The following is a 57,671-nucleotide window of genomic DNA, read 5'->3' on the forward strand; positions in this document are numbered from 1 at the left end:
AGGAGACGCTTCGTTTACGCTCAAACTGCCGGAATCGGGAAATGCGCCCGGAATGTTACAGGCGAATATCACGGCCAGAGTATTCGAACCGGGCGGAGATGCAAGTATCTATACCATGAGTGTGCCCTACTCTCCTTTCAGCTCGTATGTAGGTATCAATCTGAATCAGCCTAAAGGCAAATATATCGAGACTGATAAAGATCATATTTTTGATATTGTGACTGTAACCCCGGAAGGGAAGCCGGTAAACCGTTCGGGACTGGAATATAAGATTTATCGTATCGACTGGAGCTGGTGGTGGGAAAACTCCCGCGAGTCTTTTGAGACGTACGTCAACAGTAGTTCCTACACGCCGGTAGCTACCGGAAAGATAAACACTGTGAATGGAAAAGGCAGTTTCAAATTCCGGATTGACTATCCGGGTTGGGGACGTTATCTGGTGTATGTCAAGGATACGGAAAGTGGACATGCCACCGGAGGCACGGTATACGTAGACTGGCCGGAGTGGCGTGGACGTTCGTCTAAAACCGATCCTAACGGTATCAAGATGCTGGCCTTCTCTATCGATAAAGACTCTTATGAAATAGGCGAAACAGTAACAGCTATTATCCCTGCATCGGCGGGAGGACGGGCACTTGCCACGTTGGAAAACGGTTCAACCGTACTGCAACGCGAATGGATAGACGTTTCGGGCAAGGAAGATACGAAATATCAGTTTAAGGTAACACCGGAAATGGCCCCGAACGTTTATCTGCACATCAGCCTGCTGCAACCTCATGCACAAACGATCAATGATTTACCGATCCGTATGTATGGAGTGATGCCGGTATTCGTAACCAATAGAGAGACTATGCTCGAACCGCAGATTCAAATGCCGGACGTACTGCGCCCCGAAACGGAATTCAGCGTAACAGTAAGTGAGAAGAAGGGAAAAGCGATGACCTATACCTTGGCGATTGTGGACGACGGGTTACTGGATCTGACCAATTTCAAGACTCCCGACCCCTGGAATGACTTTTATGCCCGTGAGGCATTGGGCATCCGGACATGGGATATGTACGACGATGTGTTGGGCGCTTATACCGGCAGTTATAGTTCGCTATTCAGTACCGGAGGTGACGAAACCTTAAAACCCGCAGACACGAAAGCCAATCGTTTCAAACCGGTAGTACGCTTCATCGGCCCGTTCAGCCTAAGCAAGGGAAAGAGCCGGACGCACCGGATAACCCTTCCGATGTATGTAGGTTCGGTACGTACCATGGTGGTAGCCGGAGAAAACGGTGCTTACGGACATGTAGAGAAGACGACTCCGGTACGTACACCACTGATGATTCTTTCCACACTCCCACGTGTACTCAGTACCCAAGAAGAGATTTTGTTGCCGGTCAACATATTCGCCATGGAGAAAGAGGTGAAAAATGTAAAAGTATCCGTTTCTGTATCAGGCAGTGCACAAGTAAATGGCGAACATCAGCAATCCGTAACGTTTGCAGAACCCGGCGACCAGTTGGTCTATTTCAGACTAAAAACCGGTAGTAAGCCGGGGAAAACCACTGTACGGCTGACGGCTGAAGGAGCTGGCAAGAAAGTTTCGGAAACCATCGAAATAGAAGTGCGTAATCCGAATCCGGCCATCACCCTGCGCGAAAGCAAATGGATAGAAAGCGGACAAAGCTGCGAACTCTCTTATAAGCCGGGTAGTAATTCACCCGAAAACAGCGTGAAATTAGAGGTGTCACGTATCCCATCGGTGGACATCAGCCGCCGGTTCGATTTTCTGTATAATTATCAACATTACTGCACAGAGCAGTTGACATCGAAAGCCCTTCCGTTGTTGTTTGTCGGCCAGTTCAAAGCAGTAGATGAAGCAGAAGCCGGTAAGATAAAAGCGAATGTACAGGAAGCTATCAAGCAACTTTACAGCCGGCAGTTACCCAACGGAGGATTCGTATATTGGCCGGGCAATGCTTCTGCCAATGAATGGATCACCTCCTATGCCGGAATGTTCTTAGTAATGGCACAAGAAAAAGGATATGCCGTAAATGCCAATGTGCTGAATAAATGGAAACGATTCCAGCGTTCGGCTGCACAGAACTGGCGTACGCCTCAACAAGACACCGGCTATTATTGGCAATCGGATTTACAGCAGGCTTTCCGCTTATATACATTAGCGTTGGCAGGCGCACCGGAACACGGAGCGATGAACCGGATGAAAGAGATGCAGCAAGATCTTTCGTTGCAAGCCAAATGGAGACTGGCCGCCGCTTATGCGCTGAACGGAAAAACGAAAGCCGCCAATGAACTGGTATTTAATGCCAAGACAACCGTAGAGCCTTATTCGCCTTCGGCCGGAAGTTATGTGTACGGTTCGTACGATCGCGATGAAGCCATGATATTGGAGACCTTATTGCTCATGGGGCGTGAACGGGAAGCATTCACGCAGGCACAAAAGGTTTCAAAGAATTTGTCACGTGAAGATTGGTTCAGCACACAATCCACCGCATTTGCATTAATGGCAATGGGCCGGTTGGCAGAAAAATTATCGGGTACTCTCGACTTCACCTGGACGATATACGGCAAACAACAACCGGCAGTAAAATCGGCTAAGGCCGTATTCGAGAAAGCGTTGTCTGTTGCACCCGGTGGCGGCTCGGTTACTGTAAAAAACAATGGTAAGGGAGCCTTGAATGTGGACTTGATAACCAAAACACAACTACTGAACGATACCCTGCCGGCCTTGTCAAACAACCTGCGCCTTGACGTAAAGTATACGGATATGAACGGAACAGCTATTGCCCCCGAAGCCCTGAAACAAGGCAGCGACTTTATGGCAGTGGTCACCGTAGCCAACATCAGCGGCACTACCGACTATTCGGATATTGCCCTGACTCACATCATACCATCGGGTTGGGAAATATACAATGAACGCATGACAACCGATCCGGAAAAGGCCAACAGTGCAGATAGCAACAACAGCTATTCCTACCGGGATATCCGCGATGACCGTGTACTGACCTATTTCAACCTGAAACGAGGACAGTATAAAACATTCACCGTACGACTGCAAGCCACCTATGCAGGTACATTCGTACTACCGGCTATCCAATGCGAAGCAATGTATGATGCCGGAGCACAGGCGAGGACACAGGCCGGCAAAGCAATCGTCGAACGGTAAAAACTGCGAATAAACGCAGGCAAGAGACAGGAATGAAAAGATGGAAAAAGAAAAAAAGCCGGATAATCGGAGGGGGCATTGCCCTTCTGATTGTCTGGTATATCTTTTGCCTTCCCCGGCAACTGTTTCATGTGCCCTACTCTACCGTTGTAGCCGACCGTCACCATGAACTGCTCGGTGCCCGCATCGCTCCGGACGGACAATGGCGCTTTCCTCCACGCACCACCACACCGGAAAAGATTAAGACCTGTCTTTTAGCATTCGAAGACAATCATTTCTATTGGCACTGGGGAGTAGACCCGTTGGCAACCGGCAGGGCCATCTATCAGAACCTAAAAGCCGGTCGCATCATCAGTGGAGGAAGTACGCTTACGATGCAAACGATTCGCCTTGCCCGGAATAAGCCACGCACGTTCACAGAGAAATTTATCGAAATGATATGGGCCACCCGGTTGGAGTTCCGTTATTCCAAAGAAAAGATACTCTCTTTATATATCTCCCACGCCCCTTTCGGAGGAAACGTAGTGGGGCTGGATGCTGCTGCCTGGCGATACTTCGGGCATGCAGCAGAAGACTTGTCGTGGGCCGAAGCGGCCATGCTCGCCGTACTTCCCAATTCACCCGCCATGATACATCTTTCCAAAAGCCGTCAGTCCTTGCTCGACAAGCGTAACCGCCTGCTGACACGTCTTCACAAGAACGGCACATTGAGCGACTCCGATTATGAGCTTGCCCTCAGTGAACCTCTGCCACAGGAACCCAAACCCTTACCACAGACAGCCCCACATCTGACCGACTATTTCTATCGGACCCGTAACGGAACTTACTCGGTGAGTACCATCGACCGTGGAATACAACTACAAGTGGAAGAACTGGTAGAACGCTGGAACAACGAATTCTCCCGCAGTGACATCCGCAACATGGCCATACTCGTTATCGACATAGAGAAAAACCAGCCCATTGCCTACTGTGGCAACCTGCACTTCAACAAAGAGAGAAGCGGTAATCAAGTAGACATCATCCGTGCACCGCGTAGCACGGGAAGTATTCTAAAACCCTTTCTTTACTATGCCATGCTGCAGGAAGGCAGCATCCTTCCCCACACGCTGCTACCGGATGTTCCTATAAATATCAACGGCTTTGCTCCACAAAATTTCAGCCAACAGTTCGAAGGTGCCGTTCCGGCATCGGAAGCGATTGCGCGCTCTCTGAATATTCCGACCGTCAGCATGTTGCAGCATTACGGCGTTCCCAAATTCTATAACCTGCTCAAACAGATCGGTCTCACTACCCTTACCCGCCCGGCTTCCCATTATGGATTATCACTTATCTTAGGAGGAGCCGAAGGTACTTTATGGGACATTACTGTGGCTTACGCCGAAATGGCACGTTGCCTGAAAGGATTGGATAAGACAGATTGCTCTTTATTACTCTCCGATTCCACCCGGCATCTGCCATCTGCCAACTCACATGTCTCACTTTCTCCGGGTGCCGTCTGGCAAACCTTCGATGCCATTAAAGAAGTAAACCGACCGGAAGAGATAGACTGGCGCACCATCCCGTCTATGCAGACCATTGCCTGGAAAACGGGAACGAGTTACGGCTTCCGTGATGCATGGGCCGTAGGAGTTACTCCCCGTTATGCTGTCGGCGTATGGGTGGGCAACGCTACCGGAGAAGGAAAACCGGGCTTGGTAGGAGCACGTACGGCAGGACCTGTCCTATTCGATGTATTCAATCTTCTTCCGTCTTCCCCATGGTTCGACAGACCATCCGGAATATTTGCCGATGCCGAAGTATGCCGACTTTCCGGACATCTGAAAGGACGTTTCTGCGAGGAGACGGACACGACACTGATACTCCCTGCCGGATTAAAAACCGAAGCCTGCCCGTACCATCATCTCATCAACCTGTCGGCCGATGGAACTTCCCGCATCTACGAAAGTTGCATCGACATGGAGCCTACCATTCGAAAAAGCTGGTTTACCCTGCCTCCCGTATGGGAATGGTATTACAAACAGCACCACCCGGAATATAAACCACTCCCTCCTTTCAAACCCGGATGCGGCGAAGATGTGTTCCGCCCCATGCAATTTGTCTACCCTACGATGAATGCCCGGGTATTCCTCCCTAAACAGTTGGATGGCAGCAAAGGGCAACTGAACGTTGAACTGGTACACAACAATCCGAAAGCAACCGTATACTGGCATCTCGACAACAACTACCTGAGCGAGACACAAGACTTCCACAAGATATCTTTCCTTCCCGCTTCCGGAAAACACTCCCTGACAGCAGTAGACAACGAAGGAAATACGGTTTCGGTGACTTTCTTTGTAGAGTAAATCCAATCTTCGTATCTTTGCCCCTATGAAACAGACTTTGAAAGAAAACGGAGGACTACCGGCATCCATACTTTGGACATTGGCTATCGTTGCCGGCATATCCGTAGCCAACCTCTACTACAATCAGCCGTTGCTGAACATGATACGCCACGATCTGGGTGTCTCGGAATTTAAAACCAACCTTATAGCAATGGTCACCCAGATAGGCTATGCACTCGGATTATTATTCATCATCCCTTTGGGTGACCTGTATCAACGAAAGAAAATCATTGTCACGAACTTTGCCATACTGATCGTCTCCCTGCTGACCATTGCGTTAGCACCCAATATACACATTATATTAATAGCTTCATTTCTAACAGGAATCTGTTCGGTGATACCACAGATATTTGTTCCGATAGCTTCCCAATTTTCGAAACCCGAGAACAAAGGAAGAAATGTAGGTATCGTTATCTCCGGATTGCTGACGGGTATTCTTGCTTCGCGTGTTATCAGCGGTTTTATCGGTGAAGTGTTCGGATGGAGAGAAATGTATCACATCGCGGCCGCATTGATGTTGATATGCGGAATTGTTGTAATGAAAGTATTGCCGGATATCCGTCCCACATTCAAAGGAAAATACAGTGATCTGATGAAATCGTTGTTTCTTCTCCTGAAAGAATATCCCTTATTGCGGATTTATTCCATACGGGCAGCACTGGCATTCGGTTCATTTCTCGCCATGTGGTCGTGTCTGGCATTCAAGATGGGACAAGCCCCTTTCTATGCAGGAAGCAATGTCATCGGCATGTTAGGACTCTGTGGAATAGCAGGTGCACTCTCTGCCTCCGTAGTAGGGAAGTATGTCAGGAGAGTGGGAGTTCGCCGGTTCAACTTCATCGGTTGCGGGTTGATACTCTTTGCCTGGTTCCTGCTTTTTGCAGGAGAAAACACCTATTTCGGTATTGTAGCAGGCATCATCATTATCGACATAGGCATGCAATGTATCCAGTTAAGTAATCAGGCCAGCATCTTCGAGCTCTGTCCCGGCGCATCCAACCGTGTCAACACGATTTTTATGACAACTTACTTTGTCGGCGGTTCGATGGGGACCTTTTTGGCTGGAAGTGCCTGGCAAGCATTCGGCTGGCATGGAGTCATAGGAATGGGAGTTTTACTGACAAGTTGCTCACTGCTTATCACTTTTTTTTCGCGAAAGTGAACCCAAAGGGTGGTTTCATTTGTTGTTAAGAACATCAATCCAAAATTTAATATATGAAATACGGGGTCAACAGACAAATTTTACTCATTACTGCCGGTATCGTGTGGATAGTGGCAGGAACAAATATACTGCGGATAGGAATCGTGACATGGCTCAGTGATTCACAGTATTGGCTGTTTAAAATAGGAGAGGCCACGATCGTATTTCTTCTTTTCTTTGTACTCATATTCAGAAGATTATATTACAAGCATACCGAACGCATCATTCAGAAGAAACCGGAAAAGAACTGCCCGTTCTCTTTCTTTGATGTAAAGAGCTGGATCGTCATGATTTTCATGATCTCTATGGGAATCAGTATTCGAAGCCTGCATTTGCTACCCAACAGTTTCATATCCGTATTTTATACCGGACTGTCACTGGCCTTAATCGCCACCGGTGCACTGTTCATCCGCTATTGGTGGCAGAAACGCCATCAACTGAGCACTTAACGCTGTACTCGTCCGGAAGCATCACCGTTCATCAGTGCTTCCACTTCAGCGACAGTCGCCAGATTGAAATCTCCGTAGAATGTATTTTTCAGACAGGAAGCCGCTAAAGCAAAATTCAGTGCTTTCTGATCATCATTCGGATAAGTCAACAATCCATAAATAAGTCCACCGACAAAAGCATCTCCCGTACCCACACGGTCTACTTCATGCGCAATGTCATAAATCCCCGTATGCTTTAATGTATTATCCGAATAAAGCACGGCAGCCAACAGATTATGATTGGCCGACAAAGAATTCCGTAATTCAAGGAACATCTTTTTACAACGGGGCACCAATGTCTCCACCTGCCTGCCGACCTTCTCAAATCCCTGCAAATCGAGTTGGTAATCCGTATTTATCGCCTTGAAACCGACAGGAGAAATGCCTAATATCTCTTTATATTCCGGCTCCGCACCAAAAATCACATCACTATACTGCACCAACGGATACATGACATCAGCAGCCGTACGTCCATATTGCCACAAATTCTTACGGAAATTCAAATCACATGAAATAGTCAATCCCATACGATCTGCCGTTTGCAATGCTTCCAAACAGGTATCAGCTCCACTTTGAGACAAAGCAGCAGCAACTCCCGACCAATGAAACCAACCTGCATCGGCAAAAACAGTTTCCCAATCAATCATCCCGGGACGAAGTGTGGAAAAAGAAGAACCGGCACGATCGTACACCACTTTCGAATTGCGAAAAGAAGCTCCGTTTTCAAGGAAGTAAATGCCCATACGATCACCTCCATAAATTATTCCGTCTGTACGAAGTCCGTGGGAACGTAAATCACTGACACAGGCACGGGCTATTTCATTGTCCGGTAGCCGGGTCACAAATTCTGTAGGAATGCCAAAGTTGGCAAGAGATACAGCTACATTGGTTTCACTACCACCAAAAGCGGCCACATAGTCACGAGCTTGTGAAAAACGGAGATTTCCGGGAGCAGTAAGGCGGAGAAGCACTTCTCCGAAAGTAACGATCTTCTTCATAATGTTTCAATAGATTCATTAAATATCCAAAGGTAGTATCAAAAATCTAAGGAGAGATAAACTTTTAATAAATTTTATTGCAAAAGTCACGTATGTAAGCACGCACTTCCTGCCGCTTCATCAACATTATCAGTCTGTTAATGAATATAACGATTGATAGGATCAGATATAAAATTGTGGCGTGCAGATGAACAATATCAAAAATATCTTGTTCTTGCAATAAACGAACAACGTTATTAAACCTAAACAAAAACAAGTTATGAAAAAGTTAATTGCATTATTAGCATTAGTATTGGTAAGTGCATCTACCATGATGTATGCACAAGAATCAGAAAGAGCAGTACGCCGTGCCGACCGTAAAGCACAAAGAGATGCAGAAAGAGCAAGACTGAAAGCAGAAGAACAGGCGGCTGATGCAGTGGCCTACCAGCAAGCAGTACAGGCACTGAAGAACAAACAGTTCGTACTTGAAGCAGATCAAGTAATCTTCCGTAACGGACAAAGTGCGTTCGTATCATCCACAACAAACTTTGTAATGATGAACGGTCAACGCTCTACCGTGCAGGTCGCTTTCAACACTCCATATCCCGGCCCTAACGGAATCGGTGGTGTAACAGTAGACGGTAGTGCATCGGATATGAAAATTACTACTGATAAAAAAGGAAATGTAAACTGCTCATTCAGTGTACAGGGCATCGGTATTTCGGCCCAGATATTTATCTCATTGACCAATGGAGGTAACAATGCTACCGTGACCGTAAACCCGAACTTCAACAACAATACCCTCACATTGAGTGGTAACATCGTACCGTTAGACCAATCGGATGTATTCAAAGGACGTTCCTGGTAATACAAATAAGACGGGCTAAAGGTAAAACCAATCAAGAATTTCAAGAGTGTACACTTTTCACATGCAAGAGTGTACACTCTTCTTATATAAAAGTCCATACTCTTGTCCTGCAAAAGTATAGAGTCCCATAAATACTGGTTATCAACACTTTGAGTTATTTTCACTCGTGTTATATTTCAAAATTCATCAAGGTACGAAACGGTTTATGGAAATAATGAGTATCTTTGAATGGTCAATAAATAAAAAGTAACAATGAACAGTGTATTACGCAAACTCCCGATCGGGATACAGACTTTTGAGGACATCCGCAGAGATAATTATCTGTATGTAGACAAGACCGCTTTCGTGTGGAGAATAGCGAATACAGGAAAACCTTACTTCTTGAGTCGCCCGCGTCGATTTGGAAAAAGCCTGTTGCTTTCTACTTTTGAAGCTTACTTTAAAGGTAAGAAAGAGCTGTTCGAAGGACTGGCCATCGAACAGATGGAAAAAGAATGGAGGCAATTTCCGGTACTGCATCTGGACTTGAATGCTAAAAAATACGAGACCCCGGAAGATTTAAATGCCATGCTTAACCAACATCTTGAAAAATGGGAAAGTCAATATGGCGATGAAAAGAAGGACCGCAGTCCGGAAGAACGATTCAGTTATGTTATCAGCCGTGCCAGTGAACAAGCAGGATGTGGTGTAGTAGTATTGGTAGACGAATATGATAAACCCCTGTTGCAAACCTTGTGTAACATTCCTTTAATGGAAGAATACCGTCAGACACTGAAAGCATTCTATGGTGTTCTGAAAAGTTCCGACCGTTATCTCCGTTTCGTCTTTCTTACCGGAGTGACGAAGTTTGCACAAGTCAGCGTATTCAGTGACCTGAATCAACTGAATGACATCAGTATGAAGCCCCAATATGCCACGATCTGCGGTATCACCATGCAAGAATTAACCCATACTTTCGCACCGGAAATACAACAGTTGGCGGAACACAATGGTTTGACACAGGAAGAAGCTCTTCAAAAGATGAAGATATCGTATGACGGTTATCATTTCTGCGAATTCGCAGAAGGAGTCTTTAACCCTTTCAGTGTACTCAATCTTTTCGACGGATACAAATTCAGCAACTACTGGTTTCAGACAGGTACTCCTACTTTTCTTGTGGAACTGCTCAAAAAAAGCGAATATGATTTACGTACATTGATTGACGGAGTAGAAGCATCCGCCTCTTCATTTACCGAATACCGGGTAGATGCCAATAATCCGATTCCACTGATTTATCAGAGCGGTTATCTGACAATAAAAGACTATAATCAAGAATTTGAGATTTATCTGTTGGAATTTCCCAATGATGAAGTGCGCTATGGCTTTATCAATTTTCTAATACCCTTTTACACTTCCGTATTGAACAACGACCAAAGTTTCTATATTGGAAAATTTATTCAAGAGCTACGTACCGGCGATTACGATTCCTTCCTCACCCGCCTACAAGCTTTCTTTGCTGATTTCCCATACGAGTTGAATGATAAAAGCGAACGCCATTATCAAGTGGTATTCTACCTCGTTTTCAAATTAATGGGGCAATTCACCGACGTAGAAATACGCAGTGCACGCGGACGGGCAGACGCTGTTGTGAAGACTCCCGCCTACATCTATATATTTGAATTCAAACTAAATGGAACGGCAGAAGAAGCCTTACAACAAATAGACGATAAAGGATATTTGATTCCTTACCAAGCCGATGGACGCAAACTTATTAAGATAGGTGTTGAGTTTAGTGCCACCGAAAGAAATATCAGCCGGTGGTTACCATGATAAAGAATACGATTCATGAGAGAATATATCATAGCAGATAATCAGGATATCACCAAAGCAGGCATGATGTTTCTGCTCAGTAAGCAGAAAGATGTATCACAACTGCTGGCCGTAGATAATAAAACAGAACTTATCAGAGAATTACGCCTACACCCACAAGCGGTAGTGATCCTCGATTATACTTTATTTGATTTTGCCGGAGCAGATGAATTGATAGTGCTTCGTGAACGTTTTAAGGAGGTGGACTGGCTGCTGTTCTCCGATGAATTGAGCATCGGATTTCTCCGTCAGGTATTATTTAGCAGTATGGCATTCGGAGTAGTTATGAAAGATAACTCGAAAGAGGAGATACTCACCGCTCTCCAATGCGCTTCACGCAAGGAACGTTTCATCTGCAACCACGTAACTAACCTGTTACTGTCCGGAAATATCCAACAGGTATCTTCAAGCACAAATATACAGGAGGATCATTTACTTACCGCCACAGAAAAAAACATTCTCAAAGAAATTGCATCAGGCAAGACTACTAAAGAAATTGCCGCAGAAAAGAACCTGAGCTTTCACACCATCAACAGCCATCGTAAAAATATCTTCCGGAAACTCGGAGTAAACAATGTACACGAAGCCACCAAATATGCAATGCGGGCGGGGATTGTAGATCTGGCGGAATACTATATTTAGTTGAAAGTTGAGAGTTGAAAGTTGAAAGTTGGCTGCGCTGTTATGCTGCATAGTAACTTTCAACTTTCAACTCTCAACTTTCAACTAAATAACCACTCCGCTTCCTACACACACCTCCGCCTTCTCATCGTAAATCACTCCGAACTGTCCGGGAGCAATACCTTGCAGTTTCTCAGAAGAAAGTACATGACAGGTGTTACCTTTACGGACAAGACGTCCTTTAATAAATTCCGGAGTATGACGAATCTTGAAGGTTATATTTACTTCATTCGAGCCTTCCTCCCAAGGGTTTCCGGTGATAAAATGAAAATCGGAAAGAGAAAACTCCGTACCATATTGTGCTTCTGTGTCATAGCCATGAGACACATAAATAATATTCTCTTCAATGTTCTTCTTTATCACAAACCAAGGGCCGCCACCCAATCCCAATCCTTTACGCTGACCGATAGTGTGAAACCAATATCCCCGGTGAGTTCCGATCCGTTTCCCTGTCTCCCACTCGACCACCGCTCCTTCTTTCTCTCCAAGAAAACGGCGGACAAAATCATTGTAGTTTATCTTACCCAAGAAGCAAATGCCTTGGCTGTCTTTTCTACGCGCATTAGGAAGTTTCGCATTTTGTGCTATCTCGCGCACTTCATGTTTCATCAAATGACCGATAGGAAACATCAGTTTGGAAACTTGAAGATAATCAATCTGAGCAAGAAAATCAGTCTGATCTTTCACGGGATCTTTGGCTGTACCAAGCCAAATCTTCCTATCCCGCAATAATGTAGTAGCATAATGCCCTGTTGCCGTAAAGTCGAAATCTTTCCCGACACGCTGCTCAAAACAACCGAATTTAATCAACTTATTACACATCACATCGGGATTGGGTGTCTGCCCTTTCCGTATCTTATCGATAGCATAGGCTGCCACATTGTCCCAATATTCACGATGCAGATCGACTATTTCCAATGGCAAGCCATACCTCCGGGCCGTAGCCGTGGCAAGTTCTATGTCCTCTTCGGCAGAACAGTCCATGTATTCCGCACCGTCCATACCTATTTTAATATAAAACAACGACGGTTTATACCCCTGCTCACAAAGGAGATGAACGACTACCGAGCTGTCTACCCCACCCGATACTAAAGCTGCTATATTCTTCATGACGGCAAAGATAAAGCAAACGATGTTTACAGGCTATCACACATTAAAGGCATTTTTATACCACAATTGTGGTAGATAAGCGAAGTATTTCCTACATTTGCAACTTCTAAAGACGATAAAGATATGAAGATAAGAAACATACTGTTCACCCCTATATTATTCATCGTGATGATATCCGGTCTTTTCTCCTGCGGAGTAGACCGTTGGCCGGAGTATGCGGAAGAAACCGAACTGGATATATGGATAGACAGCGTGATGCGTCAGGAATACCTCTGGTACAACGAAATGCCTTCGGTTACTCCCAACCAATATTTTCTGGCTCCCGCAGAATTCCTCAAGAAAGTGATTTATACTACTCTCGACAAAAATTATTCTTATATAGACACACTGAATAAGGTGCAGTCTCCCGAATACGGCTTCGACTATACACTTTATAAGAATGCAGATGTAGATACACTTTATAATGCTTTAATTACAAATGTTCTTCCCGGCTCTCCGGCTTCAACAGCCGGTCTGGAACGTGGCGAATGGATAGTGAAAGTAGACGATGAATACATCACCAAGAAAAACGAAAAGACCCTTCTCCAAACAGGAAAAGCCATGACACTGACTTTGGGAAAGTATGAATTGCAAAATATAGAGGATGAAGACAAGAAGACCGAGAAACAGAAAGGAGTGGTTATAGAAACCGGAACTGCAAGTATTGGTGCCGAACAAATAGTAGAAGACGACCCGATTCCCGTATACGAAATAGTAACCAGTGCTACAGGAGTAAAAGTAGGATATATGGTCTACAACCATTTCACAGCAGGAACTGCCGATGACAAGGAGAAATACAACAACAAACTTCGCGATATCTCCCGGGTATTTGCCAGTGCAGGTGTGACTCACTTTGTGCTCGACTTACGTAACAATACGGGAGGATCATTAGAATGTGCGCACTTGTTAGCTTCCCTATTAGCACCGGGGAGTGAAGTGGGAAAAATCTGTGCCCATCTGGAATATAACGACAAGCAATCCTATAAAGACTTCGACTTGCTCTTCGACCCGCAACTGATAGGAAACGGAGCGAATATGAATATCCAAAAAGGCTTCATACTAACCAGCAGCACTACTACGGGGATAGCAGGGACTTTTTATGACTGCCTGTTCCCGTTTGATAAATGGGAAATATTAGGTACGGCACTGCCTGCTATGGGAGTAGCTACCGAAAGTTTTGTCAACCCTAAATACGGTTGGTCGTTGAATCCGGTAGTATGTACTGTTTATAACAGTGCAGGCGAAGCACATATGGGAGGAAATTTTACTGCCAAATATACAATAGATCAGACATCAACCACTAATTTAGTGACCTATTTGCCACTGGGAAATAAGGAAGAGACATTATTCAGTGCAGCTCTCGGAATTATTGACGGAACCTATCCCCCAAAAGAGGAAGAACCGGACGAAGAAACACCGGAAACCGGCACTACATACACGGTCCGAATCGGAGACGGAATGAGGCCTTAATAAAAATAAAATAATGAAACGAATACAACGCAATTTTCTTTTTTTCCTGTTTTTTTCCTTGATGCTGACAGCATGTAATGAAAAAGAAGAAGAAGATACGGAAGAAAAAATAGCATGTCTCACCATTACCGAAGCAACCGGTTCCGGAGAAGAAAGAGTAACTACCGAACAGAAATTTATCTATGAAGATGGAAAATTAACCCGACACATCACCAAACAGACTTATACGGACAGACTGCTCGAAGGTGAATATACGCATAGTGTCAGCAGCCAGATCAGTTACGAACCGGGGAAGGTTATCGTAACCGATGAAACCGGCACCGTATCTACTTATCAGATAGATGAGAAAGGGTATGCCACCATGTGTACCCGCAAAGAACCCGGCGGTAAAATCCGCACATATACATTCTCTTACTCAACAACAGGAGATGAAAATCTGACCGGAGTGAAAGAAAGTATCGACGGTAGCCCATATTCTGAAATATCGATCATTATCCCGGACAATGGTACAATGAATATAACGGAACAAGTAAATACCTATCAAAACACGTTCACCACCGGTATCAATGAGAGTTGTCCCGGCATATCCAATGAGAAAAGCAAGTTACCATGCCTGTTCCTCTCAGAGCGCTACCCTCTCTCTTTCCATACAGAAGCTTTCTATGCCAACATACTCGGAGCTCCTCTTTCCCTTCTTCCGGGTCAGTTGACAATAAAAAATAGCGAAGAAGTTACTACTTATAGCTACACGGAGGACGAAAAAGGATATATCACTTCATGTGCAGTAAAAATCAGTATCCCGGGTAGAAACTGGTACCGTTATGTGCAGTATTCGTATCTCTTGAATTGATCACTTTTTTGTCAAGAGCAGATTTACGCATTCTTAACTAAAAAGCGAGGGTTACAGGAACAAAAGAACGTTTTATCTGAAAACAGTATCAATTGTACTGCGACAAGTAATGAAAGGCATCGTAACAAGTAATGAAACATGTCGTAACAAGTAATGAAACATGTCGTAACATACCGGCATATTCTCCGTAAAGACCGTCCTTAATCACCCGGAATACCCTGTTCAGTAGGTTTCTCAAGCAGAAAGAAATAAAAAAAGGAGAAAGCTAAAGCTTTCTCCTTCCTGTGTAATCTAACTGAATCTACTATATGATTATGTCTGTAAAGATACGACATAAAAACAGTAAATCAAACTTTCGATCAACTATTTCTTACTGCTTTTCACTTCTTAAAGAATTTACTGAAAAAAAGAATCTGATAATCGATGGAGTTATTCCAGTACTCACCGTTGTGCGCTCCCGGACGGGTGATGAAATCATGATCGATCTTCAGTTCCAACAAACGGTTGTGCAGATTCTTATTTACATCCAGAAAGAAATCCGCTTCCCCACAATCCACAATCAATGCCAAATCACCATTCTGCAACTTATCCACCTGATTAATAACCGTATGATCATCCCACACCTGTCTGTTTTCTTCGATTGTTCCCAATTGCTCGGACATCAACCAATTCTTCGGGAACGGACGGATATCGACTCCACCACTGGTACTACCTGCTGCACCGAACACATCTTTATGCCGGATGGCATTCCAAAGTGCTCCATGCCCGCCCATACTAAGCCCGGTAATGGCGCGTCCACGACGATCGGCTATCGTTTTATAATGTTTGTCTACGTAATTGATCATTTCTGAAGAGACAAAAGTCTCGTAGCGATAATCCTTATTCTTCGGGCTATCCCAATACCAACTGTTTTTACCATCGGGACATACAAAAATAATTCCTTTTTCATCGGCAATCTGCGGAAGTTCAGGGCGAATGCCGATCCACGTCTTGGCATTACCGCCAAAACCATGCAACAGGTATATCACCGGGCAATCAACACCCTTTGTGCCCAAAGCAATATCAGGAACAACCACTACCACTTGCACTTCCTTGTTCATAGAAGGGCTTTTTACCATCAGCGTATCTACCTGTGCCGCATAAAACGGAAGTACTGACCACAACAGACAGAGCAATAATAAACTTTTTCTTTTCATCGCATTAAAAACATTTGCATTAAAAATTAAATCCGGGATTCTTCTTCTCTCTCATAATCCGCAGAAACCGGTTTATCGAAGAGAGCCTTACAACGATTGCATTTATAAGTCCAATGATTGTCTCCGGGAGGCGCCATAACCAGCAAAGACAATACCGCAGCACAAGCTGCCCGCATCCGTCTGTCGCTCCGCAACTTAAATGTGATATCCGCCGAACCGCAATAAGGGCAACATTTCAGATCCTCCGGAAAGCTCTGATTATCACGCAACACCTGAAGGGCACGTTCATAATCTTTCTCATAAACGAAAATATCGACGCCGGAAATATTGCTTACACAACTCTTCAGCAATGATGACAGATTTTCATTATGCAACAATGATTCTATTCCCTCATTCTCTAAAGCTCCCTGAAAGATATGCGCCTGCATAGCATCATTGCATGTTATCAATCGGACTGTTCTCATGATGATTATCTACTCAAGTGATTAATGCCAACAAAAATACCGGATAATAATGAAAAGAAAAACATTTTTTATGTAATTTTGTATTCAAAATAGAAAAGGAAAAACCAAACCAATGAAAAAACGCTCCGTATTTCTTCTGTTCTTTCTCTATCTCCTCATAACGGCAACGGCACAACCACTCCACGAGATAAGAGGTACCGTTATCGACAAAGCCAGTCGTAAGCCATTGGAATTTATCAACGTAGTGATCGCCGGTTCGGGTATGGGCAGTGTCACGGATTCAGTGGGGCATTTCACCATCCAAGCAGTCCCTCCCGGTATCTATCGGTTGCAGGCATCTGCCGTAGGATATAAAACCACCCTGACCTCCGAATATATCCTTTCGACCAAAAATCTGAATATAGACATCGAAATGGAAGAAAACCCGACGGAATTAGAAGGAGTCACAATTACCGCCTCTCCTTTTCGTCGCGATCTGGAAAGTCCGGTAGGCCTGCGCATTATCGGGGTACAGGAAATCGAAAAAAGTCCGGGAGCCAACCGGGACATTTCACGTGTAGTACAGTCATATCCGGGCGTAGCATTCTCGCCCGCCGGATACCGCAACGACCTGATTGTACGTGGCGGTTCTCCATCCGAAAACCGATTCTATCTGGATGGAGTCGAAATACCGAATATCAACCATTTCAGTACGCAAGGAGCATCAGGAGGTCCCGTCGGTATCATTAATGCAGACTTTATCCGGGAAGTTAATTTCTACACGGGTGCTTTCCCGGCAAACCGGGGTAATTCGCTCAGTTCGGTACTCGATTTTAAACTCCGCGACGGAGACATGGAACGGAACTCACTGAAAGCCACGCTCGGCGCATCGGAAGTATCCCTTGCTTCCAACGGGCATTTGGGAAATAAAACTTCTTATCTCGTATCTGTCCGCCAATCTTATCTGCAATTTCTGTTTGATATGCTGGGGTTACCTTTCCTACCCACTTTTACCGATGCACAGTTCAAACTGAAAACCCGTTTCGACGAACGGAATGAATTACTTGTGCTCGGCCTGGCAGGCATAGACAATATGCGCCTCAACACCAAACTGGACGGAGAAAAAGCAGAATACATATTGAGTTACCTTCCCAAGATACAGCAAGAAACATTCACATTGGGAGCCGTATACCGTCACTATGCCGGGGCACATGTACAGACGGCAGTCATCAGCCACAGCTATCTGAACAACCGCAACACTAAATATCTGCACAATGACGAATCTTCGGAGGACAACCTCACTCTCCGGCTACGTTCTGTAGAACAGGAGACGAAACTCCGACTGGAAAACAGTTCTACCTTCGGAGCCTGGAAAGTAAATTTGGGATTGAACCTCAATTATAGCCAGTACACCAATACCAGTTTCCAACGCGTGTACATCGGAAAAGGAGAGACATCCGACTATCACACAGCCTTAGGGCTTCTCCACTGGGGTATATTCGGAACAATGAGTTATGCTTCGCCCGACGAACGCTTCACGGCATCATTAGGGGTAAGAGCGGATGCCAATAACTATTCGTCAAGGATGAAACACCTCTCCGAGCAACTTTCCCCACGTCTCTCCCTCTCTTACCGCCTCATCGACGGACTGTATGCCAGTGGTAGCGCCGGACTATACTATCAATTACCGCCCTATACAGGACTCGGATTCAAAGGGAACAACGGGAAACTGGTAAATAAACAACTCCGCTACATGAGCGTAAGTCAAGGTAGCCTCGGCCTGAATTGGCGTACCAACAGTACATTCGAACTTTCCGCCGAAAGTTTTTATAAGTCCTATGACCGGATTCCCCTATCCGTTACAGACGGTATTCCGCTTGCCTGCAAAGGAAATGATTACGGGGTAATAGGCAATGAAGAACTGACTTCTACTGCACAAGGCCGTTCATACGGCATAGAAATATTATTGAGATGGCTCGTTGCAAAAAAATTGAACCTCGCTTCTTCGTTCACCCTTTTCAAAAGTGAATATCGCAACAACAAGCAAAGCGAATACATTGCATCGGCATGGGACAACCGCTATATTTTCAATCTGAGCGGCACATACAACTTCCCCCGCCATTGGAGCTTCGGCATGAAAGTAAGCTGTATCGGCGGTGCTCCCTATACCCCTTATGACGAAGAAAAATCCCGGCTCGTAACAGCCTGGAATGCACAGGGCAGACCCTACTACGATTATAGTAAATACAATACGGGCCGGCTCCCCGCTTTCGGGCAACTGGACATCCGGGTAGACAAAACGTTCTACCTCAAGCGCTGCATGTTAGGCTTTTATATCGACCTGCAAAATGTGACAAAGAGTACCTTCAAACAACCGGATATTTATATGAGTACCGGAGTGATTGAAAACCCTTCGGATCCACTGCCTGAACAGCGATACAAAATGAAATACATCGAACAGAAAAGCGGCACACTGATGCCGACTCTCGGAATCACTTTCGAATATTAACACGGAAAAGCGTGTGGCACGCATGAAAGCGAAAGCAGACGAATACACCCAAAACAAATAAAAGAACGGGCGGCCCGATACGACCGCCTGTTTTGTATAATTAAACGAAGCCTCATAAAACGTTAAATATTCATTAATATACTCTCCATATAGATAGTGTTTCAATAGATTCAAGTAATTTTCGGGACAGAAACCATTCATATATTATATGGAATTTATAATTATTATTCTCTTACTTCTTTTAAATGGCGTCTTCGCCATGTATGAAATCGCCTTAGTATCTTCAAGTAAAGCACGTCTGGAAACCCTTGTAAGCAAAGGAAACAAATCCGCACGAGGAGTTCTGAAACAATTGGAAGAACCCGAAAAGTTCCTCTCCACCATTCAAATCGGTATCACACTGATCGGTATCGTATCGGGTGCTTTCGGTGGTGTAGCCATCGCCGATGACGTAACACCACTCTTTGCCATGATTCCCGGACTGGAAGCCTATGCCCGGAACCTTGCCATGATTACTACCGTAGCCGTCATCACTTATCTGTCACTCATCGTTGGCGAACTTGTTCCGAAATCCATCGCACTGAGCAATCCGGAACGATATGCCACAATGTTCAGCCCCATCATGATCCTTTTGACCAAAGTCTCTTATCCTTTCGTATGGCTGTTGAGCGTTTCTACCCGACTTCTCAACAAACTCATCGGACTGAAAAGCGAAGAACGCATCATGACACAGGAAGAACTGAAAATGATTCTTCATCAAAGCTCCGAGCAGGGAGTGATCGATAAAGAAGAGACAGAGATGCTGAAAGATGTATTCCGTTTCTCGGATAAACGTGCCAACGAATTGATGACTCACCGCCGTGACCTAATAGTACTCCACCCCAACGAAACCAAAGAAGAGGTGATGCGTATCATCGATACCGAACACTTCAGCAAATATCTGCTGGTCAATGAAAACAAAGATGAGATCATCGGTGTGGTTTCAGTAAAAGATATTATTCTCATGGTGGGCAGCGAACAAGAGTTCGATCTGCGTAAAATAGCCCGTCCTGCCCTCTTCATACCCGAAAGTTTATACGCAAAAAAAGTTTTAGAGCTATTCAAGAAGAACAAAAACAAGTTCGCGGTTGTTGTTAACGAGTATGGCAGCACAGAGGGTATTATCACCCTGCACGACCTGACCGAAAGCATCTTCGGAGACATTCTCGAAGAAGATGATACGGAGGAGGAAGAAATCGTCCGTCGTCAAGACGGTTCGCTGTTGGTAGAGGCTTCTATGAACATCGGCGACTTTATGGAAGAAATGGGTATCCTTTCTTACGAAGATATAGATTCGGAAGATTTCACCACATTGGGAGGTTTGGCTATGTTCCTTATCGGACGTATCCCCAAAGCAGGAGATACCTTTACTTATAAGAATCTACAGTTTGAAGTGGTAGACATGGACCGTGGAAGAGTTGATAAGTTGCTTGTCATACGAAAAGAGGAGGAAGAGGAATAAGCAACTCACTTTTTATATTAACTTAAAGCACTTAACAATGAAAAAAGTAATTATGTTGGCAGCCGTTGTAGCTGCTCTGGCATCATGCCAATCAAAAGCAAACAAAGCCGCAGAGGCTGAAGCAGACAGCATTGCTATCGAAGCAATGTCACCCACAGTAGAAGCAACCGAAGTTTATGAAGGAACACTTCCTGCTGCTGATGGTCCGGGTATCCGCTATGTATTGACTCTGAATATGCTTGCCGATGCAAACGATACCACCTACACGTTGGACATGACCTATCTGGATGCTGACGGACAGGGAAAAGACAAAACATTTACATCGGCCGGTAAACCTCAGATGATTCAGAAAACCGTCAAAAACAAAAAGAAATCGGCCCTTAAGCTGACTCCGAATGACGGTAGCGACCCTGTCTACTTCGTTATTGCCAACGATACGACCCTGACATTATCAAACGATAGCCTTCAGGAAGCAGTCAGCGACCTGAATTACGACATCGTACGGGTAAAATAAGAAAAACAAATCAAAGGAAAGGCTTCATGAGTATTACCCCATGAGGCCTTTTTTGTTACAGACAAGTTACATTCCGACAATCTCGATTCTCTTTTTATCATCCCAGCCAAACCTTTATTTTTTCAGTTCCAATACCCGAAACACCTGCTTATCAGTTCTATCTTCCCTATTTATCAATTCCATTTTCTCGCAAGACTTTCATTTCTTTCATCAAGAATACTTTCGAAATGTCGGTATTCTGATAGTTTTTCATATATTTGTAATCGCTATGTACTAGATATTTGGCTAACTTTGAATCGTGGAAAGAAAACTAATATATATATTAGAGTCACAATCGTGGTGTAAAACAAACCTAATCCGTTGAAAAAATAATATAGCTTAAAAGGGGATTTATTTGATGATTAATGAAGAAATTATAATTCGTCAAATGAAGGAAGGCAACCAACTGGCCTTTACTTTATTATTTAACGAATACAGTAAACAGGTGTATTCGCTGGCTTTTAAATACCTATATAACAGGGAACTTGCAGAGGATGTCGTCCAAAATGTCTTTTTCAAAATCTGGGAAAAGAAAAAAGACATAGACGAATCAAGACCGTTTAACCGGTATCTTTTTACTATTCTAAAGAACGATCTGCTGAATGTTCTGCGCGACAAAGACAAGGAGATATTTCGTATCTCAGATAATTTAAACCTTTTAAATACGCTTGCCAACGAAACCGAAGAACCGGAATTGGATGAAGAACAATTACGGTTGGTTCGTAGAGCCATTGAACAGCTATCTCCCCAAAAACGAAAAATAGTAGAACTGAAAATCTCCGGAAAATATTCGAATCAGGAGATTGCCGATAAGCTGAACCTATCTATCAATACCATCAAGTTTCAGTATAGCCAGGCACTGAAAGAATTGCGTATGACAATCAGATTATCCTCTTTCATGCTTCTCCTCTTGGGTGGTTTATAAATAAAATATCTTTTTTTAAAAAAAATTCCATTTTATATAATACTTTTCTCACCGACTTGTGTATTACCAATAAAAGACAGCAATTAAATGACAACTCAAGATAAACAAACAGCATTAAACGCTATTTCCAAAGCAATGGACGAAGATATCGAAGATATCATCGAAGGAAAGGAAATAGATATCCCCGAAACAGAGGAAACCTGTTTTCGCCAGGAACAAGTCTACGTGCACCTGATGAATCGGATTAATTCGAAAAGGAAAAAATTCTCTTGGTTGAAAATAGCAGTTGTCTTATTGCCATTCCTTATTTTGAATATGGCATTTTGGATATATTCGGGTAGCGACAACCGCGAAGCGGTAACCAGAGACATTTATGTGCCATGTGGAGAAAGAATGACGGTAATGTTGGCAGACGGAACAAAAGTATATCTCAATGCAGATACGAAACTGACCTACCCGGAACAGTTCGTCGGAAAAGAACGAAAAGTATCTGTAGAAGGAGAAGCCTATTTTGAAGTAAAGAAAGATGCAAAGAAGCCTTTCATTGTCGATGTCGCCTCCATGCAGATCAAAGTACTGGGAACTTCGTTCAACGTAAATGCATACCCGACAGAGAGTAAAGTGTTGACAACCTTAGACGAAGGTTCCGTAAAAATACGAAATGCACAAAGCAACTCATTCGACTATATAATGAAACCGGGTGAAACAGCTATTTATGAAAAAGAAACCGGTACGTGTATCATACAGAAAAATAAAGATTACAAAAATGAATCCGTATGGATGAAAGATGTATTGATATTTAATGATACTCCCCTGGAAGATGTACTTAAAGTATTGTCCAGAAAGTATAACGTACAATTCAATATAGAAAATGAAGCCATCTATTCTTATACGTATACATTAAGAAGCGAAGGTGAATCCTTACAGGAAATATTGGAAAGCATGAGACATATTACTCCGATCAAATATGAGAAAACGAATCGGAGAGAGATAAAAATAAGTCCGAGATAAACAAAAAAGATAAAACCTAATCTGAAATATTATACTTATGAACGCGCTATTACAAACCTTATCAGAAACTTCAACATAAGAATACCGACATCGTCTTCTTTGTTGATTAGAAAGCCATTAATATATTAGATTTCAAAGAGTTAAGAAACGAACATTTCTTAGCAAGGGATTCTATTGCTCAAATTTAAAATAATCATAATTCTAAAAAACACACAATGAAAAATTCTCTGAAAAAAAATCATTATTGTCTTTGCTCTCATGTGAGACAGTGGATTTCTATTTGGTTGGTATTATGTATATTTCCTTTAGCATTACACGCACAAAATAGGGAAATAACATTGGACCTGAAAAATGTAACGCTTGAAAATGCGGTTACCCAAATCGCCTCACAAGCAAAGATATCGGTTGCTTACAGTAAAGAATTTGTCGATACGAAGCAATTGGTAAGTATTTCTGTGAAAAATGCAACTTTAAGAGATGCTTTAAACAGTTTACTGAAAAAGACGAATGTAGGGTATAGTATTTCGGGAGATAAGCTGCTTCTGTTCGACAAAAAGACAGAAAACAGAGTTACTCCGGAAAAGAAAGTGAAAGTCCGTGGCCAAGTCATCGATCAGGTTACTACGGATCCTATGATCGGAGTCAGCGTTTTTGTGAAAGGTGGAAAAGAAGGGACTATCACTGATATAGACGGTAATTATTCGATAGAAGTCGATCCCGGAAAAACATTGGTATTTTCCTTCATCGGTTATAAAACCCAAGAAATTGAAGTCGGTTCAAAAACTGAAATATCAGTTCGTATGACGGAAAATACCGAAATGCTGAATGATGTAGTAGTTATAGGCTACGGTGTACAGAAAAAAGTAAACCTGACAGGAGCTGTATCTGCCGTAAAAGGCGATGAGCTATCCAGCCGCCCAATTACCAATGTAGGTAGTGGCTTACAAGGTATGTTGCCCGGTGTATCCATCGTACAGCCTTCCGGCCAACCGGGCAATGATAAAATGTCGATCGTAGTCCGTGGTATCAGTACATTGAACAGCAAAACCGATCCTCTCATCCTGATCGACGGAATTGCCGGCGGAGATTTAAACCTGTTGAATCCCGATGATATAGAAAGCGTATCCGTATTGAAAGATGCTGCATCTTCTGCCATCTACGGTGCTCGTGCAGCCAACGGAGTTATCTTGGTGACAACCAAACAAGGTAATCAGAAAGAAAAAACCACAGTAAGTTATTCAGGATACGTAGGCTTCCAGACTCCGACCGCATTACCCGACTTAGTAAACGGACGGGAATATATGGAATTAGCTAATGAAGCGTATATAGCTGCCGGTTTTGGTAAACTATATCAAGATGAAGCATTCGAAGCATACGATCGGGGCGACTCTCCCAATGACTATTCAAACACCGATTGGGTAAAAGAAGTATATAAAAAATCAGCAATGCAAACAGGACACAATATCAGTGTCCGTGGTGGTACGGAAAAAAGCGGCTATTACATGTCATACGGATATTTAGATCAGGACGGTCTTATCGTAGGCGATCCGTTCTCCTCAAAAAGACATAACGCCCGCCTAAGCATGAATACAGAACTCTATGACCGCCTGAAAATAAACGGTAATATCAGTTTCGTAGACTTTTATCGCCAGGAAAACGGTGTATCCGGAACGACTGGTGTATTCCGAACCGTTCAGCGTGTCTCTCCCCTTCTTCCTGTAAAATGGAAAGAACAAAATGAAAAGGGAGAGTGGGTAGATACCGACCATTACGCATATACTTCATTGATGAATCCGGTGGACATTGCCTATAATTCCGGTTATAATAAACGTAATTCACGTACTTTCAACGGACAGGTAAACGCCTCTTTGAAAATAATAGAAGGTCTGTACCTAAACGGACAATATGCCGCCAACTATTACACCCGAGATACCAAAAAATATGTCCCGGCAATGAATCGCTGGATGTCTGATGGTACGGAAGACCCGGGAAACAAATTAAGAAAGAACTCAATCAGTGAATCTCATATCAATACATTGACCCAAACTTTGAATGCCACTGCCACTTACCAGAAAAACATCAATTTGCATGATTTCAAATTGTTGGGTGGTTTTTCTCAGGAATGGGCACACACCAACACATTAAGTGCCGGTAGAAAAGTACTGTTGCTGGATGGAATTGAAGTAATAGATGCCGGAACAGATGAAATCACCAACGGGGGCAGTGCGGAAGAATGGGCTCTCCGGTCTTTCTTCGGCCGTATAAACTACAATTATGACGAAAAATATCTGCTCGAAGCCAATGTCCGCTACGATGGAACTTCCCGTTTTGCAAAAGATAACAGATGGGGATGCTTTCCCTCCTTTTCTGCCGGATGGAATTTCTCTAAAGAAAAATTCATGAGTTTTGCAGACCCTGTCTTGCAGATGGCCAAACTACGTGCTTCATGGGGAGAATTAGGTAACCAGAATGTAGGTGATAATTTTTATCCATATTTAGTAGCAATCGAATCCGTAGACAAAGCTTATCCTATCGGCAATCAGTTGAACACTGGCTTTCAACAAATCGCTTTAGGAAACAAAAACATAAAATGGGAAACGATACGCATGCTCAATATAGGTGTCGACTTCGCCCTCTTTAACAATCGTCTAACGGTCAGTGCCGACTGGTTCAAGAAAAACAACATGGATGCTTTGGTACGTCCTTCTTTCCCTTTAGTGATAGGAAAATGGCAAAAAGACTCAAGCCGTGACTACCTGCCATTGGAGAATTTAGGAGAAGTAGAAAGTAGAGGATGGGAAATAAACTTAGCTTGGAGAGATCAAATAGGTCAAGTGAAATACCGCGCATTCTTCAATTTATCCGATGCAAGAAACAAAATTATAGATTTAGGTTCGAGCGCCCCCGTATTAGGAGACCAAATTCGCAGAGTAGGCGATCCGATTGATGCGTACTATGGGTATAGAACAGACGGATTGGCACAAGTGGATGATTTTGAAGGAAAAGACAGTTTCGGCAACTATGTAAATCCGAAGTTTCCGGTGATACAAGACGGTGTTGCCGTTCAGCCCGGTGATATCAAATACAAAGACATCAGTGGCCCGGATGGAAAACCGGACGGAATTATAGATGATTACGACAAAGAAATAATCGGTGACAAGACTCCACGATATTCTTACTCATTCAAAGGAGAACTGGAATGGAAAGGAATCGACTTTTCTTTCTACCTCCAAGGAGTGGGCAAAGCAAACGGTTATTTAAGTGAAGAAGCCAGACATTGTTTCATCAACGACTACTCGGTTCCCAAAAAGTCTCATTTAGACAGATGGACTCCCGAAAATCCGAACGCATCATATCCACGTATGTATTATGCACAGACCCACAATCGCAGATTCTCGGATTTCTGGATAGAAAATGCAGCATATCTCCGCTTAAAGAATGTGCAATTAGGATATACGTTTCCACAAAAATGGATGAGAAAATTTGGAATCAACAGATTGAGAGCTTATGTCTCTGCCGATAATTTGTTTACCGTCACCAAATATTTCGACGGCTTCGACCCCGAAGTTCAACAATCTTCCGGAGATACTTATCCACAGGTAAGAACATATGTATTTGGATTGAATCTGACATTCTAACTTAAACAAATAAGAAATAACATCATGAAAAATAAAATAAAATATATTCTGGCAGGCTGTTGCCTGATGACTACTTTTAGTTGCAGTGATTTTTTGGAAAGATATCCTTTAGACAAAGCGGTCAACGATACATATTGGAAAACGGAAGCCCAACTGCGGGCTGCCTTGTATCCCTGTTATGAAGGTTTGCAATATGACCTGATAATCAATCTGGGTGAAGCTTGTGCGGAAACAGTAATATGGGGAGACCCGACATCCGGCTTGAGTAAAGTGAGCGGAGGAACCAGCAGTGCGCAAGACAACTTTCCATTCTACAATTATTGGAGAGACATTTATGGCCACATTTTTGATTGCAATAACTTTTTAGATAATTATAATGCCGCAGATGTCCCTCAAGAAACAAAAGACGTGTATGCGGCCGAAGTGAAAGTAATCCGGGCGTTACAGTACTTTTGGCTGACTTCTGTATGGGGTGATGTACCTTTGATCGATAAGGTTATCAGTTCTGAAGAAGCTTATGGCCCCCGTAATCCCAAAGAAGAGGTCGTCGACTGGATGATCGAAGATCTGAAGTGGGCAGCCGAGAAACTGAGTCCGGAAATTCAGACCGGTCAAGATGTAGGCCGTATCGACAGATGGGGAGCCTTGGCACTGATGGCACGTATCGCTCTCCAAAATCAAAGATATGAACTGGCGGAAAAGGTCTCCAAATATATCTTGGATAACAGTCCTTACGATTTATATGACTATGAAAAGGTTTATCACTTGGAAGGAAATTCTGAAAATGATCCTGATAATAAAGAATCCATCATTTATAGCTTATACGTAAAAGATATCCGGATGAATAATATGACAAATTATACTTGTACACCGGTAAATTATATACGTTTGAACGCTTCCAAAACATTTGTCGATGCATTTCTTTGTACAGACGGCAAACCTGCCACTACCGGTTTGGAATATTACAAAAGAACCGATGTTGCCGTTTCCCCTCTATCAAAATATCCGGTAACACATTATGCCGATTACTTCAAAGATAGAGATCCACGTATGAAAATGACCCTCTATACCCCGGGAGATGCATGGCCCGGCGGTGATGATGGTGATGCCGGCAACAGAGTAAATGCAACTTTCGGCTTACCTCGTTTTGCTTCCTTGCAAGGGAACAATAATAACGGTGCCAATACAAAGACCGGATTTTATTTCAAAAAATATAATTCTCCGGAGTTGGCCGGTCTGACAGACCAAGATCACAATAACATCAACGTAATTCGTTATCCGGAAATTATCCTTATTTATGCAGAAGCCTTATTTAACCAGCAAGGAGAAACTTTAACCCAAGACCAAATCGATGAAACGATCAATCGCCTGCGTAACAGGGTAGGAATGCATCCGATGAAACTCTCTGAACTGGAAGCATGGAATATGGATTTAAAAACAGAATTAAGACGTGAAAGACGAATTGAAATGTCATTCGACGGTATGCGGTACTTTGATATTCTGCGCTGGAAAGAAGGTTTCCGCCTCGGCCGTGCTATTACTTGCCCCAGCTTGGAAGTATGTATGAATGAATTGGGTGGCTGTCCGTACGTGGACGATCAGGATAACCCGATTGTAGATGAGTTCGGTGATGTGGTTTATGATAAATCTACTGCCGAAGGCGGTTCACGCAATTTTGATGAAAGCAAGCATTATCTATGGCCTGTCCCCTATCAGGAAAGATTAAAAAACCCATCGTTAGGACAAAATCCAGGTTGGTAAAAAAACAATATCATGAGACATAAGAATATATACCTGTCCATATTCACTCTGATGGCTCTCTTCTGTTCCTGCGGAACAGAAGAGAATGCTCCGGAAACTTCCGGGAATGGCGGAAACGATTCGGATGAGGATACGAAAAACTAAAATAAACAAAATGAAAAAGTTTCTATTAATAACATTACTTTCAATCTTTGGGGGTAATTGGGCTTTCGCTCAAAAACAAGACACATTGCGCATCCGTGTCATGACTTATAATCTCCGTTTTGGTGAGCTGGCCTCTCTGGAACAAATAGCCGAACACATCAAAGCTTTCCAACCGGACTTTGTCGCTTTACAAGAAGTTGACAGTAAAACCTACCGTGAAAGAGCCCCCAGACAGAATGGAAAAGATTTCATTACAGAGTTAGGATACCGCACCGGAATGTATCCTTTGTACGGAAAATCAATTACTTATAAAAATGGATATTACGGTATAGGAATGCTTTCCAAACATCCGTATTTCAGAGTAGAGAAAATGATGTTACCTCGCCCACAGGAAAAAGAACAAAGGGTGATGCTTCAAGGTACTTTCGAAGTAAACGGTACCGATACAATTACTTTTGCCTGCACGCATCTGGATTATTTTTCAGAAGATACCCGTTTTTTACAGATACAAAAGATTACGGAAACATTGATGCAATCGCCTTACCCTGTCATCTTAGGAGGTGATTTCAACGCACGCCCAGACTCCAAAACGATACAAAGAGGAATGACCGGTTGGAATTTACTGACAAATGACGATCTTACTTTTCCATCCCATAAACCATCTATAAAAATTGATTATCTCTTCGGATATCCTAAAAACGCCTGGCGTGTTGTTCGTACTCAATCCATACAATCGCTGTTATCAGACCATTTACCTATTATCACAGAATTAGAATTAATAAAAGAAACTAAATAATTAACAGTATGAATAGACTCAATACCGCTTTACGCTGCCTATTGGTGACTGCCATAAGTCTCTGTTATGGATTGATTCAGGCACATGCAGACGATTCGGGAAAACAACTGACGATGATGACCTATAATATTCAAGGGCACACCATCATCAACTCGCGTCAAATAGATAAAATTGCATCTGTCATCAAAAGTGTAACTCCCGATGTAGTAGCCATCCAAGAAGTAGATCAAAGATTTGTGAAAGACTGTGCCGAACAATTGGGTACTAAAACCGGAATGAAATCCCGTTTTTTAATTACTCATAATACCTACTACGGTATCGCCTTATTAAGCAAAGAAGAACCGCTTGGAGTAAAAACCCATCTTATTCCTAAAGGAACAGGAGGAGGAACGGCAAAACCCGATCCGGATGACAATCGTGGAATCATAATTGCAGAATTTCCCGATTATTATTTCCTATCTACCCATTACTCTCTGAATGCAGAAGACCGAGATGTAGCAACCGACTATATCATCAAATTTGCAAAAAGTGTCAGTAAACCTGTTTTTTTAGGAGGTGATCTTAACATAAAAGAGACTTACCGGGCGATGGTTACATTCAAAAATAATGGATTTTCTATCTTAAATAATACCAAACAGTTCACCTATCCGTCTACGGCTCCGGCAGACTGTATTGACTTTATCTTAGGTCACAACCAATCTTCCACATCCTATCGTGTTGTAGAAACCGGAATTGCTGATCAGAGTGAAATCGACCTCACAGCAGTCTCAGACCATTTACCTGTCTATGTAAAAATCGACTTATCAAACGCTACCGGTAATAAACCGATAACGGATGAGAAAAACAATATAGAGATTGTAAAAGACGGTAACAATTATCGTATAACAGGAATTGAAGGAATAGCTAATGTAAAGCTTTACTCAATCACCGGAGAAATCATTTTCGATACCTATATCCAAGATGGAGACAAATTACCTATTTACAACCAAAAATCAAAGATTGTTTTGCTATGGTTGAGAAACGGTAATGAGATCTATACACATAAGCTGGTGTTATAAAATCGAACTTTGGAACTTTTATCTGATATATCATTTATTAATCAATTAAAATTGTATTGTTATGAAAAAACAAATTTTACTTTCGGCAATATTAAGTTTAGCAACATGTAATATGTTTGCAGCAGACCTTACGGTGACAAGTGCCAGTGGCGACCCTTCAGTAGAAGGTTCTTTCCCTAACATTATGGCAAGTGCACAAACTGACGATGTTATCAAGTTTAATCTTGCAACGGATGACATCGAAGAATTTGATGCTGTCACCATAGATTCCAAATCATTGACTATCGATGGTATGAACCAAGCTACCGGAAACAAAATAAAATTTACCGGTGCCAAGCAAACATTATCAATGAAAGGAGCTTGCACGATTATGATTAAAAATTGCGTCTTTACAGGGAAAAATAAAGCTCAAGCATTATTCGTACAGACAGGAGCCAACCTAAATATCCAAGATTGTGACTTTATCAAGAATATGCACAGTAGTTCGGGTGGCGTATTAGGAGTAAGTCAGGATGTAACCTGCTCTATAAAGAACTGTCTTTTCGACGGTAACTCGGCAACAGGTGATGGAGGCTGTATCCGCATTTATAATAATGCCAAAGTGACTATTGAAAACTCTACATTCAAAAACAACAATAGTTCGGCTTCCGGAGGTGCCATTTATATGTATAGCACCAATGGTAAAAACGAATCAGCATTTGCATTGACAATAACAAACAGTACATTTGTGAACAATTATGCCGGAAACCGTGCCGGTGCTATTTATATCTACTCACGTGATGTATCAAAACCACTTGACAGTGTAAAAATTATCAATAGCACCATCACAGCCAATTACTCAACCAAGAATTTAGGTGGCGGTATTTTCGTATGTTCCAATACTGATTGTTCTTCAAAACTGGTATTGGTAAATACCATTATTGCCGGAAATACAGGTGGGTTGGTTGATGGAGCTTATTTCGTTCCTACTGATTTAGGTTTCTGGAAAGGAGACAAAAAAGACGGCGTTGAAATCGTAAGAAACTATGATTGGGAATTAAAGAACTGTGTTTATGGAGCGACTTATGCTACCGCAGACGATACCCAGTTAAACAATGTAGACCACTCTGCCCTGTTTGATAACTCCAATATCAAGGTTACTGATTTCGCAACCAGCAAGCTGTTTACTTCATTGTACAAATTGGATAACACAGTATTTCCCGATATTGAAGGAGATGAAGTATGGAGCCCGACTCTGAGTAATGATGCCACACCTATCGCTTCTCTTTGTGAAAACAGTATTGCAATAGCCAAAGGAACAGCCAGCTATGCAGGAGTAACGATTCCTACAACAGACCAATTAGGTACTGCCCGCCCGGCTACTCCCGCCATCGGTGCTGTAGAATATGGAAGTGCAACCGGTCTATGGAACCCGGCAGCCCAAAAGTCAAGTATTAAAATCTGGAATGATGGTAACCAACTGTTCGTAGATGGTTTCGAAGGTACTGTGTCCGTATCTGTTTACGACTTGACCGGCAAACAAGTATACGAAGGTACTATTCAGAAAGATGCTTCAACCACTTTGAATATAGATAAAGGCATCTACGTTGCTAAAGTAAACAATGTTACGGCCAAATTAGTCATGAAGTAATGTAATCTTAACACAATCCAACTATCATTTTTCAGCCGGCAACCGGGGAGATTCCCCTAATGTCTTTGGTTGCCGGCTCTCTTTTTATTAATTTTGAAAATCTAATTGTATGAGAAGCTTCTTTCTTACCTGTTTTTCTATTGTCTGGGTATTTTTTACGGGCGCCTGTACCGGTACTTCCGGTTCCACCGATATTGTAACTCCTGCCAAACACGTCATCGAGCGGCAAATTGGAGAAAAAGTAAATGGTATTAGTTTTCAACAGATAAATCCCGTTGACGGGAAAGAAACCTTTGAAATAGAAGCAAAAGAAGGAAAACTAACCCTCAAAGGAAGTAGCACAGTAGCACTTTGCTATGCTTTTCACACCTATCTGAGAGAAGCATGCCATAGTATGAAGACTTGGAGTGGCGAACATTTGGAACTTCCCTCTTTATGGCCCGATTATTCATTAAGAAAACAAACCACGCCTTACGACTTCCGGTATTTCCTGAATGTCTGTACCTACGGATACACCACTCCCTACTGGGACTGGGCGCGCTGGGAAAACGAAATAGACTGGATGGCACTCCGAGGAGTAAACATGCCGTTGGCCACTGTTGCCAGCGAAGCCATTGCCGAACGAGTATGGCTGCAAATGGGATTGACAAAAGAAGAAACCAGAGAATTTTTCACTGCTCCGGCACACCTCCCTTGGCATCGCATGGGAAATCTGAATACTTGGGACGGACCTCTGTCCGACGAATGGCAGAAAAGCCAGATTGAATTACAACATCAGATCATTAACCGCATGCGCGAATTGGGAATGCAGCCGATAGCACCGGCCTTTGCAGGTTTCGTGCCGATGGCTTTTGCCGAAAAGCATCCCGATATAAAGTTCAAACACCTGAAATGGGGTGGCTTCGATGATAAATTCAATGCCTACGTGCTCCCTCCGGATTCTCCTTTCTTTGAAGAAATCGGAAAACGGTTCGTCAAGGAGTGGGAAAAGGAATTCGGAAAAAACACTTATTATCTCTCGGACAGCTTCAACGAGATGGAACTTCCTGTTGCAAAAGACGATGTGGAAGGAAAACATAAATTACTGGCCCAATACGGAGAATCTATCTATCGCTCCATCACGGCAGGAAATCCGGATGCCATCTGGGTGACCCAAGGCTGGACATTCGGCTATCAACATGATTTCTGGGACAAAGCAAGCCTGCAAGCATTATTAAGCCACGTCCCGGATGATAAAATGATCATCATCGATTTAGGTAACGATTACCCGAAATGGGTCTGGGGAACCGAACAGACCTGGAAAGTGCATGATGGTTTCTACGGAAAGAAATGGATATTCAGCTATGTGCCTAATTTCGGAGGAAAAACACCTTTGACAGGCGATTTACAGATGTATGCCACCTCCTCAGCCGAAGCACTGAAAGCCCCTTCTCACGGAAACCTGATCGGTTTCGGCTCAGCACCCGAAGGGCTCGAAAATAACGAAGTGGTCTACGAGCTACTGGCAGATATGGGATGGACCGATCAGGCAATCAATCCGGAGCAATGGATGCCTTCATATTGCACGGCCCGTTACGGTGCCTATCCGGAAAGTATGAAAAATGCCTGGGAGCTATTCAGAAAGACAGCATACAGTTCGCTGTATTCCTATCCCCGTTTCACTTGGCAAACGGTAATTCCGGATCAACGGCGTATCAGTAAGATAGACGTAAGCGACGATTTCCTGCACGGAATAGAATTATTCTTGGCAAGTGCAGACAGCTTAAATCGTTCCAAACTCTACGTCAACGATGCCATTGAATTTGCTTCCTATTACATCGCTGCCCAAGCTGACAAACTTTACAAGCAAGCACTGACTGAAGATACCGCCGGAAAGCCGGTTGCCGCACATCAACATTTAAATCAAGCTATCGACCTGCTGCTAAACGTTGATAAATTGCTGGCTTCTCACCCGCTCTACCGTTTGGAGGAATGGGTGGAACTGGCCAGAAATAGCGGTACTACACCTGCGGAAAAAGATGCTTATGAAGCAAATGCCAAACGGCTGATTACCACTTGGGGAGGATTCCAGGAGGATTATGCAGCACGTTTTTGGAGCGGATTGATCAAAGATTACTATATTCCGCGCCTAAAGCTCTATTTTTCCAAGCAACGCGGTGATTTGGACAACTGGGAAGAAGAATGGATACGTACTCCTTGGCATAATACCACTACCCCATTTGAAAAACCATTGGATATGGCAATCGAATTGGTACAAAAAGCCAAGGAAATAAAAAATTAAAGTCTTATTTTTGGTGAATCAAAAAAGGTTTGATTATAAAGAGGTTTTAATTAAAACGATGCACAACCATGAAAAAGATACTTCTTGCATTCGACTCATTTAAGGGTTCAGTTGGGTCTCTCGACATTGCCAAAGCAGCAGAGAAAGCTATTTTAAAAGTATATCCTCACTGCAACATAGCCACGTTTCCGATTGCAGACGGAGGCGAAGGAACGACAGAAGCCATCTGTACGGGATTAAATGTCGACAGAATATCATGCCTCGTACACGATCCGTTGATGAACCCGATTGAAATAACCTACGGAATTACCCGAGACGGAACAACGGCCATACTTGAAATGGCCGCCGCCAGTGGTCTACCGTTAGTCCCGGATCTACTACGAAACCCGATGAACACTTCTACCTATGGCACGGGAGAAATCGTTCTGGATGCACTGAACAGAGGTTGCCGGCAGTTCATCATGGGGCTTGGAGGGAGTGCGACGAATGATGCCGGGATAGGTATGCTGGCTGCTTTAGGCGTTCGTTTTCTTGATAAATCGGGAAACAGGCTGGATCCACAGGGAAGCAACCTGATGCACATAGCTTCCATTGACGATTCACATCTCCACCCGGCTTTGCAAGAATCTTCTTTTATTATTGCCTGTGATGTAAACAATCCGTTTTACGGTCCGCAAGGAGCCGCTTTTGTATATGCTCCGCAAAAAGGAGCCTCCGATGAAGAAGTAATAGCACTGGACAAAGGTTTACAACATTATGCTGCTGTAATCGAGGAACAGAAAGGTATAAACATCGCTTCCATCCCCGGTGCCGGAGCAGCCGGTGGTATGGGAGGCGGTTTGTTGCCTTTCCTCCGGGTTACCCTAAAACCGGGCATCGACACCATACTGGAAATACTGCATTTTCACGAATCGCTGCAAGATGCCGATTTAGTATTCACGGGAGAAGGAAAACTCGATGCCCAGACAGCTATGGGAAAAGCACTGGGTGGAATACTGAGAATAGCTCACGAACAGCATGTTCCCGTAATAGCATTGGGAGGAGGAGTAGAAGCTACCACCCAACTGAATGAAATGGGATTTACCGCCGTACTGTCCATTCAACCGGCTCCTGTTTCCTTAGACCAGGCCATGCAAAAAGAATTCACCCTGAATAATATAGAGCGAACCGTCACCCAGCTCCTCCGTATCATACAGCATTTCACCCCGAATTCCTAAATCCCCCGAATCCAAGCATAAATCATAAATCACAAATCATAAATCAAATCCTCTTCTATGACTGCCATCGGTGCTTTATTCGGATTATTAATATCCGTCTTTTTAATTATAAAGAAAATATCTCCTACCTACAGCCTGATTGCCGGTGCTATTGTAGGCGGATTATTGGGTGGACTGTCACTGGCAGATACCGTAAGCGTGATGACGGACGGTGTCAAGGACGTAACTCCGGCCATTATTCGCATTCTTACGGCAGGTGTGCTATCGGGCATACTAATCAAAACAGGAGCAGCAACTACTATTTCCAATGCCATCATCAACACACTCGGTGAGAAGCGTGTATTTGCCGCTTTGGCTCTGGCCACTATGTTGCTGTGTACAGTCGGCGTCTTTATCGACGTAGCGGTTATCACCGTAGCCCCCATCGCCTTATCCATCGGAAAACGTCTGGGACTGTCGCCATCCGTGCTGCTGATAGCCATGATCGGCGGTGGAAAATGTGGTAATATAGTATCTCCCAACCCGAATACCATCATTGCCGCCGAAAACTTTAAAGCCGATCTCTCATCGGTCATGTTTTATAATGTTCTGCCGGCAGTTATAGGACTACTTTTTACGATTTTCGTCATCATGCGTCTTATCCCTAAAAGATTGACAAACAACGGAACCAAACAAGAAGAAGAAGTTGCAGACGACAAACAATTGCCGTCTCTTGCCAGCAGTCTGGTAGCCCCCATTATCACAATCATCCTACTCGCCCTGCGGCCTGTGGCAGGAATCACCGTCGACCCTCTCATCGCATTGCCCATCGGCGGCATCTGCGGCATTCTCTGCATGAAACAATGGAAAAACATCTTGCCGAGTATGGAGTACGGTCTTCAAAAGATGTCCACCGTAGCCGTACTGCTGATCGGAACAGGAACAATTGCGGGCATCATCAAGAACTCCACCCTTAAAGACTGGATACTGCATCTTCTGGAACAAGCGCATTTCAACGAAATAATGATAGCCCCGGTATCGGGCGCGTTAATGTCCGCCGCTACGGCATCCACTACCGCTGGTGCTACGCTTGCTTCGGCTTCCTTTGCCGATGCCATCCTTGCCGTAGGCATATCAACCGCCTGGGGAGCTGCCATGATAAATTCCAGCGCTACCGTTTTGGACCACCTGCCCCACGGCTCTTTTTTCCATGCCACCGGAGGCGTTTGCGAACTGACGTTTAAAGAGCGGTTAAAACTCATCCCCTACGAAACCCTCATAGGAGCCGTATTAGCCACCTCCACCACCCTTCTATGTCTCATCTGGTAGTTTCCGTTTCACATAATTCATAATTCATAAATCATAATCCATAAATCATGAATCCCCCTATATCCACCCACCAACGTCTTCTCTCTCTCGATGTTTTGCGAGGTATCACTGTTGCCGGCATGATACTTGTCAACAATGCCGGTGCATGTGGATATGGCTATGCCCCACTACGGCATGCAAAATGGGACGGCTTTACTCCTGCCGATCTCGTCTTCCCGATGTTCATGTTCCTAATGGGAATTTCCACGTATATCTCCCTCCGGAAATACAATTTCCAATGGCAACTTACAATCGGAAAAATAATAAAACGTGCTTTTCTTTTAATTCTGATAGGCATTGCGATGAAATGGCTCATCCATTCCTTCGAAACGGGAATCTGGAACGACTGGGAGCACATGCGCATCTTAGGAGTGATGCAACGGCTCGGCATCTGTTACGGGATCACTGCCGTCATGGCATTATTCATCCCACACAAACGTTTTCTTCCGATAGCCCTGCTCTTGCTAATAGGCTATTTTATCCTTCAACTGGCAGGAAACGGACTCGAGAAAAGTCCCGATAACATCATGGCCATAGTCGATTCCACCGTTTTAGGAACCAGCCACATGTACTTGCAAGGCCGGCAATTCGTTGAGCCCGAAGGAATTCTGAGTACCATTCCTGCCGTAGCCCAAGTAATGATCGGTTTTGTATGCGGTCACATGCTTATCAACCGGAAAAACAACCAGGAGAGGATGCAGCAACTCTTCTTTATGGGCACTCTCCTGCTCTTTGCCGGATTCCTGCTCAGCTATGCCTGTCCGCTGAATAAACGCCTGTGGTCACCGAGTTTCGTGCTGGTTACTTGCGGAATAGCTGCTTTGGCATTGGCTGTACTAATTGAAGTAATCGACGTCCGAAAAAAGAAAGAATGGTGTACTTTCTTCAAAGTCTTCGGGGTTAATCCATTGCTGCTATATGTAGCAGCCGAGATATTCGGTGACCTGTTCCGCACATGGCATATCAATACTTTCCTGTTCGATACCTGCCTGCAACCTCTATTCGGCAATTATTTCGGTTCGTTCATGTATGCCGCCCTTTTCCTGTCCCTCATTTGGCTGGTGGGATATATTCTGTTTAAGAAACAAATTTACATAAAACTCTAATTAAAAATGATGAAAAGAAACATTTGTCTGGTTATCGTAACCCTATTCCTCTCCCTCGCGGCGGGAGCGAAAGAGAAAGACGTAGTTGTCATGCAATCGATGGTGAAACGTCTCATTCCGGCATACGCCGAAAACTTTCAGTTCAGAAAGATGAAACCGATAGACGGGAAAGACTGTTTCCGCCTGGACGCTTCCGATCCCCGGAAAATCATAATCAGTGGCAACAATGCCAACTCGATGGCTATGGGACTGAATCACTACTTGCGATATTATTGCCTGACCACTATCTCCTGGTATGCTGACATTCCGGTAGAAATGCCTGAAACACTTCCGGCTGTCGAGAAACCCATTCAAATAGAAGCGAAAGTAGACCGGCGTTTCTTCCTGAATTATTGTACATATGGCTACACCATGCCTTTCTGGCAATGGAAAGATTGGGAACGCCTCATCGACTGGATGGCGCTAAACGGCATCAACATGCCCCTGGCCATTACCGGACAGGAAGCCGTGTGGTACAAAGTATGGAAGAAAATAGGACTGACGGATGAAGAAATACGCTCTTACTTTACCGGACCGACCTATCTTCCCTGGCACCGGATGGCCAATATAGATGGATGGAACGGCCCTCTACCCATGCACTGGCTGGATAGCCAAGTGGAATTACAAAAGAAAATTCTGACCCGCGAACGCGAATTGAACATGAAACCGGTACTTCCCGCCTTCGCCGGACATGTGCCCGGTGCACTGAAGCGTATCTTCCCCGAAGCGAATATTCAAAATCTCGGAAAATGGGCAGGTTTTGCCGAAGAGTATCGCTGTCATTTCTTGAATCCGGAAGAAGCCTTATTTGCTACTATCCAAAAACAGTACATCAAGGAACAAACCCGTCTCTTCGGGACAGATCATATTTATGGCGTAGACCCTTTCAATGAGGTAGATCCTCCAAGCTGGGAACCGAAATACCTCAGTAAAGTATCCGCGGACATGTATCACACCCTGACTGCTGCCGACCCGAAAGCCGAATGGATGCAAATGACCTGGATGTTCTACTTCGACCGTAAAGACTGGACCGCACCGCGCGTGAAAGCAATGTTGACAGGAGTGCCGCAAGGCAAAATGGTACTTTTAGATTATCACTGCGAGAACGTGGAATTATGGAAAACCACCGAACACTTCCACGGCCAACCTTACATTTGGTGTTATCTTGGTAACTTTGGCGGAAACACCACGCTCACCGGAAACGTAAAAGAAAGCGGTGCCCGTCTGGACAACACCCTGATAAACGGCGGAAGCAATTTTAAAGGTATCGGCTCCACGTTGGAAGGATTGGATGTGATGCAGTTCCCCTACGAATATATCTTCGAAAAAGCCTGGACACTGAATACGGACGATCGCAGTTGGCTGAATGCTCTTGCCGACCGTCATACCGGAGTTACCTCCGAACCGGTTCGCGAAGCTTGGGATATCCTGTTCAATCAAGTGTATGTACAAGTTCCCAGAACCCTGGCCATACTACCCAACCTTCGTCCCGTAATGAATAAGCCCAACAACCGTACTTCCATCAACTATCCGAATACCGCTCTGCTTCAGGCATGGCAAAAGCTGTTGCAAGCTCCCGATTGCAATCGCGATGCACTCCGGCTGGATATCATCACTGTAGGACGCCAACTACTTGGAAATTATTTCTTGACGGTAAAAGATGACTTCGACCGCATGTATGAAGCCAAAGACCTGCCGGCATTAAAGGCAAGAGCGGCAGAAATGCGCGAAATACTAAACGACCTGGAACGTTTGAATGCCTTCCATAGCCGTTGCTCGCTCGACAAGTGGATTTCCGATGCCCGCAAATACGGCAATACCCCGGAATTGAAAAACTATTATGAGAAGAATGCCCGCAATCTGATTACCACCTGGGGAGGCCGTCTAAATGATTATGCCAGTCGTACTTGGGCAGGACTTATCAAGGACTACTATTCCAAACGTTGGGACATGTATCTGGACGCGGTCGTTGCAGCAGTTGAAAATAATCGGGAATTCGATCAGGAAAAGCTGGACGGAGAATTCAGACTGTTCGAAGATTCATGGGTGAGTTCCACCCGCCCTGTTGAAGTAACTCCGGAAGGCGACCTGCTTATTTACGCCCGTTTTTTATTAAATAAGTATGAACGAAAAATAAACTAATCATCAGGGTAACGACAAAAGACAATGCAACTTGCAGTGAAATGTGATGCAACTTGCAATTTTGAAAACAGTATTTAAGTCCCTAAAGACGCAGTATCCTCTGTATGAAAGGGTATAACTTCTTTCCGAAAAAGATGTGGCAGAATAGAAAAAACTGCCACATCTTTTTCATAAATCCCGACTATCTGCAACATCAGAAGAAATATTCATCTGTTACAGACATAAAACATGTCAGGACTTAAACTCTTTCACAGCCCTTTCCAATCTTTCCAAACTCAATTCTCCGGATTGTCTCCACAATTGTTCACCTTTTCTCATCAAGATGAATGTAGGCGTACTTTCAATCGTATAAAATTCGGCAAGAGCATTTTCCTGATCCACGTCCACCTCCACGACTTCAAGAATACCTTCCATCATTTTCTTAAACTCTTTCACCACCGGATGCATACGCTTACAGTGAGGACACCAAGTTGCATAAAATTCCGCCATGACCCAATCGCCATGACTCAGTTTTTCCTCATTTCTATTTTCACGGGCTATTTTCTTTTCTTCCATTTCGATAAATACTTTAAATTGATTAACTGCTGTTCCAACAACGCAAAAAGGGAGAATGTTTACGATACAGACAAGAATAAAGATAGATTAATACATCGGGCAACCAAGCCCTTCAAAAGTATCGATCCATTCTCAATATTGACAAAAAACGATCCGCTTATGTCAAGGTATGCCACTTGAACGTTTCTTCATCATACTACTTAACTTCAATTATATCATTTTATTCAAATATTCTCCTGCTTTTTTTTGCCCATCGCTAATTTATACATATTTTTGTTCAAAATTTAAACCAAGCAACAAACAAAATCATAAAAAAGAAATGAGGAGCATTTTAAAAGCAATCATCATCACCCTCTGCTTATTAGTAAAAACCTACTTGTCATACAGCGAGAACACTGGTACCAACATCAATCATATTCTCGTTCTTAATGCTTACAGCAGTTCTAATCCCTGGAGCAATAGTTTCATCACTCCAATTGTAAACATGGCATCACAAAACAAACAAATCGGAGTGTATGTAGAAAACTTAAACATGCTGACATTACAAGACGCTGAAGCAAGAAAAAATCTGAAAAAGGATATACTTTCAGAAGTATATTCCTACTCTCCCAAAGTTATTGTACTTATAGGAAATGCAAGCTTCATCCTACACGATGAATTGAACCGGCGCTGGCCCGACATCCCTATGATATTGTGCGGTGAACGGGATTACACAGGGCCTATCGACTCGATCATTCAAGGGCATCCCCTCACAGAAGAAGAACGTATTCCTATAAATAGCCTGCAAGACAAATATAACCTGACAATGATGCAGGCCAATATTTATATGGAAGAGAATCTTCAGCTTATGAAACAACTGATCCCGCAAATGGATAAAGTTATATACATCGGTGATGAAACATATATCTGCCAACAAAACGATTACGATCTTTCCAAACTCATCCGTGAGAAGTATCCGGAAATGGGATACGAGTTCATTTCTGCCAAAAACACTTCGACCGACAGCCTGTTTTCCATCTTGAACCAGCAAGACCTGCAAACTACCGGCATTCTATTTTCCTCTTGGCTCCGTGCCAAGGACTACAATGGCAATACCGTACTGATAAGTAATTCGCATCGGATCATCGCCACTTCATCCATGCCTTTATTTTCATTCAGAACGGTAGGGGTCGATGAAGAAGGCGGAATCGTAGGCGGCTACATATATGATGAAGAAAAATACGTCGACCGGCTTTTAAACACGATTAAAGAAATTCTCAATGGAAAACAGGCACGTGATATCCCTTTTTACTATGCCACAGATGCTGCGCCAAGGTTCAATTACCAATCATTAATCCAACACAATCTCAGTCCCGAGCGTTGTCCTGAAAACACCGTTTTCTATAATGCCCCTCCTACTTTCTGGGAACAATACGAATATATAATCATCGGAAGTATCTGTTTTATTATCGTTCTTTTGCTATCTTTCCAGTATCACCGCCTGCACGTACTCGAAAAGATGAAACGATTACAACAAAAAGAACTGGAAACCACTACAAGATACTATAGCCTTATCAATAACATGCCCATTCTTTATATGTCGGAAGAACTGATAAAAAATAAAGAAGGCCGTATCATCGATACCAAATACACCGATGTAAACAAACACTTTGAAAACAGATTCTTCAAACGAAATGAAATCATAGGAAAGTCGGGCAGCGAAATGTTCCCGGAATCAATGCCACAATTCCTGTATTTCATGAATATAGCCTTACAGGAAAAACGTTCCATCACTTTCTCTTACTATTACAAAGAAATAGATACATTTTATGATATCGTAGTAAACGCTACCAGCGACGGACGCTTTATGGATGTATTCTGCCTGAACAGCACAGAATTACATCATGCACAAAAACAGTTACGCTCTATCAACCATAAGCTTTCGATGGCTCTCGACATAGCCAACATTGTGCCCTGGAAATGGAATCTGCAAACTCACACCATACTTTGTGACATAAACAAACCTGTCGAATTAAGTGATAATAATAAAATAAATGAAGAACAAATGGCTGTGCCCGATAATCAATATTTTGCCAAGATATACAAAGAAGATCTTCCTAAAGTAAAAGAGGCCTATGCCGATCTGATTGCCGGACGTATACAGACTGTTAAAGAAGAATACCGTGTTGTGAACCGTGTCAATGGTTGCAAGCACATCGATTGGGTAGAAGCCCGCGCTGCCGTAGAAAGTTATGATGAAAAAGGAAAACCGCTAACACTGGTAGGTTCTTCATTGGTTATCACTGAACGAAAAAAGATGGAGACAGATTTAGTTTCTGCCAAAAACCGTGCAGAAGAATCCAACCGTCTGAAATCTGCTTTCCTTGCTAATATGAGCCATGAGATTCGTACCCCTCTTAATGCCATCGTCGGATTCTCCGGAATTCTGGCCTCTACTGAAGCGGAAGAAGAGAAACAAGAATATGTCAGCATTATCGACAACAACAATACTTTATTGTTACAACTTATCAGTGACATCCTCGATCTTTCTAAAATTGAAGCCGGTACGATGGAATTCATAGACACTGATTTCGAACTGAACAAAGTCATGACAGAGCTGGAAAGTTCTCTTCGTCTGAAACTGTCTCCGGACAAAGAGGTCACGCTTTCGTTTGAGCCCCAATTACCGGAACTTTATATTCACGCCGAACGTAACCGCATTTCACAAATAATTATTAATCTGGCTACTAATGCCATTAAGTTTACCAATAAAGGCAGCATACGTTTCGGCTACGAAAAGCGTGACAATGGCACTCTTTATTTTTACGTCACCGATACCGGATGTGGCATTCCGGCCGAAAAACAAAAAGATATATTCGAACGTTTCGTTAAGCTAAACAATTTTGCACAAGGTACAGGTTTAGGTCTTTCTATCTGTCAAACCCTCGTCGAACATATGGGAGGGGAAATCGGTTTGAAATCCCAGATAAACGAAGGTTCTACTTTTTGGTTTACCCTACCTTATGTTCCTGCAACTAATCAGCATCATGAAGAAGAGACAAAGTCAGAACCGATAAAAATAAAAAAACAAAAAATCACGATTCTGGTTGCAGAAGATCATGAAAGCAATTATCATCTGATAGAGTCCATTCTCAAAAAAGACTACACTTTGGTGCATGCCTGGAATGGAAAGGAAGCGGTTGCTCTATTCAAAGAATATGCTCCACAACTCATTCTGATGGATATCAACATGCCTGTTATGGATGGATACGAAGCGACTAAAGAGATACGCAAATATTCGACTCAGGTTCCAATCATAGCTGTCACCGCTTTCGCCTATGCTTCTGACGAACAAAAAGTCATGGAAAACGGCTTTGATGCCTATATGGCAAAACCGATAAATGCCGACCAATTGAAAACACAAATAACTTCCATGCTAAGGCAACATATTATTTTCATGTAACAAGTTACTTTTGAAAAAGCATATTTAGCAATGTTTAGAACCTGTTTAAATTTTCCTCTTAAAAATTTTTATCAGTTTATTTTGAGCAAAATTTAAACAGACTTAAAAACACTTGATATATTGTTCCGGTTTGATCAGGCCATTTCATTTTAGAAGCTTCCCCTAAGGGACAATTTTGTTCATCGGGGTACATTATCCACATAGAATTTACCCCCTTCACCGGCTTCACCTTTTTTAATCAAATCCCCTATTTATCGGTGATGCAGGGTGAAGGCACGCCTTGTTTTTCCGGCAACCGTGCCCACCGTCTGTATGATCGGTGCTCACTGCCCGTATGCCTGAGGCTTACGCCCCGTATGCCCGGTTCTTGGAAGGTATTTACACAGAGAGCGGAAAGTGGCAACGGCCCTTCACCCTGTACTGCCGATGAATAGGGTATTTGATTAAAAAAGGTGAAGCCGGTGAAAGGGGGAAAAAACATACAGAAGAGTCAACATTCTAAAGAATAAAACATTCACCGGAAAAAAGATGCTACATCTTTTTTGGAAACCTGCACATCTTTCCGTTAAAACCTGTTACATCTTTTTGGGAAAGTTGCTACGTCTTTTTCTTGAAGATGCTACAACTTATCACAAAAAGAAATAGTCCCATAAATCATTGATTTACAGGACTATTTAGAAAACATTTCTATTATTTCAGCGGAGAGACAGGCTCTCGAACTTATACTTTCACAAAATATCATAAAACTGCAAACAACTGATAATCAAGTGTAAATTACAATATAGAGTAAAACTAAATGTTTCTAAATGTCTTTTGCTATCTCAATAATTGGGTGTATATTTGGGTGTAGAATTTCAAACGCACCCAATTATGAATATCAAACGCAACATCATTTTTGCATTGGAGAGCCGGAAAAAGAACGGTGTGCCAATCGTAGAGAACGTACCCATCCGTATGCGTGTCATCTTTGCCAGCCAACGCATCGAGTTTACAACGGGCTACCGGATTGACGTAGCCAAATGGGATGCAGACAAGCAGCGGGTAAAGAACGGATGTACCAACAAGCTAAAGCAAAGTGCAGCCGAAATCAATACGGACTTGCTGAAATACTATGCCGAAATCCAGAATATTTTCAAAGAATTTGAGGTACAGGAGGTCATGCCAACGACCCAACAGTTGAAGGAAGCTTTCAACATGAGAATGAAAGACACCAGCGAAGAACAGCCGGAAGAAGCCCCTGTCAGCTTTTGGGAGGTGTTCGATGAGTTTGTAAAAGAGTGCGGTAACCAGAATAACTGGACGGCATCCACCTATGAAAAATTTGCAGCAGTGAGGAACCACCTCAAAGAGTTCAAGGAGGATGCAACGTTTAACTATTTCGACGAGTTTGGATTGAACGAATACGTCAACTTCCTACGTGATACCAAGGATATGAGAAACAGCACCATCGGCAAGCAAATGGGATTCCTCAAATGGTTCCTGCGCTGGAGCTTCAAGAAAGGACATCATCAGAACATTGCATACGATACATTCAAACCGAAACTGAAAACCACCTCGAAAAAAGTAATCTTCCTGACTTGGGATGAACTGAACAAGCTGAAAGACTACCAGATACCGCATGACAAACAGTATTTGGAACGTGTCAGGGATGTTTTCTTGTTCTGCTGTTTTACGAGTTTACGATATTCGGATGTTCGCAATCTGAAAAGAAGCGATGTGAAATCCGACCACATCGAAATTACCACAGTCAAGACAGCGGACAGCCTGATAATCGAACTGAACAACCACAGCAAAGCCATTCTTGAAAAATACAAGGATGTTCATTTCGAGAATCACATGGCATTGCCCGTCATCAGCAATCAGAAGATGAATGATTATCTGAAAGAACTGGGTGAGCTGGCGGAAATCAACGAGCCTGTACGGGAAACCTACTACAAGGGGAATGAACGTATAGATGAAGTCACACCCAAGTACGCTTTGTTAAGCACCCATGCCGGAAGAAGGACATTCATCTGCAATGCGCTGGCTCTTGGAATCCCGGCACAGGTGGTCATGAAATGGACGGGCCACAGCGACTACAAGGCTATGAAACCCTACATTGACATAGCGGATGATATTAAGGCAAACGCCATGAACAAATTTAATCAACTATAAAAGTATCAAACAGTTTCATAGATAGTTACCAATGACTATATTTGTAGAAATTATCATCACAATATGAGCAACAAGGAATCCAACATAGAAAAAACGAATTTTGATGCATTCATTCAAGCGGTCGGTTCGGAAATAGAACAGGCACAAGTAAGGCTGATTGTTGCAGCCAATGCACAAATGCTGTTCCATTACTGGAAGGTAGGCAATTACATCCTTTATCACCAGCAGCTGCACGGATGGGGAAGCAAAATCATCAAGCAGTTGGCAAAGGCTATCCGACTGCATTACCCTGAAAAGAAAGGCTATTCGGAACGCAACCTTACCTATATGTGTCAGTTTGCAAAGGCATATCCTTTAAGAGCGTTGCAAAGTTTCATAGAAACGGATGCAAGACTGTCTGTCCCAACCATACAGAGTGTGACCAATGAAGTATTGAAACTGAATGACAAACAATTTACGCAGGAACTTACTGCGCAAATACAATCTATTGATTGTCAATCGTTAGCAATTACGCAGGAGGTTCCTGCGCAATTTGAAGATGTGGGAAAAACCGTTTCTGCCATTTACAGGATGGGAATCAGGGAAATAGAAGAAATTTTCTTGACCTCTCCTATAGCCAAAATAAACTGGACAAGCCAAATGACTATACTTGACAGTTCGCTACCTTTAGGTCTAAGCTACTGGTACATGAAGCAGTCTGTGGAAATGGGATGGAGCAGCAATGTATTGAAAATGCAAATTGACAGTGATTTGTATAGCCGACAAATCAGCAACAACAAGGTAAACAATTTCACGACCACACTTCCGGCTCCACAAAGCGACCTTGCCAATTACCTGCTCAAAGACCCGTACATCTTTGATTTGGCAGGAGCCAAAGAAAAAGCAGACGAAAGGGATATTGAAGAACAGCTGGTGAAACACGTTACCCGCTACCTGTTGGAAATGGGCAACGGTTTTGCCTTCGTTGCCCGGCAGAAGCACTTCCAAGTAGGAAACAGCGATTTCTTTGCCGACCTGATTCTATATTCCATTCCGTTGCACGCATATATTGTCATAGAATTGAAAGCCACTCCTTTCAAGCCGGAATATGCCGGACAACTCAACTTTTACATCAATGTGGTGGATGATAAACTGAGGGGAGAGAATGACAACAAGACTATCGGGTTGTTGCTATGCAAGGGAAAAGACGAAGTTGTGGCACAATACGCATTGACAGGCTACGACCAGCCCATCGGCATCAGCGATTATCAATTGAGCAAAGTGATTCCCGAGAAACTGAAATCAGCGTTGCCCAGCGTGGAAGAAGTGGAAGAAGAACTGGCTTCTTTCCTTGACAAAGACAATAACACTCAAAAATAGTTGCGTCCATGAAAGATGTAATTACAACGCTGATTCCCCGATACGGAGAATTGAACAGAATATACAAAGACTGGTCTGATAATAAAGGTTTCTCTTTTGAAAAGCAGAAATTCATTACCAAGTTCTATCTGGACTACAATGATGTAACGGTTCTTGAAACAGCCATTCTTGAACTGGTATTTCATCTTCCACAGGAGCAATACACACTGATTCTGAACAGCCTGAAAAAGGAAGTATGCGAAAACATAAGTTATTACAAGAAAGGATGTATGCCGGATGAACAGACCGTTTACAATATCTGCTTCCGAGTTTCAGAAATCTATAAAGAAGCCATAGAAGAACAGCAATACAAGACGACCAAGCTCCATGCTCCGCTAAACGAAGCATACCACCGATACGATTCCATAGGTTATCGGGAACACACCGCAGAGGATGAAAAGCGTGCGGAAATGGAATATGAACGGTTCAAGGCTGAATACGAGGAGGAAAAAAACAAGCTGACCGAACTCTACGATCTGCAAAAACAGACCAGAGAGAAAGCCCTGCAATATGCAGAAAGCCGTTTCAATGAAATCTATCGGCTGGGCTGCCACCTCAAAGAGACATTGGCGAAATATGTATTTGATGAAACAAACGAGCCGGAAGAGCCAGCCAAACAAGAACCAAACGCCCCCAACATACAGGAAGAAGTGCTGGGAACGAAACAGACTGAGTATTTCAATATGGAACTGCTTTCGCTCATTCATGTAACCTGCGTGGGAGAACAGTTCGAGAATATTTCCGAACATAATTTCTATACCTGCATGAACCTGCTACCAAGCGACACCAAACCCCAAATCAGACCGAGAGAAAAAATACGTACCTGCTATCTGATATTCCTGATGAGCGAAAAACTGCCCAAACAGGACAGGGAGAATTGGAAGAGGAATATCCTGAAAATATTGGATATTGAGGAAAGCTACTACAAGTCAAAGTACAAAGAGCCTGTTTCCGATTTCCCCAGTGACAGCAACCGGAAATTTGCCAAAGAAATGGACGGTATATTCCGATAATCTGTGATATGCCCTGACATTTTACAAAACAACCACTTTTACCACTCAAATTAAATTTTTGAGTGGTATTTTTATTATCTGATATTCAGATAAATAACAAGATATTCCATTTGTATCAACCACATCCTTACCACTTACAACCCTACCTAATTTTGCATCGTTCGAGAACAGAGATAACAGCCAGTGCGCAGGGCTGATTGTTAAACGACTAAATAGATTGAACGATGAAAAATCTTCAAGAATTATTATCAAAACCCGTCTGGCAGATGACAGGTGAAGAGTTCATATTCCTAAGCAAGCACGCTTCCCGTCAAACGGAAACGCAGCCACAGCCCGTTACAGACACAGAAAGAAAATATGTGTACGGAATACTGGGCATAGCCAAACTGTTCGGGTGCAGCCTACCCACCGCCAACCGTATCAAGAAAAGCGGAAAGATTGACAAGGCAATCACTCAGATAGGACGTAAGATTATCGTGAATGTTGAGCTTACCCTTGAACTGGCTGGAAAGAAAACAGGAGGACGGAAATAACGGGAGACATGGCTATGGACTATATGAAAGAGACTAAGGAAATATCGGCTGAAGAAGCCATAATCCTTTGGCAAGCCTCACGTTTGAGCTTGTCGAAAAGTTATGAGAAAGCACCTGAAATCCTTAAAGTACATGATTCTGTCATTGGGACATTGGGTAATTTCAGCGCATCCATCGGCAAAGCCAAAAGTAAAAAAACGTTCAATGTATCGGCTATCGTAGCCGCTGCATTGAAGAATGGCACAGTGCTGCGGTATGTAGCTGAACTGCCTGAAGATAAGCGGAAAGTGCTTTATGTTGATACAGAGCAAAGCCCTTACCATTGTCTGAAAGTCATGACGCGCATTTTGCGAATGGCTGGTTTGCCAGATGATAGGGACAATGAGAATCTTGAATTTCTTGCCTTAAGAAAATACACGCCTGAGCAGCGTATCAGGATTGTGGAACAGGCTATTTACAATACACCCGAAATCGGTCTTGTAATTATAGACGGCATACGGGATATGGTGTATGACATCAACAGCCCCGGTGAATCAACACGCATCATATCCAAGCTGATGCAGTGGACGGACGACAGGCAGATACATATCCATACGATACTGCATCAGAACAAAGGGGATGAGAACGCAAGAGGGCACATCGGTACGGAGTTGAACAACAAGGCGGAAACCGTATTGCAGGTAGAAAAGGACAAGGGCAACGGTGACATCAGCCATGTTTCAGCCATTCACATCCGGGCAATGGACTTTGAGCCTTTCGCATTCCGTATCAACGACAAAGCCCTTCCCGAACTCATTGAGGGATACAAACCTGAAACAAAGAAGCCGGGAAGACCCGAAGAAGAGAAGTTCGACCCTTACAGGCATATCACCGAGCAGCAGCACCGTATCGCATTGGAAGCCGTTTTCGGGCTGAAAGAGGAATACGGCTACAAGGAACTGGAAGATGCCTTAATCAAGACCTATATGTCAGTGGGTGTAAAGCTGAACCATAAAAAGGCGGTATCGCTCATCACCATGCTTCGCAACAAACGGATGATAGTGCAGGAGACAGGCAGAAAATACACATTCATGCCTGACTTCCACTATTAGCCCATTTCCCTGCAATCACTTCACTTTATTCTCGGGGTGTATATATTAGGAATATAGTGAAGTGCTTGGGGAATGGGACTAAATCACTTCACTTTATTACCGTATCCTATATATACGAGAATTTAGTGAAGTGATTATAGACCGTACTTCCTAAAAAGGTACGGGCAAAAAGAAAAATAAACCAATTCACCAACTACTAAAACAATCATTTTATGGATATACAGACAGCCAAGCAAATCAGAATAGCGGATTATCTGCATAGTTTAGGATATTCTCCCATCAAGCAACAAGGTGTCAATCTGTGGTATAAATCACCGTTAAGGGAAGAAGCCGAAGCCTCGTTCAAGGTAAATACCGAACGTGAACAATGGTATGACTTCGGTTTGGGTAAAGGTGGTGGCATCATAGAACTGGCTGCACACCTGTACGCTACCGACCATGTACCTTACATCTTGAAACGGATAGCAGAGCAGACACCGCACGTGCGCCCGGTATCTTTCTCTTTTGGAAAGCAAAACTCTTCCGAGCCGAGCTTCCAACAGTTGGAGATTGTTCCGCTGTCATCTCCTACCCTGCTTGCCTACTTACAAGGTAGAGGAATTAACATAGAACTGGCGAAAAGAGAATGTAGTGAAGCACGTTTCACTCACAACGGCAAGCGGTACTTTGCCATCGCCTTTCCCAATGGTTCGGGTGGATATGAAATCCGCAACCGCTATTTCAAGGGCTGCATCGCCCCAAAGGAAATCTCCCACATCAGGCAGTCGGGAAAAGCGAGGAACACCTGTTATGTGTTCGAGGGATTTATGGACTACCTCTCCTTTCTGACATTGAGACAAGAGAACTGTCCGAATTATCCGGAGCTGGATGGACAGGATTACATCGTATTGAATTCCGTATCGAATGTGAACAAGGCTCTCTATCCGTTGGGCAATTACGAACGCATCCACTGCTTTTTCGACAACGACCATGCAGGAATGGAAGCACTCCGGCAAATCCGTGAGGAATACGGCAGAGACCGATACATCCGTGACGCTTCTCAGACTTACAGCGGATGCAAGGACTTGAACGAATATTTACAGGAACAGGCTGAAAGAAAAAGGCAAGTTCAATCCGCCAAAGGGGTGCGCAGCCAATCACCGGAGAAGAAGAACGGCTTCCGGTTATAGCCCACTATAACTACACGCTCCGCTTTCGTAGTTGTGGGCTCTCCCGAGGGGATTAGGGCTTTGCCCTAATGACCCACTCAAGGCGTTTCACCCCTGAGAACCCCGAGTAAAGAGTGACCCTCTCTTTGCAATCTCCGCTTATGGGTTACCCCTAAGAACCCCTCTGCGAAAGCGAGCAAAGTAAATCAATTGTAAACAAAGAAAAGAAGCTATGGCAACAAAATCAAGCATACACATCAAGCCTTGCAACATCGCATCGAGCGAGGCGCACAACCGAAGGACTGCCGAGTATATGCGTAACATCGGGGAGTCCAGAATCTATGTCGTTCCCGAACTTTCCACCAACAACGAACAGTGGATAAATCCCGACTTCGGCACTCCCGAACTGCGAACTCATTATGACAATATCAAGCAAATGGTCAAGGAAAAGACCGGACGTGCCATGCAGGAAAAGGAAAGGGAACGCAAGGGAAAAAATGGAAAGATTATCAAGGTGGCGGGATGTTCACCCATCCGTGAAGGAATATTGCTTATCAGACCGGACACCACACTGGCTGATGTACGCAAATTCGGTGAAGAGTGTCAAAGACGCTGGGGCATCACTCCGCTACAAATTTTCCTGCACAAAGACGAAGGGCATTGGCTGAACGGTCAGCCGGAAGCGGAAGACAAGGAGAGCTTCCAAGTCGGTAACAGATGGTTCAAACCAAATTATCATGCTCATGTCGTATTCGACTGGATGAACCATGAAACTGGAAAAAGCCGAAAGCTCAATGACGAGGATATGGCAACCATGCAGACCCTTGCTTCCGATATTCTCCTGATGGAACGTGGACAGGCTAAAGCTGTTACAGGTAAAGAGCATCTGGAACGGAACGACTTTATCATTGAGAAGCAGAAAGCCGAACTGCAACGTATAGAGGAAACCAAGCGACACAAGGAGCAACAGGTAAGCCTCGCCGAGCAGGAACTCAAACAGGTAAAAGCAGAGATACGTACGGACAAACTCAAAAGTGCAGCTACCGATGTAGCCACAGCCATAACCAGCAGTGTAGGTTCTCTTTTCGGAAGCGGTAAGCTGAAAGAACTGGAACATCACATCGAGCAGCTACATCAGGAAATTACCAAACGGGACAAAGCTACTGATGAATTGAAAATTCAGATACAACAAATACAGGAACAGCATGGCAGACAAATTCGTAATCTTCAAGGAATACACAATCAAGAACTTGAAGCCAAAGACAAGGAAATATCACGATTGAATACCATTCTCGAAAAAGCATTATGCTGGTTCCCATTGCTCAAAGAAATGCTGAGAATGGAAAAATTATGCTATGTCACTGGTTTTACCAAGGGGATGGTTGATTCTCTTTTATACAAAAAGGAAGCTCTCAGATGTAGTGGAAAAATCTATTCCGAAGAATATAGACAGAGATTTGAAACAAAAAATGTAATTTTCAAAATTGAACGAAGCCCGATCGATAAGAATAAATTGATGCTGACTATAAACCAACAGCCAATCAGCGAATGGTTCAAGGAACAATGGGAGAAGTTACAGCAGCATCTGCGTAACTCAGTGCAGAAAGAACAAAAATCCAGAGGATTCAGGATGTAATATAGAGAAGTACAATTCATCATGGATTGTACTTCTATCGTAATATATAGTACAAAATCTAAGTTGTCTAACTATTCTAAAGTAAAATAAGCAATAAAAGAATATCTTATTCACTATTAATATACCATATTGTCAATATCTTTCCCTCATTTAGTCAATCGTATCTTTTCGTGGTAGAAATAATTTACGATAACCGGCTTGCCTTTTTCCGAGCGCCCGTAAGGCAAATCATTTATTCTATATGGAAACCCCTGTGCCTTGGCGTATTGGGAAATGTCCTGTTCCAATGCCTGCCAGTAATCAAGCCTCTTTTTGTTGTATATTTCTTCGTATAACGGAAAGAGGTCGGGATGCTTCTCACGGATATACGTCATTATCCCTCCCTTGAACTGCCCGCGCAGATTCAGGTTTTCGAGCCATATCAAATCGGCATATCCTTTCACTTTCTCGATAATCGCCTTCATATCGGTTATTCCGGGGAATATGGGCGATACAAAACACACGGTACGGATGCCCGCCTCATAGACCTGACGCATTGCGTTCAGACGACGTTCTATGCTCACGGCATTGTCCATATCCGTACGAAACCGCTCGTCAAGCGTATTGACCGACCATGACACCGTTACTTTGGGAAAACGCTTCAACAGGTCGAGGTCGCGCAGGACAAGGTCGGACTTAGTGCATATCATAATCTCGGCGTTGCTCCCACGCAGCTCTTCGAGCAGCCTGTGGGTACGGCAAAATTGCTCCTCATACGGGTTGTAACCATCCGTCACGGAACCTATCACAATGCGCTCTCCGTCATATTTGTGCGGATTGGCTATCGGTTTCCAGTTCTTCACGTCCAGAAATGCACCCCACGGTTCTGTATGCCCGGTGAATCGTTTCATAAACGATGCGTAGCAATACTTACAGGCGTGGGGACAGCCCACGTAAGGGTTGACCGAATATCCTCCGACCGGCAGTGAGGATTTGGTCATAACGCTCTGTACGTCTATTTCTTTGATTATTTCGGTATTCATTGTAAGCGTTTTGTAAATTGTTCCGGCAGTTCCTGAATCATCCTTTCTTCGCCCATTATAGGCAGCAAATCCTCTTTCATAAACACGGGGACGCCCTGTGTTTGGGCTTGGTCGGCAATGTGAAGCACCCATTCGGGACGGGAATCCACTTTGCCTTTCCGATGTCCGGTCTCCGTACCTATGACAATCCAGTCGATACCCTCGAAATCTATATCGCCGATTTCATCGAAAATAGGTTCGAAAGTGACATGGTAGTGCTTGGCCTTGATATTTCTTTTCAAATCGTCTAGCCGCTTTTTTTCGGAATTGCGCGTGACGGTCACGCCCATCCATACATTCTCGTCATCTGTAGAGAAACTGATCTTGTCCGGACATTTCGTAAGGAATATATAAGCGTGTTGCGGATTGCTTTTCATTCGTCTGAATATTTCCGCATTCCATTCAGGCTTCCAATCGGAGAAATCGCTCATTCCGGTCATCAGCCATACGTGAGGCTTGGGCGTGTCGATGATACGCAGCTTTCGCACCATATATTCCGGTACGGAGAAGTCGTCCGTAATATGGAAGCGGCGGCAGTTGTTACGGGCATAGCAGTAGCTGCACCCGATGGAGCAGCCTACCACTATGTTCATATTCTTTATCAGGGATTTTATACAGATAGTCATCTGCTTAGAGTTCCTTTTTAGAATCATTTCGGAGAGACTTTCCATTTTACCGGTTCTTTCAGTATGATTCCGTCAGTGGCATCCTCCTGTGAGAATGTATTGCTGCAATATTGTATGCAGAGCATGAGGAGCGGAGTCGTTCCGTTGTTACGGACACTTCGTTTTCCTGCAGGAGATACCCTGACAACGCTACCTTCTTCCACTGGGAACACTGTTCCGTCTACTTGAAATTCACCTTTACCGGAGAGGAAAAAATAAAGTTCCTCATGACTCTTGTGACTATGCAGAAATCCGGTTTCTGTACCCGGGGCGAATGACTGGAAAGAAAACTCGCTTCCCGTAGTTCCGAGAGCGGTGCTGCAGAATACTTTTCCGGGAATTTTCACATCCGGGCCAAGCTGAAGTTCGTATTCATTCAGTTCATTCAACTTACCGACACTGATCGCGGCGAAATTCTGTTCTACCGCGATTTTCCTAATCTTTTTCATCTTTCTAATATTTTGAAATGATTGTTTATACAGTTATTTAAGTGTTATGCTTTCTCCGTCTTCCGGTATAATCAGTCGGCTCATATCCGTCCCGTGATGGCGAGCTTCGTTGCGAAGGATGGCACGGGTGGTCTGGCAATGATCGATGGCATCCATGTGTACGGTAATCAGCTTGATGTGTGGGGGGAGTGTGTCAAGCATCGCCATTACTTCCTGTTCATTGGGGATGATACAACCGTCCGTCTTAGAGAATTCGGGGAATACCGCACCGCCACTGTTCACCACAATATAATTAGGACGATACTTTTCCACGGTAGCAAGAGTACATTCTTCCCATTTGCAATCGCCCATGATATAAATAGTCGGAAGCCCTTCGGACATCAGCACATAGCCCGAAACAGGTCCCATCATCTGGCCTATCTGACCGAAACCGTGATGGCCAATAGCACGGTGGATGGTCAGATGACCTAAGGTTATGCTCTCTTCAATCGCTTCTACATTTGAGAAACCATCTTTCAGGATGGCGGCCTTATCTTGTGGCTGGGTGTAGAAAGGAATGTCTTTCGGCAAATGCTGCTTTACACTTGGTTCGTAATGGTCGATGTGGTTGTGGGTGAGCAGTACCATATCAACACCTTCAGTAATGTCGCTAATAGGCATTACGAGATGTACCCTCGGATTCTTATATACACCGAGAGCTGATTGCAGGGTTCCTTTGTCGGCAAATACGGGGTCAATAAGAATGGTATGTCCTGCATAGTTGATTTTCAAGGTGGCACTGCGTACCAACCGAATAATTGCTTTTTCGTTCATGATGTTATGTTTTGTATTATTTTTCGGGTACAAAGTTCGAAAGGATATCCCAATGTCTCTATGCCTTAAAAACAGGAATATATGCCATTTTGATAAAAGAATGATGTATATTTGCAGAAAGCAAAAACAAGAGTGATGAAAGCTATAATCAATCCCGAAAGACTTGTAAGCGTTCCGTTCAATAAAACGCAATGTGGCGTAGACTTCTACATTAACACAGGCGAAAGCAAGGACATCTGTGGTGTCTTGACCGAGCATAAGGCGTTTAAGACAGATTTTTTCAGCTTCTATTTCTTTCGTCGTGCCAATGGATATTTGTTGCTGAACTTCCGAAAAGTGGAGTTACGGGATGGTATGGTGCTGCTTTTGTCGCCGCACCAGCAACAGGAATGGCACGTGAACGAGGTAGAACTAGATTACACTTTTCTTATTTTCCGCGAAGACTTTATGCGCACGTTCATTGCTGACAAGTTCTTCGTATATCGGCTGTTGTATTATTATCAGACTGATACACCGCCCTACTTGTTTGCCGAGCCGGAGGAGCTGACGGAATATATGCGCCTCTTAAAAAAGATAAAACAAGAACTACAACATCCTGTGGTAGACACTTACAACCTCATTGTGTCAGTGCTTTATTATCTACTGGTAATTATCAACCGGGCATACGCTCAAACTTATCGTCTACCTGTCGAAGTGCCAAAAAACAATTACGCATTCAAATTCAAGGACTTACTCGAAAAACATATCCGAACGACACAGCGCGTTCAAGAATATGCTGATATGCTTCGGGTAAGTCGTATCACCTTGAATAATTCTGTCATGGCGCAATTTGGTGTATCAGCCATTCACTTACTCAAGCAACGTCTTTTGGAAGAGCTGAAAAATGAGCTACTGTTCTCCAATCTGAATGTGAGCCAACTGGCAGACGAGTTCCACTTTTCCGACCCCAGTCACCTCATGCGTTTTTTCAAAAAAGAAACAGGCAAGACTTTTACCCAATATCTAATGAATTACAAAAGAGGAATATATGAATAGAAATTTCATATTTGGCAAATGAATTCCATATTTAAGATATTTATTTTTTTGAATAACTATATTTTTCGTCATAAAGGTCCATTCTGCCAGTCCATAGAAATACCAATCGCTTTGTAATTGACATTCTTTTGAAGAATCTTAAAAAATACAAAAACACCCAATTTTACATTCTTGGGTGTAAAAAAGGGTGTAAATCTCGCAAATGCTTGATTTACACCCTTTATTGCGGAGAGACAGGGATTCGAACCCCGGGTACCTCGCAGTACAACGGTTTTCAAGACCGCCGCAAT

General features: G+C 43.4%; 43 protein-coding genes and 1 tRNA gene (2 of these 44 only partly in view). 34 read left to right on the plus strand and 10 right to left on the minus strand.

The annotated features are described in order from the left end of the window. The 4 genes in view from HMPREF1532_RS01635 to HMPREF1532_RS01650 are tightly spaced (at most 53 nt apart) and all read left to right on the plus strand, a layout consistent with a single transcriptional unit that may run on beyond the window. Positions 1–3,175, plus strand: partial view of an alpha-2-macroglobulin family protein gene (locus tag HMPREF1532_RS01635; protein ID WP_005923926.1) — the 3' portion only. It extends 2,435 nt beyond the left edge of the window; the window shows 3,175 of its 5,610 coding nt (coding positions 2,436–5,610); its start codon lies beyond the left edge, outside the window; it ends in the stop codon at positions 3,173–3,175. Between the two features lie 32 nt (positions 3,176–3,207). Next, a complete protein-coding gene (gene pbpC, locus HMPREF1532_RS01640) occupies positions 3,208–5,517 on the plus strand; it encodes a penicillin-binding protein 1C (RefSeq protein ID WP_005923928.1) in 2,310 nt (769 codons plus the stop codon). 25 nt (positions 5,518–5,542) lie between these two features. Then, entirely contained in the window at positions 5,543–6,718 is a 1,176-nt protein-coding gene (locus tag HMPREF1532_RS01645; RefSeq protein WP_005923930.1) for an MFS transporter, read from the plus strand. A gap of 53 nt (positions 6,719–6,771) precedes the next feature. After that, the gene (locus HMPREF1532_RS01650) at positions 6,772–7,206 is read left to right on the plus strand and encodes a hypothetical protein (protein WP_005923933.1); all 435 of its coding nucleotides are present in this window, start codon (positions 6,772–6,774) and stop codon (positions 7,204–7,206) included. Here HMPREF1532_RS01650 and HMPREF1532_RS01655 read toward each other — a convergent pair. Then, positions 7,203–8,243, minus strand: a complete 1,041-nt coding sequence (locus tag HMPREF1532_RS01655; protein WP_005923935.1) for a sugar kinase — start codon at positions 8,241–8,243, stop codon at positions 7,203–7,205. The two genes, HMPREF1532_RS01650 and HMPREF1532_RS01655, sit on opposite strands and share 4 nt — an antisense overlap. A 259-nt stretch (positions 8,244–8,502) precedes the next feature. Between HMPREF1532_RS01655 and HMPREF1532_RS01660 the strand changes: the two genes are divergently transcribed. The 3 genes from HMPREF1532_RS01660 (at position 8,503) to HMPREF1532_RS01670 (ending at position 11,583) form a co-directional block, all read left to right on the plus strand. Further along, positions 8,503–9,093, plus strand: coding sequence for a DUF4251 domain-containing protein (locus tag HMPREF1532_RS01660; protein WP_005923938.1), 591 nt, complete (start codon positions 8,503–8,505; stop codon positions 9,091–9,093). A gap of 252 nt (positions 9,094–9,345) precedes the next feature. Further along, positions 9,346–10,902, plus strand: a complete 1,557-nt coding sequence (locus tag HMPREF1532_RS01665) for an ATP-binding protein (RefSeq protein WP_005923941.1) — start codon at positions 9,346–9,348, stop codon at positions 10,900–10,902. A 15-nt stretch (positions 10,903–10,917) separates the two neighbouring features. Continuing rightward, positions 10,918–11,583 carry a LuxR C-terminal-related transcriptional regulator gene (locus tag HMPREF1532_RS01670; RefSeq protein WP_005923944.1) on the plus strand — a complete coding sequence of 222 codons (666 nt, stop codon included), beginning with the start codon at positions 10,918–10,920 and terminating at the stop codon, positions 11,581–11,583. Between the two features lie 84 nt (positions 11,584–11,667). On the opposite strand, the gene mnmA is transcribed toward HMPREF1532_RS01670, so the two are convergent. Further along, positions 11,668–12,732: a tRNA 2-thiouridine(34) synthase MnmA gene (gene mnmA / locus HMPREF1532_RS01675; RefSeq protein ID WP_005923947.1), complete on the minus strand. Its 1,065-nt coding sequence runs from the start codon at positions 12,730–12,732 to the stop codon at positions 11,668–11,670. A 123-nt stretch (positions 12,733–12,855) separates the two neighbouring features. On the opposite strand from mnmA, the gene HMPREF1532_RS01680 reads away from it, so the two are divergent. Continuing rightward, a complete protein-coding gene (locus HMPREF1532_RS01680; protein WP_005923950.1) occupies positions 12,856–14,241 on the plus strand; it encodes a S41 family peptidase in 1,386 nt (461 codons plus the stop codon). A gap of 13 nt (positions 14,242–14,254) precedes the next feature. Further along, positions 14,255–15,091, plus strand: coding sequence for a DUF4595 domain-containing protein (locus HMPREF1532_RS01685; protein WP_005923952.1), 837 nt, complete (start codon positions 14,255–14,257; stop codon positions 15,089–15,091). A gap of 380 nt (positions 15,092–15,471) precedes the next feature. Here HMPREF1532_RS01685 and HMPREF1532_RS01690 read toward each other — a convergent pair whose 3' ends face one another. Together HMPREF1532_RS01690 and HMPREF1532_RS01695 are read right to left on the minus strand one after the other, a co-directional pair. Then, positions 15,472–16,287, minus strand: coding sequence for an alpha/beta hydrolase (locus tag HMPREF1532_RS01690; RefSeq protein WP_005923954.1), 816 nt, complete (start codon positions 16,285–16,287; stop codon positions 15,472–15,474). Between the two features lie 26 nt (positions 16,288–16,313). Further along, positions 16,314–16,751, minus strand: coding sequence for a putative signal transducing protein (locus HMPREF1532_RS01695; RefSeq protein ID WP_025819349.1), 438 nt, complete (start codon positions 16,749–16,751; stop codon positions 16,314–16,316). A 112-nt stretch (positions 16,752–16,863) separates the two neighbouring features. Here HMPREF1532_RS01695 and HMPREF1532_RS01700 point away from each other — a divergent pair, with 112 nt between their 5' ends. From HMPREF1532_RS01700 to HMPREF1532_RS01770, 16 genes are all read left to right on the plus strand, one after another. Then, positions 16,864–19,239 carry a TonB-dependent receptor gene (locus HMPREF1532_RS01700; RefSeq protein WP_005923960.1) on the plus strand — a complete coding sequence of 792 codons (2,376 nt, stop codon included), beginning with the start codon at positions 16,864–16,866 and terminating at the stop codon, positions 19,237–19,239. Positions 19,240–19,447: 208 nt separating this feature from the next. After that, entirely contained in the window at positions 19,448–20,740 is a 1,293-nt protein-coding gene (locus tag HMPREF1532_RS01705) for a hemolysin family protein (RefSeq protein WP_025819347.1), read from the plus strand. A gap of 37 nt (positions 20,741–20,777) precedes the next feature. After that, on the plus strand, positions 20,778–21,254 hold the full coding sequence (locus HMPREF1532_RS01710; protein ID WP_005923967.1) for a copper resistance protein NlpE N-terminal domain-containing protein: 477 nt from the start codon (positions 20,778–20,780) through the stop codon (positions 21,252–21,254). Positions 21,255–21,651: 397 nt separating this feature from the next. Then, positions 21,652–22,218, plus strand: a complete 567-nt coding sequence (locus tag HMPREF1532_RS01715) for an RNA polymerase sigma factor (RefSeq protein WP_005923973.1) — start codon at positions 21,652–21,654, stop codon at positions 22,216–22,218. An 87-nt stretch (positions 22,219–22,305) separates the two neighbouring features. After that, a complete protein-coding gene (locus HMPREF1532_RS01720; RefSeq protein ID WP_005923976.1) occupies positions 22,306–23,229 on the plus strand; it encodes a FecR family protein in 924 nt (307 codons plus the stop codon). A gap of 215 nt (positions 23,230–23,444) precedes the next feature. Continuing rightward, on the plus strand, positions 23,445–26,867 hold the full coding sequence (locus tag HMPREF1532_RS01725) for a TonB-dependent receptor (RefSeq protein ID WP_005923979.1): 3,423 nt from the start codon (positions 23,445–23,447) through the stop codon (positions 26,865–26,867). Positions 26,868–26,891: 24 nt separating this feature from the next. Further along, positions 26,892–28,628 carry a RagB/SusD family nutrient uptake outer membrane protein gene (locus tag HMPREF1532_RS01730; protein ID WP_005923982.1) on the plus strand — a complete coding sequence of 579 codons (1,737 nt, stop codon included), beginning with the start codon at positions 26,892–26,894 and terminating at the stop codon, positions 28,626–28,628. Positions 28,629–28,640: 12 nt separating this feature from the next. Further along, on the plus strand, positions 28,641–28,772 hold the full coding sequence (locus HMPREF1532_RS21910) for a hypothetical protein (RefSeq protein WP_259327220.1): 132 nt from the start codon (positions 28,641–28,643) through the stop codon (positions 28,770–28,772). A 10-nt stretch (positions 28,773–28,782) separates the two neighbouring features. Beyond that, entirely contained in the window at positions 28,783–29,568 is a 786-nt protein-coding gene (locus tag HMPREF1532_RS01735; RefSeq protein WP_005923985.1) for an endonuclease/exonuclease/phosphatase family protein, read from the plus strand. 8 nt (positions 29,569–29,576) lie between these two features. Further along, complete coding sequence (locus HMPREF1532_RS01740) at positions 29,577–30,626, plus strand: endonuclease/exonuclease/phosphatase family protein (RefSeq protein WP_005923987.1); 1,050 nt, start codon at positions 29,577–29,579, stop codon at positions 30,624–30,626. Between the two features lie 61 nt (positions 30,627–30,687). Beyond that, positions 30,688–32,256: a T9SS type A sorting domain-containing protein gene (locus HMPREF1532_RS01745; RefSeq protein WP_005923989.1), complete on the plus strand. Its 1,569-nt coding sequence runs from the start codon at positions 30,688–30,690 to the stop codon at positions 32,254–32,256. A 109-nt stretch (positions 32,257–32,365) separates the two neighbouring features. Further along, entirely contained in the window at positions 32,366–34,537 is a 2,172-nt protein-coding gene (locus tag HMPREF1532_RS01750; protein ID WP_005923991.1) for an alpha-N-acetylglucosaminidase, read from the plus strand. Between the two features lie 68 nt (positions 34,538–34,605). After that, complete coding sequence (locus tag HMPREF1532_RS01755; RefSeq protein ID WP_005923994.1) at positions 34,606–35,754, plus strand: glycerate kinase family protein; 1,149 nt, start codon at positions 34,606–34,608, stop codon at positions 35,752–35,754. Between the two features lie 57 nt (positions 35,755–35,811). Further along, positions 35,812–37,062, plus strand: a complete 1,251-nt coding sequence (locus HMPREF1532_RS01760; protein WP_005923997.1) for a GntP family permease — start codon at positions 35,812–35,814, stop codon at positions 37,060–37,062. A gap of 47 nt (positions 37,063–37,109) precedes the next feature. Continuing rightward, positions 37,110–38,207, plus strand: a complete 1,098-nt coding sequence (locus HMPREF1532_RS01765) for an acyltransferase family protein (RefSeq protein ID WP_005924001.1) — start codon at positions 37,110–37,112, stop codon at positions 38,205–38,207. A 6-nt stretch (positions 38,208–38,213) separates the two neighbouring features. Continuing rightward, on the plus strand, positions 38,214–40,388 hold the full coding sequence (locus HMPREF1532_RS01770) for an alpha-N-acetylglucosaminidase (RefSeq protein ID WP_005924004.1): 2,175 nt from the start codon (positions 38,214–38,216) through the stop codon (positions 40,386–40,388). 231 nt (positions 40,389–40,619) lie between these two features. Here HMPREF1532_RS01770 and HMPREF1532_RS01775 read toward each other — a convergent pair whose 3' ends face one another. Next, a complete protein-coding gene (locus HMPREF1532_RS01775) occupies positions 40,620–40,943 on the minus strand; it encodes a thioredoxin family protein (RefSeq protein WP_005924007.1) in 324 nt (107 codons plus the stop codon). A gap of 319 nt (positions 40,944–41,262) precedes the next feature. On the opposite strand from HMPREF1532_RS01775, the gene HMPREF1532_RS01780 reads away from it, so the two are divergent. The 8 genes from HMPREF1532_RS01780 to HMPREF1532_RS01815 all read left to right on the plus strand — a co-directional run bounded on the left by HMPREF1532_RS01780 (position 41,263) and on the right by HMPREF1532_RS01815 (position 53,358). Further along, complete coding sequence (locus HMPREF1532_RS01780; protein ID WP_005924010.1) at positions 41,263–44,385, plus strand: response regulator; 3,123 nt, start codon at positions 41,263–41,265, stop codon at positions 44,383–44,385. A gap of 870 nt (positions 44,386–45,255) precedes the next feature. Beyond that, the gene (locus HMPREF1532_RS01785; protein ID WP_044097404.1) at positions 45,256–46,539 is read left to right on the plus strand and encodes a site-specific integrase; all 1,284 of its coding nucleotides are present in this window, start codon (positions 45,256–45,258) and stop codon (positions 46,537–46,539) included. A gap of 63 nt (positions 46,540–46,602) precedes the next feature. After that, positions 46,603–47,898 carry a PDDEXK nuclease domain-containing protein gene (locus HMPREF1532_RS01790; RefSeq protein ID WP_005924016.1) on the plus strand — a complete coding sequence of 432 codons (1,296 nt, stop codon included), beginning with the start codon at positions 46,603–46,605 and terminating at the stop codon, positions 47,896–47,898. An 8-nt stretch (positions 47,899–47,906) separates the two neighbouring features. Beyond that, positions 47,907–48,950: a hypothetical protein gene (locus tag HMPREF1532_RS01795; RefSeq protein WP_005924019.1), complete on the plus strand. Its 1,044-nt coding sequence runs from the start codon at positions 47,907–47,909 to the stop codon at positions 48,948–48,950. Between the two features lie 224 nt (positions 48,951–49,174). Then, complete coding sequence (locus tag HMPREF1532_RS01800) at positions 49,175–49,483, plus strand: DUF3853 family protein (protein ID WP_025820142.1); 309 nt, start codon at positions 49,175–49,177, stop codon at positions 49,481–49,483. A 14-nt stretch (positions 49,484–49,497) separates the two neighbouring features. Beyond that, positions 49,498–50,574, plus strand: a complete 1,077-nt coding sequence (locus HMPREF1532_RS01805) for an AAA family ATPase (protein ID WP_044097440.1) — start codon at positions 49,498–49,500, stop codon at positions 50,572–50,574. A 212-nt stretch (positions 50,575–50,786) separates the two neighbouring features. Beyond that, complete coding sequence (locus tag HMPREF1532_RS01810; protein WP_005924026.1) at positions 50,787–51,743, plus strand: toprim domain-containing protein; 957 nt, start codon at positions 50,787–50,789, stop codon at positions 51,741–51,743. A gap of 211 nt (positions 51,744–51,954) precedes the next feature. Next, positions 51,955–53,358 (plus strand): hypothetical protein, encoded by a 1,404-nt coding sequence (locus HMPREF1532_RS01815; RefSeq protein ID WP_005924028.1) that lies wholly within the window; start codon positions 51,955–51,957, stop codon positions 53,356–53,358. A gap of 146 nt (positions 53,359–53,504) precedes the next feature. Here HMPREF1532_RS01815 and HMPREF1532_RS01820 read toward each other — a convergent pair whose 3' ends face one another. From HMPREF1532_RS01820 to HMPREF1532_RS01835, 4 genes are read right to left on the minus strand one after another with little or no spacing between them, the layout of a single operon-like run. After that, a complete protein-coding gene (locus HMPREF1532_RS01820) occupies positions 53,505–54,380 on the minus strand; it encodes a radical SAM mobile pair protein B (RefSeq protein ID WP_005924033.1) in 876 nt (291 codons plus the stop codon). After that, positions 54,377–55,045, minus strand: coding sequence for a radical SAM mobile pair protein A (locus tag HMPREF1532_RS01825; protein ID WP_005924036.1), 669 nt, complete (start codon positions 55,043–55,045; stop codon positions 54,377–54,379). Before HMPREF1532_RS01825 ends, HMPREF1532_RS01820 begins: the two co-directional genes overlap by 4 nt. A gap of 23 nt (positions 55,046–55,068) precedes the next feature. After that, a complete protein-coding gene (locus HMPREF1532_RS01830; RefSeq protein WP_005924039.1) occupies positions 55,069–55,533 on the minus strand; it encodes a cupin domain-containing protein in 465 nt (154 codons plus the stop codon). A 33-nt stretch (positions 55,534–55,566) separates the two neighbouring features. After that, complete coding sequence (locus HMPREF1532_RS01835; protein ID WP_005924041.1) at positions 55,567–56,346, minus strand: MBL fold metallo-hydrolase; 780 nt, start codon at positions 56,344–56,346, stop codon at positions 55,567–55,569. A gap of 135 nt (positions 56,347–56,481) precedes the next feature. Between HMPREF1532_RS01835 and HMPREF1532_RS01840 the strand changes: the two genes are divergently transcribed. Further along, on the plus strand, positions 56,482–57,381 hold the full coding sequence (locus HMPREF1532_RS01840) for a helix-turn-helix domain-containing protein (protein ID WP_025819263.1): 900 nt from the start codon (positions 56,482–56,484) through the stop codon (positions 57,379–57,381). A 226-nt stretch (positions 57,382–57,607) separates the two neighbouring features. Here HMPREF1532_RS01840 and HMPREF1532_RS01845 read toward each other — a convergent pair. Continuing rightward, positions 57,608–57,671 (minus strand) — tRNA-Ser (locus tag HMPREF1532_RS01845); it runs 21 nt beyond the window's last position.

The sequence above is a fragment of the Bacteroides salyersiae WAL 10018 = DSM 18765 = JCM 12988 genome (genome assembly GCF_000381365.1).
Lineage (GTDB): Bacteria > Bacteroidota > Bacteroidia > Bacteroidales > Bacteroidaceae > Bacteroides > Bacteroides salyersiae.

Excerpts from the sequence above, each read along its gene's own strand:
- HMPREF1532_RS01685 (WP_005923952.1), top strand. The coding sequence starts at position 14,255 with ATGAAACGAATACAACGCAATTTTCTTTTTTTCCTGTTTTTTTCCTTG.
- HMPREF1532_RS01745 (WP_005923989.1), top strand. The coding sequence starts at position 30,688 with ATGAAAAAACAAATTTTACTTTCGGCAATATTAAGTTTAGCAACATGT.
- HMPREF1532_RS01660 (WP_005923938.1), top strand. The coding sequence starts at position 8,503 with ATGAAAAAGTTAATTGCATTATTAGCATTAGTATTGGTAAGTGCATCT.
- HMPREF1532_RS01695 (WP_025819349.1), bottom strand. The coding sequence starts at position 16,751 with ATGAGAACAGTCCGATTGATAACATGCAATGATGCTATGCAGGCGCAT.
- HMPREF1532_RS01670 (WP_005923944.1), top strand. The coding sequence starts at position 10,918 with ATGAGAGAATATATCATAGCAGATAATCAGGATATCACCAAAGCAGGC.
- HMPREF1532_RS01755 (WP_005923994.1), top strand. The coding sequence starts at position 34,606 with ATGAAAAAGATACTTCTTGCATTCGACTCATTTAAGGGTTCAGTTGGG.
- HMPREF1532_RS01665 (WP_005923941.1), top strand. The coding sequence starts at position 9,346 with ATGAACAGTGTATTACGCAAACTCCCGATCGGGATACAGACTTTTGAG.
- HMPREF1532_RS01730 (WP_005923982.1), top strand. The coding sequence starts at position 26,892 with ATGAAAAATAAAATAAAATATATTCTGGCAGGCTGTTGCCTGATGACT.
- HMPREF1532_RS01810 (WP_005924026.1), top strand. The coding sequence starts at position 50,787 with ATGGATATACAGACAGCCAAGCAAATCAGAATAGCGGATTATCTGCAT.
- HMPREF1532_RS01720 (WP_005923976.1), top strand. The coding sequence starts at position 22,306 with ATGACAACTCAAGATAAACAAACAGCATTAAACGCTATTTCCAAAGCA.
- HMPREF1532_RS01800 (WP_025820142.1), top strand. The coding sequence starts at position 49,175 with ATGAAAAATCTTCAAGAATTATTATCAAAACCCGTCTGGCAGATGACA.
- HMPREF1532_RS01740 (WP_005923987.1), top strand. The coding sequence starts at position 29,577 with ATGAATAGACTCAATACCGCTTTACGCTGCCTATTGGTGACTGCCATA.
- HMPREF1532_RS21910 (WP_259327220.1), top strand. The coding sequence starts at position 28,641 with ATGAGACATAAGAATATATACCTGTCCATATTCACTCTGATGGCTCTC.
- HMPREF1532_RS01840 (WP_025819263.1), top strand. The coding sequence starts at position 56,482 with ATGAAAGCTATAATCAATCCCGAAAGACTTGTAAGCGTTCCGTTCAAT.
- mnmA (WP_005923947.1), bottom strand. The coding sequence starts at position 12,732 with ATGAAGAATATAGCAGCTTTAGTATCGGGTGGGGTAGACAGCTCGGTA.
- HMPREF1532_RS01820 (WP_005924033.1), bottom strand. The coding sequence starts at position 54,380 with ATGAATACCGAAATAATCAAAGAAATAGACGTACAGAGCGTTATGACC.
- HMPREF1532_RS01690 (WP_005923954.1), bottom strand. The coding sequence starts at position 16,287 with ATGAAAAGAAAAAGTTTATTATTGCTCTGTCTGTTGTGGTCAGTACTT.
- HMPREF1532_RS01705 (WP_025819347.1), top strand. The coding sequence starts at position 19,448 with ATGGAATTTATAATTATTATTCTCTTACTTCTTTTAAATGGCGTCTTC.
- HMPREF1532_RS01770 (WP_005924004.1), top strand. The coding sequence starts at position 38,214 with ATGATGAAAAGAAACATTTGTCTGGTTATCGTAACCCTATTCCTCTCC.
- HMPREF1532_RS01645 (WP_005923930.1), top strand. The coding sequence starts at position 5,543 with ATGAAACAGACTTTGAAAGAAAACGGAGGACTACCGGCATCCATACTT.
- HMPREF1532_RS01790 (WP_005924016.1), top strand. The coding sequence starts at position 46,603 with ATGAGCAACAAGGAATCCAACATAGAAAAAACGAATTTTGATGCATTC.
- HMPREF1532_RS01710 (WP_005923967.1), top strand. The coding sequence starts at position 20,778 with ATGAAAAAAGTAATTATGTTGGCAGCCGTTGTAGCTGCTCTGGCATCA.
- HMPREF1532_RS01680 (WP_005923950.1), top strand. The coding sequence starts at position 12,856 with ATGAAGATAAGAAACATACTGTTCACCCCTATATTATTCATCGTGATG.
- HMPREF1532_RS01760 (WP_005923997.1), top strand. The coding sequence starts at position 35,812 with ATGACTGCCATCGGTGCTTTATTCGGATTATTAATATCCGTCTTTTTA.
- HMPREF1532_RS01735 (WP_005923985.1), top strand. The coding sequence starts at position 28,783 with ATGAAAAAGTTTCTATTAATAACATTACTTTCAATCTTTGGGGGTAAT.
- HMPREF1532_RS01830 (WP_005924039.1), bottom strand. The coding sequence starts at position 55,533 with ATGAAAAAGATTAGGAAAATCGCGGTAGAACAGAATTTCGCCGCGATC.
- HMPREF1532_RS01650 (WP_005923933.1), top strand. The coding sequence starts at position 6,772 with ATGAAATACGGGGTCAACAGACAAATTTTACTCATTACTGCCGGTATC.
- pbpC (WP_005923928.1), top strand. The coding sequence starts at position 3,208 with ATGAAAAGATGGAAAAAGAAAAAAAGCCGGATAATCGGAGGGGGCATT.
- HMPREF1532_RS01655 (WP_005923935.1), bottom strand. The coding sequence starts at position 8,243 with ATGAAGAAGATCGTTACTTTCGGAGAAGTGCTTCTCCGCCTTACTGCT.
- HMPREF1532_RS01825 (WP_005924036.1), bottom strand. The coding sequence starts at position 55,045 with ATGACTATCTGTATAAAATCCCTGATAAAGAATATGAACATAGTGGTA.
- HMPREF1532_RS01805 (WP_044097440.1), top strand. The coding sequence starts at position 49,498 with ATGGACTATATGAAAGAGACTAAGGAAATATCGGCTGAAGAAGCCATA.
- HMPREF1532_RS01785 (WP_044097404.1), top strand. The coding sequence starts at position 45,256 with ATGAATATCAAACGCAACATCATTTTTGCATTGGAGAGCCGGAAAAAG.
- HMPREF1532_RS01725 (WP_005923979.1), top strand. The coding sequence starts at position 23,445 with ATGAAAAATTCTCTGAAAAAAAATCATTATTGTCTTTGCTCTCATGTG.
- HMPREF1532_RS01795 (WP_005924019.1), top strand. The coding sequence starts at position 47,907 with ATGAAAGATGTAATTACAACGCTGATTCCCCGATACGGAGAATTGAAC.
- HMPREF1532_RS01815 (WP_005924028.1), top strand. The coding sequence starts at position 51,955 with ATGGCAACAAAATCAAGCATACACATCAAGCCTTGCAACATCGCATCG.
- HMPREF1532_RS01765 (WP_005924001.1), top strand. The coding sequence starts at position 37,110 with ATGAATCCCCCTATATCCACCCACCAACGTCTTCTCTCTCTCGATGTT.
- HMPREF1532_RS01780 (WP_005924010.1), top strand. The coding sequence starts at position 41,263 with ATGAGGAGCATTTTAAAAGCAATCATCATCACCCTCTGCTTATTAGTA.
- HMPREF1532_RS01775 (WP_005924007.1), bottom strand. The coding sequence starts at position 40,943 with ATGGAAGAAAAGAAAATAGCCCGTGAAAATAGAAATGAGGAAAAACTG.
- HMPREF1532_RS01715 (WP_005923973.1), top strand. The coding sequence starts at position 21,652 with ATGATTAATGAAGAAATTATAATTCGTCAAATGAAGGAAGGCAACCAA.
- HMPREF1532_RS01835 (WP_005924041.1), bottom strand. The coding sequence starts at position 56,346 with ATGAACGAAAAAGCAATTATTCGGTTGGTACGCAGTGCCACCTTGAAA.
- HMPREF1532_RS01700 (WP_005923960.1), top strand. The coding sequence starts at position 16,864 with ATGAAAAAACGCTCCGTATTTCTTCTGTTCTTTCTCTATCTCCTCATA.
- HMPREF1532_RS01750 (WP_005923991.1), top strand. The coding sequence starts at position 32,366 with ATGAGAAGCTTCTTTCTTACCTGTTTTTCTATTGTCTGGGTATTTTTT.